40 protein-coding genes and 19 pseudogenes (1 of these 59 running past the window's edge) are annotated in these 57671 nt (G+C 58.8%); 40 read left to right on the top strand and 19 right to left on the bottom strand.

The annotated features are described in order from the left end of the window. A protein-coding gene (locus IVB22_RS34950; protein WP_247521691.1) for an IS256 family transposase crosses the window boundary here: on the top strand, positions 1-351 show its 3' portion. Its footprint begins 915 nt before the window's first position; the window shows 351 of its 1266 coding nt (coding positions 916-1266); its start codon lies off the left edge, out of view; it ends in the stop codon at positions 349-351. A gap of 66 nt (positions 352-417) precedes the next feature. After that, positions 418-575 (top strand): annotated as a pseudogene (locus IVB22_RS34945) (transposase domain-containing protein); the annotation flags it as partial. Positions 576-595: 20 nt separating this feature from the next. On the opposite strand, the pseudogene IVB22_RS42215 reads toward IVB22_RS34945, so the two are convergent. After that, a pseudogene (locus IVB22_RS42215) lies at positions 596-991 on the bottom strand (IS256 family transposase); the annotation flags it as partial. 535 nt (positions 992-1526) lie between these two features. On the opposite strand from IVB22_RS42215, the gene IVB22_RS34940 reads away from it, so the two are divergent. The 3 genes and pseudogenes from IVB22_RS34940 to IVB22_RS42205 form a co-directional block, all read left to right on the top strand. Beyond that, positions 1527-2570 carry a RimK family alpha-L-glutamate ligase gene (locus tag IVB22_RS34940; RefSeq protein ID WP_247521690.1) on the top strand — a complete coding sequence of 348 codons (1044 nt, stop codon included), beginning with the start codon at positions 1527-1529 and terminating at the stop codon, positions 2568-2570. Positions 2571-2927: 357 nt separating this feature from the next. Continuing rightward, a complete protein-coding gene (locus IVB22_RS42210) occupies positions 2928-3209 on the top strand; it encodes a transposase (RefSeq protein WP_374207796.1) in 282 nt (93 codons plus the stop codon). 34 nt (positions 3210-3243) lie between these two features. Beyond that, positions 3244-3483: pseudogene (locus IVB22_RS42205) on the top strand (IS3 family transposase); the annotation flags it as partial. A gap of 130 nt (positions 3484-3613) precedes the next feature. Here the strand turns inward: IVB22_RS42205 and IVB22_RS34930 are convergent. Continuing rightward, a pseudogene (locus tag IVB22_RS34930) lies at positions 3614-4054 on the bottom strand (helix-turn-helix domain-containing protein); the annotation flags it as partial. 52 nt (positions 4055-4106) lie between these two features. Here IVB22_RS34930 and IVB22_RS34925 point away from each other — a divergent pair. The 5 genes and pseudogenes from IVB22_RS34925 to IVB22_RS34905 form a co-directional block, all read left to right on the top strand. Then, positions 4107-4370: pseudogene (locus tag IVB22_RS34925) on the top strand (IS3 family transposase); the annotation flags it as partial. A gap of 510 nt (positions 4371-4880) precedes the next feature. Then, positions 4881-5105: a hypothetical protein gene (locus IVB22_RS34920; protein ID WP_247521688.1), complete on the top strand. Its 225-nt coding sequence runs from the start codon at positions 4881-4883 to the stop codon at positions 5103-5105. A 1051-nt stretch (positions 5106-6156) separates the two neighbouring features. Beyond that, a complete protein-coding gene (locus tag IVB22_RS34915) occupies positions 6157-7602 on the top strand; it encodes an MATE family efflux transporter (RefSeq protein ID WP_247521709.1) in 1446 nt (481 codons plus the stop codon). A 287-nt stretch (positions 7603-7889) separates the two neighbouring features. Next, complete coding sequence (locus IVB22_RS34910) at positions 7890-8624, top strand: hypothetical protein (protein WP_247521687.1); 735 nt, start codon at positions 7890-7892, stop codon at positions 8622-8624. A 734-nt stretch (positions 8625-9358) separates the two neighbouring features. Further along, positions 9359-9671: pseudogene (locus IVB22_RS34905) on the top strand (serine hydrolase). A 74-nt stretch (positions 9672-9745) separates the two neighbouring features. On the opposite strand, the pseudogene IVB22_RS34900 reads toward IVB22_RS34905, so the two are convergent. After that, positions 9746-10512: pseudogene (locus IVB22_RS34900) on the bottom strand (aminotransferase class III-fold pyridoxal phosphate-dependent enzyme); the annotation flags it as partial. A gap of 1140 nt (positions 10513-11652) precedes the next feature. Between IVB22_RS34900 and ectB the strand changes: the two are divergent. Further along, on the top strand, positions 11653-12945 hold the full coding sequence (gene ectB, locus IVB22_RS34895) for a diaminobutyrate--2-oxoglutarate transaminase (protein ID WP_247521685.1): 1293 nt from the start codon (positions 11653-11655) through the stop codon (positions 12943-12945). A gap of 534 nt (positions 12946-13479) precedes the next feature. Here ectB and IVB22_RS34890 read toward each other — a convergent pair. Continuing rightward, entirely contained in the window at positions 13480-14688 is a 1209-nt protein-coding gene (locus tag IVB22_RS34890) for a transposase family protein (protein ID WP_247521684.1), read from the bottom strand. A gap of 455 nt (positions 14689-15143) precedes the next feature. On the opposite strand from IVB22_RS34890, the pseudogene IVB22_RS34885 reads away from it, so the two are divergent. The 4 genes and pseudogenes from IVB22_RS34885 (at position 15144) to IVB22_RS42195 (ending at position 18135) form a co-directional block, all read left to right on the top strand. Next, positions 15144-16110 (top strand): annotated as a pseudogene (locus IVB22_RS34885) (IS110 family transposase). Between the two features lie 171 nt (positions 16111-16281). After that, positions 16282-16801 (top strand): annotated as a pseudogene (locus tag IVB22_RS34880) (transposase); the annotation flags it as partial. Positions 16802-17056: 255 nt separating this feature from the next. Beyond that, on the top strand, positions 17057-17500 hold the full coding sequence (locus tag IVB22_RS42200; RefSeq protein WP_374207795.1) for a hypothetical protein: 444 nt from the start codon (positions 17057-17059) through the stop codon (positions 17498-17500). A 32-nt stretch (positions 17501-17532) separates the two neighbouring features. Further along, complete coding sequence (locus tag IVB22_RS42195; protein ID WP_374207794.1) at positions 17533-18135, top strand: IS110 family transposase; 603 nt, start codon at positions 17533-17535, stop codon at positions 18133-18135. A 530-nt stretch (positions 18136-18665) separates the two neighbouring features. Here the strand turns inward: IVB22_RS42195 and IVB22_RS34870 are convergent. Next, positions 18666-18803 (bottom strand): annotated as a pseudogene (locus IVB22_RS34870) (ATP-binding protein); the annotation flags it as partial. Positions 18804-19305: 502 nt separating this feature from the next. On the opposite strand from IVB22_RS34870, the gene IVB22_RS34865 reads away from it, so the two are divergent. Further along, complete coding sequence (locus tag IVB22_RS34865; RefSeq protein WP_247521683.1) at positions 19306-21408, top strand: recombinase family protein; 2103 nt, start codon at positions 19306-19308, stop codon at positions 21406-21408. Here IVB22_RS34865 and IVB22_RS42190 read toward each other — a convergent pair. The 4 genes and pseudogenes from IVB22_RS42190 to IVB22_RS34850 all read right to left on the bottom strand — a co-directional run. Next, positions 21403-21468: a hypothetical protein gene (locus IVB22_RS42190; RefSeq protein WP_374207800.1), complete on the bottom strand. Its 66-nt coding sequence runs from the start codon at positions 21466-21468 to the stop codon at positions 21403-21405. The two genes, IVB22_RS34865 and IVB22_RS42190, sit on opposite strands and share 6 nt — an antisense overlap. Further along, a pseudogene (locus tag IVB22_RS34860) lies at positions 21462-22027 on the bottom strand (ATP-binding protein). The gene IVB22_RS42190 and the pseudogene IVB22_RS34860 overlap by 7 nt, the downstream one beginning before the upstream one ends. A gap of 268 nt (positions 22028-22295) precedes the next feature. Then, positions 22296-22418: a hypothetical protein gene (locus tag IVB22_RS42185; RefSeq protein WP_374207799.1), complete on the bottom strand. Its 123-nt coding sequence runs from the start codon at positions 22416-22418 to the stop codon at positions 22296-22298. Positions 22419-23341: 923 nt separating this feature from the next. Next, positions 23342-23694 (bottom strand): annotated as a pseudogene (locus IVB22_RS34850) (transposase); the annotation flags it as partial. Between IVB22_RS34850 and IVB22_RS34845 the strand changes: the two are divergent. The 6 genes and pseudogenes from IVB22_RS34845 to IVB22_RS41735 form a co-directional block, all read left to right on the top strand. Then, positions 23690-24022 (top strand): annotated as a pseudogene (locus tag IVB22_RS34845) (ABC transporter ATP-binding protein); the annotation flags it as partial. The pseudogenes IVB22_RS34850 and IVB22_RS34845 sit on opposite strands and share 5 nt — an antisense overlap. Next, positions 24019-24629 (top strand): annotated as a pseudogene (locus IVB22_RS42180) (ATP-binding cassette domain-containing protein). The pseudogenes IVB22_RS34845 and IVB22_RS42180, both read left to right, overlap by 4 nt. Beyond that, on the top strand, positions 24562-24741 hold the full coding sequence (locus IVB22_RS34830) for a hypothetical protein (RefSeq protein ID WP_247521714.1): 180 nt from the start codon (positions 24562-24564) through the stop codon (positions 24739-24741). Before IVB22_RS42180 ends, IVB22_RS34830 begins: the two are co-directional and overlap by 68 nt. Before the next feature lie 31 nt (positions 24742-24772). Beyond that, positions 24773-25744 carry a branched-chain amino acid ABC transporter permease gene (locus IVB22_RS34825; RefSeq protein WP_247521681.1) on the top strand — a complete coding sequence of 324 codons (972 nt, stop codon included), beginning with the start codon at positions 24773-24775 and terminating at the stop codon, positions 25742-25744. Further along, positions 25728-26009, top strand: a complete 282-nt coding sequence (locus IVB22_RS41740; RefSeq protein WP_308200492.1) for a hypothetical protein — start codon at positions 25728-25730, stop codon at positions 26007-26009. The genes IVB22_RS34825 and IVB22_RS41740 overlap by 17 nt, the downstream gene beginning before the upstream one ends. Before the next feature lie 15 nt (positions 26010-26024). After that, the gene (locus tag IVB22_RS41735; RefSeq protein WP_308200491.1) at positions 26025-26555 is read left to right on the top strand and encodes a branched-chain amino acid ABC transporter permease; all 531 of its coding nucleotides are present in this window, start codon (positions 26025-26027) and stop codon (positions 26553-26555) included. Between the two features lie 624 nt (positions 26556-27179). On the opposite strand, the pseudogene IVB22_RS34815 reads toward IVB22_RS41735, so the two are convergent. Further along, a pseudogene (locus IVB22_RS34815) lies at positions 27180-27854 on the bottom strand (alanine dehydrogenase); the annotation flags it as partial. Between IVB22_RS34815 and IVB22_RS42175 the strand changes: the two are divergent. Next, the gene (locus IVB22_RS42175) at positions 27855-28070 is read left to right on the top strand and encodes an Lrp/AsnC ligand binding domain-containing protein (RefSeq protein ID WP_374207793.1); all 216 of its coding nucleotides are present in this window, start codon (positions 27855-27857) and stop codon (positions 28068-28070) included. Positions 28071-28496: 426 nt separating this feature from the next. Here IVB22_RS42175 and IVB22_RS34805 read toward each other — a convergent pair whose 3' ends face one another. The 3 genes from IVB22_RS34805 to IVB22_RS41285 are packed head-to-tail and all read right to left on the bottom strand — an operon-like array spanning position 28497 to position 30262. Further along, positions 28497-28847, bottom strand: coding sequence for a cupin domain-containing protein (locus IVB22_RS34805; protein WP_247521680.1), 351 nt, complete (start codon positions 28845-28847; stop codon positions 28497-28499). Positions 28848-28880: 33 nt separating this feature from the next. Continuing rightward, a complete protein-coding gene (locus IVB22_RS34800; RefSeq protein ID WP_253075353.1) occupies positions 28881-29948 on the bottom strand; it encodes an FAD-binding oxidoreductase in 1068 nt (355 codons plus the stop codon). After that, entirely contained in the window at positions 29945-30262 is a 318-nt protein-coding gene (locus tag IVB22_RS41285) for an FAD-binding oxidoreductase (protein ID WP_253075352.1), read from the bottom strand. Before IVB22_RS41285 ends, IVB22_RS34800 begins: the two co-directional genes overlap by 4 nt. Before the next feature lie 153 nt (positions 30263-30415). Between IVB22_RS41285 and IVB22_RS34795 the strand changes: the two genes are divergently transcribed. From IVB22_RS34795 to IVB22_RS34785, 3 genes are all read left to right on the top strand, one after another. Continuing rightward, a complete protein-coding gene (locus IVB22_RS34795) occupies positions 30416-30697 on the top strand; it encodes a PucR family transcriptional regulator ligand-binding domain-containing protein (RefSeq protein WP_247521679.1) in 282 nt (93 codons plus the stop codon). Between the two features lie 222 nt (positions 30698-30919). Next, positions 30920-31588 (top strand): hypothetical protein, encoded by a 669-nt coding sequence (locus IVB22_RS34790; protein WP_247521678.1) that lies wholly within the window; start codon positions 30920-30922, stop codon positions 31586-31588. A 52-nt stretch (positions 31589-31640) separates the two neighbouring features. After that, the gene (locus IVB22_RS34785; protein ID WP_247521677.1) at positions 31641-31844 is read left to right on the top strand and encodes a helix-turn-helix domain-containing protein; all 204 of its coding nucleotides are present in this window, start codon (positions 31641-31643) and stop codon (positions 31842-31844) included. A 139-nt stretch (positions 31845-31983) separates the two neighbouring features. Here IVB22_RS34785 and IVB22_RS34780 read toward each other — a convergent pair. The 3 genes and pseudogenes from IVB22_RS34780 to IVB22_RS34770 all read right to left on the bottom strand — a co-directional run. Next, a pseudogene (locus tag IVB22_RS34780) lies at positions 31984-32634 on the bottom strand (IS5/IS1182 family transposase); the annotation flags it as partial. A gap of 16 nt (positions 32635-32650) precedes the next feature. Further along, positions 32651-32758: pseudogene (locus IVB22_RS41475) on the bottom strand (hypothetical protein); the annotation flags it as partial. Positions 32759-32928: 170 nt separating this feature from the next. Further along, positions 32929-33405: an Lrp/AsnC family transcriptional regulator gene (locus IVB22_RS34770; protein ID WP_247521676.1), complete on the bottom strand. Its 477-nt coding sequence runs from the start codon at positions 33403-33405 to the stop codon at positions 32929-32931. A 191-nt stretch (positions 33406-33596) separates the two neighbouring features. Between IVB22_RS34770 and IVB22_RS34765 the strand changes: the two genes are divergently transcribed. Both IVB22_RS34765 and IVB22_RS34760 read left to right on the top strand, forming a co-directional pair. Next, entirely contained in the window at positions 33597-35075 is a 1479-nt protein-coding gene (locus tag IVB22_RS34765) for an NAD-dependent succinate-semialdehyde dehydrogenase (RefSeq protein WP_247521707.1), read from the top strand. Positions 35076-35085: 10 nt separating this feature from the next. Continuing rightward, on the top strand, positions 35086-36492 hold the full coding sequence (locus IVB22_RS34760) for an aminotransferase (RefSeq protein ID WP_247521675.1): 1407 nt from the start codon (positions 35086-35088) through the stop codon (positions 36490-36492). A gap of 736 nt (positions 36493-37228) precedes the next feature. Here the strand turns inward: IVB22_RS34760 and IVB22_RS34755 are convergent. After that, positions 37229-37471: a hypothetical protein gene (locus IVB22_RS34755; protein ID WP_247521674.1), complete on the bottom strand. Its 243-nt coding sequence runs from the start codon at positions 37469-37471 to the stop codon at positions 37229-37231. 107 nt (positions 37472-37578) lie between these two features. On the opposite strand from IVB22_RS34755, the pseudogene IVB22_RS42170 reads away from it, so the two are divergent. The 11 genes and pseudogenes from IVB22_RS42170 (at position 37579) to IVB22_RS34700 (ending at position 51218) form a co-directional block, all read left to right on the top strand. Then, positions 37579-38177: pseudogene (locus tag IVB22_RS42170) on the top strand (GMC oxidoreductase). A gap of 134 nt (positions 38178-38311) precedes the next feature. Continuing rightward, on the top strand, positions 38312-40060 hold the full coding sequence (locus IVB22_RS34745) for a thiamine pyrophosphate-binding protein (protein ID WP_247521672.1): 1749 nt from the start codon (positions 38312-38314) through the stop codon (positions 40058-40060). 251 nt (positions 40061-40311) lie between these two features. Next, positions 40312-41961, top strand: coding sequence for a GMC family oxidoreductase (locus IVB22_RS34740; protein ID WP_247521671.1), 1650 nt, complete (start codon positions 40312-40314; stop codon positions 41959-41961). Between the two features lie 79 nt (positions 41962-42040). Then, positions 42041-42202 (top strand): annotated as a pseudogene (locus IVB22_RS34735) (amidohydrolase); the annotation flags it as partial. Positions 42203-42237: 35 nt separating this feature from the next. Then, a complete protein-coding gene (locus IVB22_RS34730) occupies positions 42238-43878 on the top strand; it encodes a GMC family oxidoreductase (RefSeq protein ID WP_247521670.1) in 1641 nt (546 codons plus the stop codon). A 108-nt stretch (positions 43879-43986) separates the two neighbouring features. After that, on the top strand, positions 43987-44190 hold the full coding sequence (locus IVB22_RS34725; protein WP_247521669.1) for a GMC oxidoreductase: 204 nt from the start codon (positions 43987-43989) through the stop codon (positions 44188-44190). Between the two features lie 31 nt (positions 44191-44221). After that, complete coding sequence (locus IVB22_RS42165) at positions 44222-44395, top strand: hypothetical protein (protein ID WP_374207790.1); 174 nt, start codon at positions 44222-44224, stop codon at positions 44393-44395. A 1445-nt stretch (positions 44396-45840) separates the two neighbouring features. Continuing rightward, the gene (locus IVB22_RS34715; RefSeq protein WP_247521668.1) at positions 45841-46944 is read left to right on the top strand and encodes an ABC transporter substrate-binding protein; all 1104 of its coding nucleotides are present in this window, start codon (positions 45841-45843) and stop codon (positions 46942-46944) included. Positions 46945-47053: 109 nt separating this feature from the next. Next, on the top strand, positions 47054-48154 hold the full coding sequence (locus tag IVB22_RS34710) for an ABC transporter ATP-binding protein (RefSeq protein WP_247521667.1): 1101 nt from the start codon (positions 47054-47056) through the stop codon (positions 48152-48154). A gap of 21 nt (positions 48155-48175) precedes the next feature. Next, positions 48176-49954 carry an ABC transporter permease subunit gene (locus tag IVB22_RS34705; RefSeq protein ID WP_247521666.1) on the top strand — a complete coding sequence of 593 codons (1779 nt, stop codon included), beginning with the start codon at positions 48176-48178 and terminating at the stop codon, positions 49952-49954. 94 nt (positions 49955-50048) lie between these two features. Beyond that, positions 50049-51218: a Xaa-Pro peptidase family protein gene (locus tag IVB22_RS34700; RefSeq protein WP_247521665.1), complete on the top strand. Its 1170-nt coding sequence runs from the start codon at positions 50049-50051 to the stop codon at positions 51216-51218. Positions 51219-52508: 1290 nt separating this feature from the next. On the opposite strand, the gene IVB22_RS34695 is transcribed toward IVB22_RS34700, so the two are convergent. Together IVB22_RS34695 and IVB22_RS34690 are read right to left on the bottom strand one after the other, a co-directional pair. Next, entirely contained in the window at positions 52509-52697 is a 189-nt protein-coding gene (locus IVB22_RS34695) for a transposase (protein WP_247521664.1), read from the bottom strand. A gap of 656 nt (positions 52698-53353) precedes the next feature. Then, positions 53354-54454 (bottom strand): DUF2817 domain-containing protein, encoded by a 1101-nt coding sequence (locus tag IVB22_RS34690; protein WP_247521663.1) that lies wholly within the window; start codon positions 54452-54454, stop codon positions 53354-53356. A gap of 1223 nt (positions 54455-55677) precedes the next feature. Here IVB22_RS34690 and IVB22_RS34685 point away from each other — a divergent pair. After that, a partial coding sequence (locus IVB22_RS34685) for a hypothetical protein (RefSeq protein ID WP_247521662.1) occupies positions 55678-57671 on the top strand: 1994 nt, incomplete at its 3' end.

Below are 57671 nucleotides of genomic sequence, written 5' to 3'. Positions count from 1 at the left end.
GCGACGACACCGGAGGAGATCGCGGCTCGCCGCAAGGCCTTCATCCGCAAATGGCGGCTGAAGCATCGCGCCGTGGCCGAGAGCCTGGAGGAAGCCGGCGATCGTTTGTTCACCTTCGCGCGCATGCCGCCCAGCCAGTGGCGCAGCTTGCGCACAACCAATGAAATCGAGCGGCTGCACGAAGAGTTCAAGCGCCGGATCAAAACCCAAACCGTGCTGCCGTCGGCCGACACCGCCGCGATGTTGTTCTGGGCGTTGCTTGCATCAGGGCAGATCAACATGCGCAAGGTCGACGGCTGGCAGACCCTCGCCACAAAACCCATCGATCAACCGATTGACCTCGCCGCCTGAAACGATACTTTCGTGTTACTCGGAGAACGCGCCAAACCGAATTCCAACCGCATTCCGGACGGCACCGGCGGACGGACCTGGGCGACCATCGCAACACTGCTGCAGACAGCGAAGATGAACAACGTCGATCCGTTCGCCTGGCTCACCCTGACACTTCAGCGTATCGCCAACGGCTGGCCGAGCAGCCAATCGACGCGCTTATGCCGTGGAACCACGCCGCCTAACGGCCTCAGCTTGCAGCTTACGCCTTCTGGAAATCGCCGGTTGAGATGGCCCTCAGGTAGAGCTCCGCCAACAGCGCATCCAGGCTCCTGGTACGCCGCGCCCACAGCGGCAGGATTGCCGAACTGAACCGGATCCGCTTGCCGTCGCCGGCCGCCCCGCGGTCTCGTATCTTCGCCCGCGCCACCTCGACTGGGCCGATGCCGGTCTGGATCGTCAGCGCCGGGCCGTTCTCTACCGCACCACACGGGCGCGACGCCAGCCAGCTTCAGATCCTTCATCGTGGCAACAAACGTCCCGACTTCCACCTCGATCGTCTGCGTCAGATCTGTCGCGTACCGGCACGCAGAATATTGGTCAGTGGATCATCGATCTCGTCGGGCTGACGAAGCGGCACAATGTTGCTAGTCTCGTTCATAGCGTATCTCCCCGTGAGAAGTTTTGGCAGGCTCGATACGCCGCCTATCTCATACCGTCATCACCCGGTTTCCCGCATAGCTCCGCGACAGGTGCTAGGTCGACATCAACTCTGCATTGTCGTTCCCCCAGAAACGTCGCAACGCAGGCAAACATACGGGAGCAACTGCCAACCGACGTTCTGATAAGGCCTCCGGCAAACGCGACTATCGGTGTCTGGTTTCTCACAAAGGCTCAAGTCTTGTCAGGTTCAAACCACATGTGTTCCTTGAAAGACCCTTCTAAACTCAGAATCGCTAGCTTAGTAGCGAAGACAACGCTGGCATGGCGATTGCTTGTTAAACGCAGCAACCCTGAGCGAGCGCGAGCCCAATGTCCCAGCGACAAAGCAGATCGTCGCGAATAGCGTCGAAATTCCCTTTCGAGGTAACGTTTTCCTACTCTATAGCGATGGCAGATGGTTGCCTCAATACTTTCGACGCTCGGGATCGTGCCACTATTTCAATTTCTCTTGCTGGTCGAGCTAGGAGAACGTGATGAGATTGCTCATACTCACAGGCCGTCCAGATTGCTTAGGCGAAAATGATGTACCTATCAGCAATGCGTTCCGTCGTTTCGGCTGGGAAGTAATTTTCGGCGAGATCACGGCTATAGGGGCAGATGACTACCGTTACTTCACACGGGGTGTACTGGTGCCGGCAAATGGCGAGCCATACCATCTTGGCTCTGCGGCACGGGGGAGTCGGGGCGTGTATTTTCTTGACGAATGCCAGCTTATCTGGGTCACTAGTGCGCCCCCATTTATCGTGGCCCGCGATGTTTGGCGAATGCTGTGGCTAGCTTCCCAACATACCACCTTCGTAAACAGCATTGAAGGCACGTTGTTTCTAGAGACAAAACATGCATTGGGCCACATTGTTCCAAAAGTGAATAGGGCTTCTTCATATATATCGAATGATTTCTCGGTACTTTGGGAACACTATCGGCAGAGCGCAGATCAGTGGTGGGTGGCGAAGCCGCCAAGCGGCACTTGCGGGCAAAACGTGTTCTTGCTTCCTCCCAACGGACCAAATGTACGAGCGATCCTCCAATGTCTTACCGGAAATGCTGACGCGCAGAGCGAATTCGGCGGTCTCGTAGAACGCGAATTCATTGTCGCCCAGAACCAGTCCGGGTATGGATTAGGTGGCTTCAAAGCTGAGTACGCTATTCTTGAGCAGTTCATTCCCGAAGTAGCGCAAGGCGAAAAGCGCATCATCGTTGCCTGCGGGCAGGCGGTTGCCTGGCATGGTCGGAAAGGATCTCCAGACGATCACAGGTCGAATATCGCGCAAGGAGCAAAGCCGGTTCCAGTTGACTTGAATTCCGCTGAAATCGAGCTCGCCGAGTTGATCGGGCGAAAGCTGATGGAGTACGGGATCAATTTCGTCGGGTTAGATATGGCTTATCCCTACATAATAGAATTTAATCTTATAAACCCGGGGGGACTATACGATGCAAAGCTAGCTTCCGGGGTAGATCGCTCCGATCAGGTTACAGAGCTAATCATTTCTCGCTTTCAGAAGCATTATCATTCATGATCGCCCGCTGGCCTTATCACTTCAGTTGCGTGCGCTCTCGGGGCGGTCCTCCTTCGGGCGAGCCATTGGACCGCTCATAGCCCTGCATTCCAGAAGATGGACCAGGTCCGTTGGCATCGATCATACCCGGTTCTCGTCTCACCTCTGCTTCAAGCGCTGTCTTCGCCAGCCGAATACGATCAAGACGCCTCTTGTTGTTTCTCGACCCAGGTACCGGAGGATATGCCGTGAAACGGATCGCAGAGACCCTCGGGGTGGCCTGTTCCAACCTGGTTGAGCGAGCGGACGGCGAGCGCCCTGAACCTCCTCCGAATTGATGGACACCTGTAGTAGGCTCGATGAGCCAGGAGGTGTCGGATGGAAGGACGTCAACGTCGGTCGTTTACAGACGACTATAAGCGGCAAGCGGTTGATCTGGTGGCATCGAGCGGCCGCTCGATCGGGTCGGTCGCCAAGAAGCTTGGCCTGCGCGATTCCGTTTGCGGCGCTGGGTGGAACGACGTGAGGCTGGGCGCGAGCCGACGGCGGCGGCGCGGCGCCCCACAACGCAGGCGACGCTGCCGTCGGCGGACCATGCGGCGGAGGTCGCCCGTTTGCAGCGGGAGAACGAGCGGCTGCGCATGGAGCGCGACATTTTAAAAAAGTCGATCGCGATCTTTGCTGGAGTTCCGAAATGAGATTCCGCTTCATCGAAGATCGGCGCGCCGACTATCCGGTGAGGATCCTGTGCGACGTGCTCGGGGTCTCGCCAGCCGGCTATTATACCTGGCGTGCGCGCCCGGAGAGCCAGCGAGCTGCCGCCAATCGGGAGCTCGTCGTCGACATCAAACGGGTTCGTCGCGATACATCCGGGCGTTATGGCAGCCCGCGCATTCATGCCGAGCTGAGAGCCCTGGGCCGCGAGGTGAGCCGCGGTCGCATCGAGCGATTGATGCGCCGGCATGGGATCAGGGCCATCATGGCGCGGCCACGACGGGTGCGTACCACCGATAGCGGCCACGACTTCCCGATCGCCCCGAACATGCTCGATCGGAACTTCACCACCGCCGGGCCGACCGATCAGCGTGCCATTGTGCCGTGGTCGCTCGATAATCTAGAGCGCCGCCGCGGGTCGCCGCATTGCGCCGGAGCTCACGAGAAATCGTGCATGGAGGGCGATCAAGCTGACGCGCGATTGTTCGCACTCCCTGACCCTGCGCGCGCAAAATGGCGATCTCCTCCCGTTCGGCAAACGAAAGGTAGCGCCCTGATGGAGGTTTTGACGACTCCGAGAAATGTGTTGGTGGCACGCCGCCCGCCCTCCGGAACCAGCGTACTCCGACAGCCGGCGACACCCTGGCGTCTACCGCAGCATCCTCGCTCGAGCGCCCCGAGGCAATCGCGGTCCAGAACTGTCTACAATTCTCTCGCCGCGCCCCTGAAGGGCGGCCTGGCGATCTCAACGCTGCTCGCACACACCGATCCGAACGCCTGTATCTCTTCATCGCAACCTCTTTTGCTAGAGTGTTGAGAGGATCGATTGAATCCGCCCAATAAGCTTCGGCGGAGTATCGGAAGATGATGCAGTCCGCTGGCCTGCGGGCCTCGATGAGCCGTAGGGCAGATTGCTATGACAACGCCCCGATGGAGAGCTTCTTCCACACGCTCAAGACCGAACTCGTCCATCACCGGCGCTATGCAACACGTGAGAAAGCCAGACGTGATATCTTTGCTTACATCGAGGGCTTCTACAATCGGACGCGGCGCCACTCGGCCATCGGCTACATCAGCCCGGTCGAGCTGGAGCTAAAAGCAGCTTAACCCTGTCCATTTTTTCGGGGGAAGATCAGCTGGCTTTTCTGCAGCTGGCCAATAATTCGCCGCAAAAACGCGAAGAACATGTAGCGCCTTCAGACTCTCATCGTTCAAGTCTTATAGGATGCGAGAAAGGTTGGCATGCAGGCCGCCGGCAGGATCCCGGTCGATGGTATAGACCGAGGCCGTGCCCAGGTCTGCTTCCCTGCCTAAGGGTGTTGGTTTGGACTTGTTGTAACCGCGGCTGACAAATGCACTTTCTAGGCTCAAAGAGGCCCAATGGACGCTCCCGTATCCCAATCACTTTTAAGGACGCTCTCTGAGGCCGTGGCTAACCTGCCCCCCGGAAGGTCGCCTCGATTTGCTGGCCTTCAGCTACACCAGTGGCACTGTAGCTATGAGCCGGGGTAGTACTGTCGCAGTTGGAGAAAGCACGACCAAGCTTGAAATACACCTCGCCCGCCGTGGCAGGGTTAGAGGCTTTGCTCTCATATCAAAGCAAAGAGAATTGCGCTGTTGACCCCATACGGAATTGCGACGCACGGGACGTTTCTGCCATTTTTTCGAGAAGCAGGTTTCGAGATTACTACCCATGGCACATTCGAAAAGCGGACAGACGCGGAGATAAGCGCGATCAGCCGCGAGGCGATTTTCGACGCTGCTAAGGTGCTGATCAAGAATGCCAAAAGCCGGATGCGCTCTTTTTTTCGTGCACTGCATGCGGATCGTGTCTCATATTGAGAGAGCGAGATCGGGTGCCAGTGATCTCCAGTACCCAAGCCATGCTTGGCACTCGCTATGCCTGGCCGGTTTCCGCAAGCTGATCGCAAGCTTTGGCAGCTTAACGTCCGACGATCGATAAGGGGCTTGGAAATATAACTCCTCCAAAAGCGGGTGTGATGATGTTCATTCCTGCGTAGCCTGCTCGGCTGAGAGGGACTAGCCATTCGTCACGAAAGTACAAGGTTGGGAACTCACGGTGGATCGACATTAGTTGCTTCGAATCCGCGACCGTGCCCTTCGTCAAGAAGTCGAGGGGGTGAGACAGCGGTCAAGCCTATAAAATCGGCACCTGATGAATACAGGAACTCACGTGCAAAGGAACACCAAAGACCGTGCGGGAGCGCGTTGACCGACGGGGCGGCGCTGAAGCTGCTGTACTAGACATCAAGAATGCCAACGTTCATTGGCGCGGGTCGGTTGAATGGACCGACGCAATGGGGCGGTATGCTCGCCAGTTGTGGGGCGCTTTGAGGGGGCAGCACGCTGACCCCTCAAAGCGCTATCCCGCCGCCCTTCACAGAGGCCTCTCTTACACACCGCAGATCGGACGTTGTCCGCCGCTCCGCCATCGAGTCCATCATCGCACCTGAAGGGAAGGGCACCTCAGGCGACGCTACGTCGATGCCGCCAACATCGACTCTCAGTCATCGGCCCACAAGCTCTGCTCCTTCAATACAGGGACAATCTGCTCCTGGTAAACTTTGCTTGCGTCACTCTGTCCGTGCCTCTTTGGGAAGGACTAGCGCCTTATGGAGCAAATGGGTCGCGAGGGTTCGCGACACGCTTCCGGGTAAACGACGATGAGCTTGAGCAAATTGCATATATTAGTCGAGCTGTAGCAGTTGGCACGTGTCTTGAAGGGCAGGTAACTCAGCATCTCTGCTCAAGGAGCCGCAATGGTAGCATACATGTTATCACCTCTCAGTTCGGCATATGCGTCGCTTGGAAGTTCGAAGGCCACAGCACCAGTATTCACCTTGGCGCAAACTCGCGCAGGCTCTGCAATATGATGTCCAAAGACAGAACAGCCGAAGCAAAAACAGTGTCGGAATCACGACACGGACAAAAAGGCCGACGGCCGGGTGATCAGTACATCATTGTGGAGCTCTGCAAAACTGCGAGATTGGCGTTGCCGATGGTGTTGTCGCAGATTGGGCAAATCGCGATGATGACCACCGATCTTGTCTTCATCGGACGAGCCGGCGCTGATGTGTTGGCTGCGGCAGCGCTGGCTGGGAGGATTTATCTGTTCGGATTCACATTCGGATTGGGGCTGCTGGCGGCGATCCAGCCGGTGGCGGCGCAGGCGTTTGGAGCGAATAATCTAAGCCTGATAAGGCGCTCTCTGCGCATGAGCCTCTGGGAGGCCGTGCTGTTATCGTTCCCGATCATGGTGTTCGCGCTGCAAGGACAGTCAGTACTGCTCGCCATTGGCCAAAAGCCAGATGAGGCATGGCTCGCCCAGCAATATCTGCTCGGACTAACGTGGGGCACGGCGCCGGCCCTGTGCTTCGCAGTCCTTCGCAGCTTCATGGGTGCGGTCAATCGGCCTGAGCCAGTGTTGTGGATCACGCTCGCGGCCGTCCCCATTAATGCGCTGCTGGTTTATCTACTCATGTATGGGAAGCTCGGGTTGCCGCGACTGGAGCTGTTCGGGGCAGGCCTTGCAACTACCCTCGTGAATTCCGGGACGTTCTTGGCTGGTCTATACCTCGCCACGATGCGTCTACCTTTCCGTGACTATCACGTGTTGGCACATCTCTGGCGCTTCGATCGCGCCTTGATGCGGCAACTAATCGTGATCGGAACACCGATTTCGATCAAGGGGCTGATGGCGTACGGACTCTCCTCGGCCGCCGCGCTCCTGGCGGGCCGGATTAGCGCTAGCGCACTCGCCGCCCATCAGATCGCGGTTCAGGTTGCCGTGATCCTGTTCATGTTGTCTTACGGCATCGCCACTGCGACGGCCGTGCGCGTTAGCCATGCGGTCGGACGGAATGACGGCCCCGGCGTCAAGCGGGCGGGTCTGGTCGGAATGCTGCTCGGTATGGTGGTCGCCACGATAGTGACATTTGCGATTGTCGCCGCACGCTTCCAAATCACCAATCTATTTCTTGGAGAATCGACCGGCGATGCCGGTGCGACAACCGGACTAGCTGCAAAGCTTGTTTTGGCCGGTGCGAGCTGCTACATCACAGAGGCCGTCGCCACCATTGCGGCGGGTGCCCTGTGTGGACTAAAGGACACGCGGGTGCCGCTTCTCTTCCTATGCATCGCATATTGGCTGGTCGGCCTCTCCCTTAGCTACGTGCTTAGTTTGAATATTGGCCTTGGCGCCGTTGGTATCTGGATCGGCTTATCAACGGGAGCGACCCTCTACGGTGCTCTCCTCGCCTTGCGTTTCTGGCTGCTGGCTAACAGGATTGCTCATCGGAGCCGGCGCTTGCCCGTGTAAACCTAAGTGGTCGTCCGTTAAAGCACCGGGGTGGAACAGGCAAGGGTTCGCGATAGCAGCTCGAGGAACATGCCCGAGAGTTCTCTTGAGCATCCGCGAAGCCTCGGCATCCTCGACCTCGAACGCGGCGCGTCGAAGTGCAGTATTCCGAGTGATGCCAGCGGGCGATCCCAGGGCGCCACTCCTCGCCGCCGCATATCGCATTGGGCCCTCGCGCGCAGGAGTTCCACAAATCTACAGCCGACAACGTCTAAATCCTGCGCAGGGCCTGTGCTAGAATTTTGCTTATGACGACGCAAACACCCCCATCCCTCGGCATCCTTCTCCTTGATCGCGGCGAGCCCGCCCGCCCGTCGAAGACTCGCGGCTCGCTGTCAACCCCCGAAACATTCGACTTCCCGGTCCTACTCGAGACCGTGCCCGGCGCCTGGGCGGACAGCGTCGTGCGCGGCGACCCGGGGCTAGAACCGGCGTACGTCGCCGCCGCGAAGCGCCTCGTCGAACGAGATGCCGCCGCGATCATCTCGAATTGTGGCTTCACGATTCGCTACCAGGGTGCCGTGGCGGCGGCCGTGAATGTACCCGTAGCGATGTCGAGCCTGCTGCTTCTTCCGCTGCTACTGCGCCAGGCGCCGAAGCAGGCGAAGATCGCCGTCGCCACTTTCGACTCCACGCGATTGCGCGAGGAACTGCTCGGCATCGACGACCGCGCCGATCGAGCACGCATCGTGATCGGCGGCATTGAAGGCAGCGACTTTTGGCACGACGAGATGAAGCGGCCGCCGGCATGGAGCGGCACCGCCGGCCTAGAGAAGGACGTCGTCGCCTGCTTGGCGCGGCTGCGCGCGAAGCATCCGGAGGTGGCCGCGGTGCTGCTCGAGTGCACGGCATTCCCTATGGTGTCGGCGGCCGTGCGCAGCAGCACGAAGCTGCCCGTTTACGACATCACCGATCTCGCGCGGATGACGCACGCTTCCGTCGCACGACCAATTCGCCATCATTCGCGAATGAAATCGAGCTAGTCCGAAAACTTTTTCGGTCGTGCGAGCTTCTGCCGAGAATCGGCAGTCCTGAGATAACGACGAGTTGCAAGCCGACCATGAAAGAAGAGGTGATATCTCCGCTCTCTAGGCCAATTGCGAACTCGCCGCGAAGTTCTGGGGCCGCACCTTCTCCGCGCTGCGTGCGCTGAGGCTTCCGCGAGCACGCCGAGGCGCTGCGCAGCCTCATCGAACAGCAGTGCCAGTATCCACGAAACAAATCGCCATTGTTAGAGAAAACTGCGTCCATCACAAAAGCTGCTTGAGGTGGAGTTTATGCCAGAACATCTTTTGTGCGAACCCCATCGAGTATTCCGAAGGATCCTTTCTTTAGAAAACCAGCGGCGCTACATCGAAAGCGTCAAGCCGAACTTGATAGTTCGTAGCCATTCTGGAAGGAACAAGAAAGCTGATGCGTTTTAGAAAACTCAATGAGCACTTGGGTGCCTCGAGTCGTTCAGTTTCAACTAAGCCTGAGCGAGTGCTTCGTAATATGGATGTCGAAGAGGTTGTTGTTGCAGGTGTTTCGCCCACGGGGCAGAGTCTTCCAGAGCTCGCAGAGACCTGGATCACTGCGGAGAACTAAGGATATTTTCGATGGTCGTGATTCTTCGAAAGGACCTATCAAAAGAACGGACCTTTCTAGCAGTTGTAGCGCGATCGATCTTGCTAGGACCTGATCCGGCGATGTCGCTTTCGCTGGACGTAACATCTCGATGGGGAGGACGATCGCTTGGCAGGCGGGAAAATCGACCGCCAGCCGCATCAAGCTTCGGATCCTTGTCGCGCTGATGAACGAGGTAGAAAAAGGCCGTCAATTGCTGGACCAGATCATCACTATCAAGGCCAGCGATCTCGTCGGCGGATCGGGAGTGCTACGGCACCTTTCGGCCGGCGCAAACCATGCCACTCTGCGATGTCGCGACGCTCATGATTATTCTGAGCGACAATTCCGCCACGCCAATGATCCGACGTACTTGCAGTGAGCACCGCCGACGACTTCCTTACGACGCTGACCGCCATCGCTGAAGGCCGGCTGATCAGCGCCCAGGCTTCGCAGATCATCCGGGAAATCATGTCGCACCGGCATTAGAGTGGAGCAAACCAAGAATTTCTCCGTGCGGCATTGCTCGTGCAATATGCCCCCGATGACAACCAGCCTTGGACAGGCGGGCGCCCACCTCAGCTACGATCGAACACCGCTTGGTCTGGCGATCCGCAACGAATTCGATCGCGCCGACTAAACCAACGCCTCGCACTTCTCCAACGATTTCTAGTTTATGCGAACCGTTTCTTTGAGTCGTTTTTGAAAAAAGGAGCCAACAATCCTGACACGGTCAGTTAGTTGCGTTTTATCAAAAACATTTAGAACGGCATTGGCAGCAGTGGCCGCAGATGCGCGAAATAGATGCCCCGACTCGATCGGCGGTCTCCTCCAGAACTGCGTAGACTTTTTCGCCAACGATTGCTCCCGAAAGCGGGACGTAGCCGGACGTCAGCCCCTTGGGCGACTGTCACCAAATCGGGCTCGATCGAGTATAGGGTGCAACCGAAGTCCGCACCGGTCCGACCAAACCTGAAAATTATTTCGTGCGCGATCAAAAGAACGTCTTAGCGCCTGAAGCAGGGCTTGAATTCAACGCCAATAACCTGCAGGCGGCGGCGTTGTCCCGGCCGTACCCAGCACCGGCTCAGCAATGAACGCACCGATCGTTTCCGGCCCTTGACGTATGACTGGCTCAAGCTCGGCGGCAGGCCGCCGAGAAAAAGAGTCTTCCGTTTCAGCAGGCTCAGCGCCCAAATAGTGATGGGGCGTGTCCGTGTGCAATCGGCGCAATCTGCTCGGAAACGGAAGGTCCATGTGATCATGTTGATGTCTGGCTATCAGACCAAGAATGGATTCAATAACATCGGCGTCCAGGATTCGATCAAAGTCTTCAGGGAATGTCCGGGCTCATGAGCACCACCGGAGCGCCGGGAGTCGTCAGAAACTGCTCCTTGAGCTAGCCGCTCGCCACAAATTCACTTGGACAATAGCGCCCTGGCGTGGCACCCAGCCGTAAAATGCTTGTCGCAGCAGCAGCGGTAGAGCCTTGCGCGCCTCTGTGCCGACAGCTCGAACTTTCTCGCCAGCGTCTGCTCGTCGAGCCAGTCACTCACGGCCAAAGCCGACGGTGCTCTATGTTGTTTGAGAAGGTTGCAAGAGCGTCAGTCGTTCGTATGCGCATCCTAGTCTCCTTGCCTAAGCACAATCTGCGACCATCGCTCCCACACAAAACCGACGCTAAGAGTCGTTTAGGATGAGTGAGAGCATGGACCGCCTCGAGAGAGCCAATTGCCGATTAATCGAGCGAATTACTTAGTCCGGCACTGCAGCGCCCCTCCTGCAGCTGAGACACTCGACCATGAAATCGGACGGTCGAGGCGAGGAAGGGGTAGGTAGCCCACCCCGCCCAGATCGTGTATTGAATCAATTATCCGGCTTCCTTGATGTCTTCGCTGAACCGAGCGAGTTGCCGTAGCCATTGCGCGGAGCGAGACAGCCTTTGTCAAGTGTCAAGTCAGTGTGGGTGTCAATCGGTAGCAGGCCCGAGACGCAAGGAGCGTCCCGATTCTGGTTTCCGGTTTCTCAGCCCAACTGCGCAGCACGCGTACTTCGTGGGCAACGCGAACCGCCTACGCCTGAAAACGTCGATCGTTCAAACCGAATGCGAAGCCCAAGTCAAAACGCGGCTCGGCCGTAGCAAAAGAGGGAATGGAAAGGTGTGGTCAGAGCTTCGCCACCAGCGGGTCCCAGCCCGGAGGGGTTTCCCTGAAGACTGAAGAAGCATTCCTTTTTGAAAATCGGTGGGTCGTAATTGGATAACTCTCAGCAAGACCACTCCCATTGTTAGTAGGTTTCTTTGTTGCCCGTTCTCAAGTAGGAGGCGATCTGTTACGCGTTCCGTTGATTGCGCAATCGGAACGTGCTTCTTCAAGCAACTTGCTCGCGGAGGAGAGAATGGGCGGAATGGCTGTCAAACCCTCTACCATGCGGACTTTGGAAGCGCTCGAAGCACTTGAATCAAACGTCCGGTCATACTCTCGCTCTTTTCCGGCAGTCTTCAGTCGAGCGCGCGGCTCGATTATGTTAACGGATGATGGTCGAAAGCTCATCGACTTCCTCTCGGGTGCTGGAGCGCTGAACTACGGCCACAACAATCACGAGATCAAAGCCGCACTCACGCGATATCTTGCATCGGACGCGGTGGTCCACGGGCTTGATATGGCCACCCCGGCAAAGCTCGAGTTCATGGAGACCTTCAGCTCGGTCATTTTGCGGGAGCGGAATCTACAATACCGATTCCAATTCACCGGGCCAACAGGTGCTAATGCGATTGAGGCAGCTTTGAAGCTCTCACGCAAAGTCACGGGGCGACAAAACGTCATCTCGTTCACGCGCGGATATCACGGCATGAGTTTAGGAGCCATTGCCGCAAGCGGTAATCGCTTCTATCGCGTGGGTAGCAGTGTTTCTTTGTCTGGCGCAACTTTCATGCCCTATGATGGCTATTTCGGGTTGGCCGTGGATACAGCTAACTTCGTCCGAAACGTGTTGATGGACGAGAGCAGTGGAGTCGATTATCCAGCTGCGATACTCGTGGAAACTGTGCAGGGAGAAGGCGGCATAAATGTAGCAGGCAGGGAATGGTTGCAATCAATTCAAGACATAGCAAGAAGCGTTGGTGCCCTATTCATAGTTGACGATATCCAGATGGGTTGCGGTCGGACCGGTGAATTCTTCAGCTTTGAGTTCGCGGGGCTGTCGCCAGATATTGTGGTCCTGTCAAAATCCCTAAGTGGATTTGGTCTGCCACTATCGATGTTGTTGATCAAAGAGGAATTTGACTCCTGGCAGCCGGGAGAGCACACCGGTACTTTCCGCGGTAACAACCTTGCGCTTGTCTCTGCAACGGCGGCCATAGATCTTTACTGGCGGACGCAGACTTTCTCGCAGGGTGTTCAGCGCATGGGTAAGCTGATGCGGCGCCGGCTTGACGCCGTTGCATCCCAACATGGAAACAGTTTTGCTGTTCGAGGGCGAGGCTTGGCTCTGGGGTTTGATTGCCAAATGGCCGAAATCGCGGAGATTACGACACGCAAAGCATTTGAAAAGGGACTGCTTGTCGAACGTTGCGGACCCCATGATCAGGTCATAAAATTCCTCCCTGCACTTACGATCGATCTTGAGACTCTGCACGAAGGCCTTCAAATATTCGAGGACTCTTTGGCCGAAGCATTGAAATCGACAAGATCGCGCTGAGTTGCCTGTCGCGCAGCCAGGAACGCACAGGTGCGTCCGGGGATATCGACTCTTCAAGGGAACGAGCGGGCGTGCTCCGCCGACGTCCCGGCCGTCAGTGCGCCTTCCAGAGACACGGTATTGCATCGCCTCGCCGATGCGACAAAGAGCCAGACATCACGATGAGAGTTGAGGTGAGGCGAACATGGGTTCAAAGGTCCACGATAGCTAGAGCTCCCTGGCTCACCAGCGCCGATCGCAATTACGTCATCGTTTCCAAATTTGACCCCCGTATTGCCTCACCTGAGCATGTTACTTTCGCTTGACGGATGTAGCTCCGACTGTCGGCCGGTCCAAAGGCTGCATCACTGCTCGCAGCATCGGAGGGACTGGGGACGTCGCGTAGTGCCCATCACACGCAGCGGCGGCCCCGGTCCCGGGATCATCGGCCAGTACCGCACCCTCAGCCGTGCGCAGGATGATCGTCTCGGCTGTTTTGCGTTTGAGCGATCCCAACAAGCGCTGCGCGATGGCGTGCTGCGGCGGACTGAACTGTTAGGCACAATGTTCGGCGAGGCGACCGAGAATTGCCAGCGCGGTCAGACGGGGCTCCGCCGCGAGCCAGCGTTCAATGTCAGCAAGGTGTGGATCGACCATTGATGGCATTCTCATGCGTTTTTTGTATGGCTTGCGCATGCGCCGATGGATGAGGCGCTGCTCCCCCAGATGCACATCATTGCCGAGCCCCTTCGCGAACGCTGCTGCGCTCTCTGTCGGCGCCAGTGGGCTGGTTGCTGCCGCGAGCTTGCCCGCGCTGGCGCCGACGCGCGTGCCAAGCTCCGCCTGGGCGTCTCTCATCTCAGCCAGCAGAGCCACAGGATCGAGCGTGCGATAAAGCTCTCGAAGACGCCGGTTGACGACCTTGCTCAACTTCGGATGCGCCAGTGCTCGTTCATAAGGCGTGGCTGGAACATGATAGCGCTTGATCACCTCCGCGCCCTCGCGTCGCTTGTCCTTCAGCTTGAAGGACGGCTGGAAGAAGTTAGTGTGCAGCCGAGATGCCGCATACAAACGTTCGAGCACGCGCGTCGTCTCGACACCATCGAAGCGACCGTATCCCACGAGTCGCCGGACGACCGCGCCATTCTTCTGCTCAACGAAAACCTGATCATTCTTCTTGTAGGCGCGCGAGCGTGTCACCTCGATCTTTTGCGTGCGACACCAGGACACGACGACATCGTTCATAAGCGCGCTGTCGTTGTCGAAGTCAGCACCGCTAATGAGCCAGGGGAACAGGTTCTGTGCGCGCTCCATGGCTCGCACGACGAGGCAGCTCTCGCGCGTTACTAGCGGCATGCATTCGGTCCAACCAGTCGCGACGTCGACCATCGTCAGCGTCTGAATGAACGAGCCAGCTACAGATGTGCCGCCAAGGACCACCATGTCAACCTCGCAGAACCTTGGCGGCGGATCGTGCCAGTCGTTGAACGTCCGGATCGGAACTTCACGCCGTACCGCCGAATAAAAGCCGACCCGCCGGCGCTTCCCGCCGGCTGCGGCAATTTTGGTGTCGACCAGCAGGCGATCAATCGTGGCCGCGCTGACGCCGAGCACCAGCGCTCGATCGGTCTGGTCGAGCTTGAGCCGGCCATGCTGCTCCAGCGAAGGCAGCAACGTCGGAATCGTTACTTTGAGACGCTTGCCGCGGATCCGATCCGAGGCCTCCCACAAGCGCCACAAGCGCATCCCTGATAGGGGCGCCATGGGTCGGACTTCGCTGCCGCCGGGCCTCCGGCGAAATTGCGACACGGATGGCAAGCGCCCGAACCGCGTGCTTGCGATGCCAGCCTGTCACCGCGCAAAGCTCGTCGAGAATGCGCCCCTTATCTGCCCGTCCCGCTGATCGATAGCGGTCGACCACCGCCGCCGTGATCTCGCGCCGCGCACCCATGCTGATCCTGCCATCGGCGACACCGATCCGATTCGGTATCGCCGCCCCAATCCTGACGGTCAGTTCTCCGGTACCATTCTTGATGAGGCAATGCGGGGTCAATATTGCAGGCCGAATGACACCCTCTGGCCCAGGAAGGACCAGAGCATGAAGCGCAGCCGCTTTTCGGAAGAGATGGGGTATTCGGTCCCGACCGCCTGACCTGTTTGCCGTGTAGCGCGTTTTGACTGACGATCATGGACCGATTCCATCCAAAGGAGGAAAAGCCATGATTTACGTCGGCCTCGATGTTTCGCTGAATTCCATTGCGATATGTGCGGTGGACGAGACCGGAAGGCTTATCCAGGAGGGAACGACGTTGGCGGATGCGCCATCGATTGTGCAGTACCTCGAACCATGGGCTGGTCAAGTTGAGCGGGGGGCCTGGAGGCAGGACCGACCTCCGGATGGGTGACCGCGAAGCTAATCGAACTGGGGCTATCGGCGGTCAGTTTGGAAGCCCGCGAGATTAAGGCGGCACTTTCGGCCATGCCGGTGAAGACCGATCGGAACGACGCCCGTGGGATCGCGCAGGTGTGAGAACGGAATGGCTCAAGCCTGTCCACGTCAAGAGCATCGGCAGCCAAAGGGCGCGGACATTGGCGGCTGCTCGCAAGCATATCGTCCGCTCCATCGCTGCCGCGGAGCAAGTCATCCGAAGACTTCTGCGTCCCCTCGGTCTCGAAGTTGGGGTCGTCTCGCGGAATCTGTTTGCGGAATCCGCTGCTTGCCGGACGCGAAGCGCAGATGCGGGGGTACGCCCGACTGCATCGGCTGGTTCTGAAGGCGGTGCGTAGCGACCCGGCATATCGGCTCTTGATGACGAGCCCAGGGATCGGCCCGGTCCCTGCGTTGACCTTCCGCTCCACTCTGGATGATCCCAGGCGATTCCTGTATTCCCAATCCGTGGGCGCCTATCTCGGTTGACGCCACGACGATACCAGTCCGGCGAAATTGATTGGGTGGGACGGATCACAAAAGTCGGAGATAGGGAGGCGCGCACGGCCCTGTTCGAAGCTGCCAACATCGTTCTCAGGCCATTAACCCGATGGTCTCCGATGAAGGCTTGGGCAGTGCGTGTTGCACACCGGCAAGGGAGCAAGCGTGCGAAGGTCGCGCTGGCCAGAAAGATGGCTGTCGTCCTTCACCGAATGTGGGTCGGTGGAACCGAATTCCGATGGACAGCGGCGACGTAGGAACGCCATCGCCATTCCGCTGGGATGGTCGAGTTCGTATGATCTGTCGTGACATCCCGTCCAGGCGGGTGACTACGCCGAATAGCTTGGACCGACCATCGAATCCCATCATGTGGCGGCTTTGCTGAGCACGAACAGAAGCCAGGGACCCGCGGCGCGTGCTCTTAAGGATTGGCAGAGACAGACCGAATACAGAAGCAGATCATCGGGATTTTCAAGGAGCACGAGGCGGGCGTTCCGGTCGTCGATCTGTGCTCGCAACCCAGCATCTACGATGGAAGGCCAAGTTCGGCGGGATGGAGGTGTCCAAGGCCAAGCGGCTGAAGACGCTGGAGGACGAGAAAACGCGTCTGAAACGGTTGCTGGCCGATGCCACGTGGACAACGCGGCGATGAAGGACTCTCGGGAAAGAAGTGGTGACGCCCGCGGGGAAGCGGAAGCTGTCGTCCATCTGCGAGAGGCATTCGGAATGAGCGAACGGCGGGGTGAAAAGCCATCGGCTGCTGCCGCATGACCATGAGATACAGGATGCCCCCGGGCTGACGATGCCAGCCTTCGCCAGCGCATGAAGGCGATTGCCTATGAACGCCGCTTCGGCTATCGGCGGCTGCAGGTTCTGCTCGAGCGGGAGGGCTATCTGATCAACCAAAAGAAGCTCTTCCGGCTCTACCGGGAAGAGAAGCTGAGGGTGGTCGCCGTAGCGCGTTGAACAGACTCCCGCGACGGGATCTGGCGCTGCGCTATGCCGAGGGCTCCGCGCCAGTCCCGTCGCTACCACCGCCCGTCGGGGCAAACCCACCAGTCGAGGCGAACTCAGGTCTGGATAAAACTTAGATGTGGTGGAACGGCCCGCCCCAACAGCATGACCGTGCTAGAACGTGGTCGTTGTTCGAACGCCCAAAGAAGGGACCGTTCCGTGAGACAGGCTAGCACCATTGGGTTGGATTTGGCCAAGCACGTTTTCCAGGTTCACGGCGCGGATGCCGAGGGCTCGCCGGTATTCAACCGGAAGCTACGGCGCAGCGAAGTTCTGCGTTTCTTCGAGAAGCTGCCACCATGCCTGGTGGGGGTGGAAGTATGCGGTAGCGCCCGCTATTGGGCGCGCGAGATCGCAGCTCTCAGTCATGAGGTACGGCTCATTCCGCCGGCTTATGTCAAACCCTTCGTCAAGCGAGGCAAAACGGACGCCGCGGGCGCGGAGGCCATCAGCGAAGCGGTGACCCGAAAAACCATGCGCTTCGTCCCGATTAAGACGGCCGAGCAACAGGCTCCCGCGATGGTGCTGAAGAGCCGCGCTTCTGGTGCGGCAGCGAACGCAGGCGGTCAACGCGCTGCGCGCGCATCTGGCCGAATTGGGGATCATCGCCACCGTCGACCTGGCAAAGGTTGAGGCGCTGGTCGCAATCGTGCGGGACGAGACAGATGCTCGCCTATCCGCAGCAGCACGCTTCGCTGATGGCTATTGTCGCCGAGATTGAAGCTTCAGCCGACCAGATCGACAGGCTCGAGCGCGCAATCGTCTTGGAGGCCAAGCACGATGAGGACATGCGTCGGTTGACCACGATCCCTGGCGTCGGCGCCATAACGGCGGCGACCATCAAGGCGCTCGTGCCGGATCCCGGCGGGTTCAAGTCGGCTCGCCACTTTGCCGCCTGGCTGGGATTGACGCCGCGGTCTCATTCAAGCGGAGGCAAAGAGCGGCTGGGACGAATATCGAAGATGGGAAATCCGGAACTCCGCGCTCTCCTCGTCGTCGGGGCAACAGCCGTCTTGCGGGTCCCCCGAAACGATGCTCGGGCGCGGCCGTGGCTGAGGCGCTCCTTGCCAGAGCCCTTCAAGGTTGCCGCCGTCGCGCAGGCCAATAAGATGGCGCGGATCATCTGGGCCCTTCTGAACAAGAGCGAAACTATCGGCGTCCCGACACACTGGCGATTGCTGCGGTCGCTGTCTGATGGACGCAGTGACCGCCAGAACGATCTGAGCGGCGCAGGCCGGCAGAGGGCAAGGTGCAACAACAGACGATGAACCCATGGGACGAAATCCCGAAACGAGTGAAGCTACTGTCCCCAATGCGCTCAAGCGCGTAAAATTGATTTAGCACCTCGTTTTGCGGATCTCATCGAGGCCAGCGGCCATGCGCCGCGCGCAAAAGGCCGGACATATGACCGCCCGTTCCAATGGCATGAAATCGATTGAAAAAGCTCTTGCCACGCGGGCCCACATATGGGGGCAAGGTGAGATCGGTTAGGCACGACAGCCCTGGTGCCGCGACCGCCCAACCAGAGGCGGAGGTCTTCGCTATCGTAAGCCTTGCCGCCAAGAAGTTTCCTTGCGGCGGATCAACGTTTTGCCGGTGGGCAATCGTGCGCCTCACCGTCGGTCAGAAGCACGTGTCAAGCGACGTCCGGATTTGACCCCGCAGCGACATGAGAAAGTGACCCCCTTGTTGTTTGCAGGACTGAAGCAAGCCGCTCGCGAAGCGCGCCATTCATAGCGCTGTAGCGAGCGAGCGGCTTGCTTCGCGGCTTCTTCTCCGATTTGGCTTCTGGTGTAGCGGGCTTCTGCAGAAGTCCGCTGCGGCGCTTCTCCTTCAAGCGATAGCTGTCGCTGCGGATCGTAATTACGTGACTATGGTGCAGCAGACGATCAAGGATCGCGGTGGCGACCACAGGGTCACCGAACACGCCAGAGTACCCCTATTCTTGAGCGGGTCGTGTCTCACGTCACGATCACTGACCCGCATCATTTTCTGTTTGGACACCGGCTTGCGGTACTGAAGGAGCGGTCGGGGCGCGGTCCCGCCTACGTCGTTGTCGCGCTGCCGGACGGACGGCCGCGGGCGGTTCGGATCGCGTCGACGGATCTTGCCGAGACGCCGATCACTTCCCGCCCGAACGCCGGCGATCTGCCGCGCATCAGTGCACGTACGCTGATCCCATTGATGCAACATTTGAGCGCGAGTCTGAGCCTTCTCGACGAGAAGGTGATTCGCGATGACCCACCGACCGCTTCCAGGTCGCGTTGCGTATCGACCCCTGCCGACGTTGGCAAATCCACCCGGCCGTCCGACGGCCGACATTCCGCGCCTGTGGCCGAATCTGTCGACCGCGACGCAAACCCAGATCGCTCAAATCCTCGCCACGCTGCTGCGGCGAACGCAAGCGGTTCCCGGCACGCCCGGAAGGGGACTGGGTCGTGCTGATCAGCTTGAACGTCGCTGACGAGCGGCTCACGACTGCGCACCGAGCCAAGTTGGCCTATGTCTACGTGCGGCAGTCATCCGTGAACCAGGTGCGCCAGCACCAGGAGAGCACGGAGCTGCAGTACCGCCTCGTCGATCGCGCCATCGGTCTGGGCTGGCCGCCGGAGCGCGTCCAGGTCATTGACGAAGATCTGGGCAAATCCGGTGCTGGCGGTGTGGATCGTCATGGTTTCCAGAAGCTCATTGCCGAGATCGGCCTTGGCAATGCCGGTCTTGTGGTGAGCCTCGACGCTTCTCGCTTGGCCCGCAATAACCGGGACTGGCATCAGCTTCTCGAGCTGTGCTCGGTGTTCGGCGTGCTCATTGCGGATGGCGAGCGGCTTTACGATCCGCGCGCCTACCACGACCGCCTGCTGTTGGGCTTGTCCGGCATCATGAGCGAGGCGGAGTTGCATCAGCTTCGGATGCGCCTTCATCAAGGGGAACGCCAGAAGGCGGCGCGGGGCGAACTGCGGCTGCCCCTGCCAGCCGGGCTCGCCTATGATCGAGCGGGCACAATTATTCTCAATCCCGATGAGGAGGTGCAGGCCTGTCTTCATCTCGTGTTTGCCAAATTCCGGGAACTGCAAAGCGCTCGCCGTGTGATGCGGTACTTGGACAGGAACGGATTGTCCTTGCCGGTTCGACCGCTGCTTGGACCATCTCCACACGAGATCGTCTGGCGTGCGCCAGATAGTGCACGCGTCCTTAGTATCCTTCAAAATCCGGCCTATACTGGGGCGTATGTTTATGGCCGCCGGCAAAAGGATCCGAGCCGATGCCGGCCAGGATCGCTGACGGGAACGGTCAAGGTAGCGATCGGGGATTGGGCGGTTTGCCTCCACGCCGCTCACCCAGGCTATATCAGCTGGGAGGAGTTCATGGCCAACCAGGGGCGACTGGCAGATAACGTCTGCCGCTATGAGGCGGGACACGCTGGCGTACCGCGCAAGGGGGCAGCCCTGTTACAAGGAATTGCGATCTGCGGCCGTTGTGGACGGCGCATGAGCATGCGCTACACGGGCCCGAATGCCGACTATCCGGTCTATTGCTGCCGGTCGGATCGGGACCAGCAAGGCAGTGTTCTGTGCCAGGAAGTCCGGGCCTTGGCGGTTGACGCACTGGTCGAGCGGGTGGTCCTCGATGCCCTGGTGCCGGATCAGATTGAGATCGCACTCGCGGCGGCGGGCCAACTGGAGCAGGAGAGCCGTCAGCTCGAGCGCCACTGGGCGCTTCGCGTGGAGCGCGCTCGCTACGAGGCCGAGCGCGCTCGGCGTCAGTATGACGCCGTAGAGCCCGAGAACCGTCTTGTGGCGCGCTCACTTGAGCGGGCTTGGGAAGAGAAGCTGCGTGTCGTCGAGGCAGTCGAGCAGCAGCATGCGCGTTGGCGCGTGCAAGAGCCGCTTCTGATTGGCCCGGCGGAACGCGCAGGGCTACAAGCGCTCGGCGAGAACCTGCCGCGGATTTGGAATACGGCCACCACGTCGGCAGCCGATCGCAAGCGCATTCTGCGATTTGTCATCCGCGAAGTCGTTCTTGATCAGAAGCGGACCCGAGGTCAGGTGTGGCTTAAGATCGTCTGGCAGACCGGCGCAACCAGCGAGCATCACGTGCAACGGCGCGTTCACACCTACCGCGATTACATCGACATTGATCGGTTGCGGCGACGGATCGTCGAGTTGAATGCTGAACACAAAATGGATGGCGAGATCGCGGCAATACTCAATGAGGAAGGCTTCGTCGCGGCCCGAGGCTGCGCCTTCACAGGCGAGAACGTCTGGGTGTTGCGCACCCGCTGGGGCATTCCCACCGTCAAAATCAACGGCGTGGACAAGAATCCGATGCGCTGGCCCGACGGCAGCTTCTCGATTCAGGGCGCAGCGGCTGAGCTCGGAGTAACCCCGCAAACGGTGTTCGATTATCTCGCGCGCGGATTGCTGGCAGGTCGTCAGTTAACCAAAGGCCAGCCATGGCAGATCGAGCTCTCAGACGAACAAATCAGTCAGCTTCGCAATCGGGTACGACGCACCAAGCGTTCGAAGAAGGAGGCATCATGAAGTCATCGGGTCGCTGAAGACAGAGCCCCACTCGCCGACGCTGCGATTGCTGGTCAGCAGGATCGCGCCTCTCTCGTAACGACGGCTAACAAGCTGGAAGAACCATGCGCGGCATTGGGCTCAAAGGGCAGATACCCGAGCTCGTCGATGATCAGGAGCTTTGGCTTGGCAAATTGCGCGAGCCGCTCCTCGAGCCGGCCTTCGCCGTGACCGTTGGCAAGCTGCACAACGACAATTGTGGCTGCGACGAACTGAACGGAATGCCCAGCCAGAATCGCTTCGCGCCCAAGAGCGACCGCAATGTGCGTCTTGCCAACGCCAGGTGGCCCAAGCAGCAGCACGTTCTCGCCATTGGCGATCCAGCGGGCGCTCGCAAGCTCTCGTATCTGCTTGGGATCGAGCAGGGCTGGGCCGAGAAGTCGAAGCCCGACAGATCGCGAACGAACGGGAAGCGAGCAAGTTTGAGCGTCATCTCGATGCGCCGTTCATCCTTGCGGGCGATCTCGCGCTCGCACAGCAGCACCAGAGTCTCGCATAGGCTCAGCTCTTGTCGGCCGGCTTCATCCAACAACCCATCAAACTGGTCGCGGACAGCCGTCAGCTTCAGGCGCGTCAGCATATCGCTCAGGCGGTCGGGAACAATGGCTCGCATCAGAACCCCCCTCCCACAATCGCTTCGTACTCGTCGAGTGGTCGCAGCAGCGTCGGCGACGGCGGCGCGACAGGCGATAATGCGAGCTCGCCAGCACGGCTCGGTTTAAAGCCTGTCAGACCCTCAAAGTATTTAGGATCAACGACGCGACGGCGCCGACCGACACAGACTGGATGAACGGCCGCCTCATGGATCCCGTGGTGGATGCGCACCACGTCATCGGCGATCGTCGCTCTCACCGTCCACCGATCAGCCGCCATGGCACAGAGTAGGCGTTGCCATCGATCTCGACCGCGCAGTCGGCCTGCACGCGCCGGATCAGTTCACGAGCGGCCTGGAAGGGCGGCCTCCCCGCGATGGGCTTCAGCGCAAGCGCCTCATCACGCCTGAAGCGCTCAATCGGTGCTTCGCCAGTCGTGCCATGCTGACGTAGGTCGGCGATCTCCCGCGTCCAAGCCTCAAGGTGCGCCTCAAAAGCCTCCCAGCTCGGGAAGGTGCGCCCGGCGACCGCGTTCCGCTTGACGTAGCCGAAGCCATTCTCGGTCTTGCCCTTGGTGCGGGCTCGATATGGCGCGCAGGCCCGTGGCCGAAGCCCCAGTGCTTGGCAACGCGGTCAGCTTATCATTGAACACGACGGTGTGCGTCGTGGCATCGTGTTCCACGACCAGCGCACGCGCATTATCGAACAGCACCTCCTCAGGCACGGCACCAAACTTCACAGTAGTTTGCGCCTGGTCAACTACCAACGCTAGTAATTGATCTAGATATCAGAAGCGTGTCAGCTGCCGGTGAATGAGGATCGGGCCGTCAAACGTCACCTGAAAGGAGTTCGGGATGCGAAATCAACCACAATCTGTTAGGACCCCGGGACCCTATCCAATCCGCTGGGATGCGCTGGCCGATCGCGGGCGCATCGCGCGCCTTCACATCTGCTTCAACCGCTACTTCTCCTTTCTTGTGGAGACGAATGATGGGCTGTCCGGCGCGTTCATGGAGCGCGCCGGTTGTAAAAGCTTTTGGGCATGCCGCCTGTCAATTGCATCCTCTCTCAGCTAGCACGATGCGAAAGAAGCTTCACGGGACCAAACTCGTCGACGTGGTCAAGCACACACTGGACTCGAACCGACTGCCTGCGGCTGTTGACGGCGATAGCGGCTTCGGGAACTTCGACAATGCGCGCCTATTGGCACGCAAACTCCGTTATTCGCGCCCATTGGATACGAGCGGGCCTTGCCCCGAGTTGGCGAGCTATCGCCAATTTTTGGTGACGGCCGGAGCCGGTCAGGCGGCGGCGGTTGTGAGCTGACGGTCGGTCGGCTTGGCGATGACCTCGATCCCGTCGTTGAATGTCACACCAAGAACGAGTTTTGGTAACTGGTTGGTGCCATCGAGACGGCGCCAGCTTTTCTGCGCGGCTTCCAGCAGCTTGAAGACAATTGCGAGCGCGGTCCTGTTAGACAGCAGCCCTTCGATCGGATCGTGCGGTGGCGCACGGTGGCGAAGGTGCTTTCAATGGGGTTGGTGGTCCGTAAATGTTTCCAGTGCTCGGCTGGGAAGTCGTAGAAAGCAAGCAGCGTGTCTCGATCCTTGCTCAGGCAATCGGCGGCCTTCTCGTATTTCAGCATGTATCTCTCGCACGGCGATCAACGGAAATTGGAAGTCGCCATGCTGATTGCTATGGATCCGAAAGTGTACATGTTCGACGAGCCGACAGCGGGCATGAGCGCCGATGAAGTGCCAGTTATTCTGGATCTCATTCGCAAGTTGAAGACCGTGAACCACAAGACGATCCTTCTTGTCGAGCACAAGATGGACGTCGTCCGGGATCTCGCGGATCGGATCATCGTACTTCACAATGGCCAATTGGTTGCGGATGGTGCGCCGAGCGACGTCATCCAATCCGCAATCGTGCAAGAAGCCTACCTGGGGACGGGCAAGAGGTCGAAAAGAGGCTCAACATGACCCCGTCACTTCTGAACCTCGAAAATGTGCATACATATATCGGCCTTTACCACATTTTGCAGGGCGTGAGCTTTCGGGCCGAGCGGAATCGCATCACTCTTCTGCTTGGTCGCAACGGCGCAGGCAAGTCGACGACGTTGCGAACAATCATGGGCTTGTGGCCGGCCTCGCGCGGGCGCATCAGCTTCGGTGCGACCGACGTTTTCGGGCGTCCCACTTCGGACATATCCCGTCTCGGCATCGCCTACGTTCCCGAGAACATGGCGTCTTTCCGGACCTCTGCGTAAAGGAGAATCTGCTGCTGGCGGGCAGACAAGCATCCCGCCTCTCGGACCTCGATCAAGGACGTCTCGAATGGATCTTCCAGCTGTTTCCCGCTGTGCAGAAATTCTGGAACCGGCCTGCAGGCAAACTCTCAGGCGGCCAGAAGCAGATGGTAGCAATGGCACGTGCGATTGTGGAGCCACGCGAGATGCTTCTGATCGACGAGCCGAGCAAGGGGCTGGCGCCCAGCGATCATCGACAACATGGCAGGTGCTATGATCAAGCTCAAGGAAAGCGGTGCGAGCATTCTGCTAGTCGAGCAGAATTTGCATCTCGCTCGTGAGGTCGGTGACGACGTCGCGGTCATCGATTCAGGAAAGATCGTCCGCGTCGGCCCGGCGAAGGAATACTTCGAGCGCGAAGATCTACTCAAATCACAACTAGGTTTCGCGTAATGCCCATGAACCGTTCCGATATGATGCCTCTATGCCCCTGGCCTTGTTGCCGCTTCTGATGGGGCTGGCTTATTTCGCCATCGGCAGTGCCAGTAGATGGTGCACGCTGACGATCGCCGGGCTGGCGATGGGGATGATCATCTTTACCATCGCTTCCGGCATGACGATCGTCTTCGGCTTGATGGACGTTCTTAACTTCGGTCAGGGCATCTTCATCACTGCAGGTGCCTATTTGTCGGCGACGATTTTCGTCGCCTTGAGCGGCTATGTCGTCTCACCCTACCTAGGCGACAATCTGCTCGTCATAGCTCTCGCGTTAATAGCAGCCACGGTCGGAGCTGCAGTAGCCGGGCTGATTTTCGAACGATTGTTGGTCAAACCGGTTTACGGCGACCATCTGATGCAGATCCTGCTAACGACGGGTGGTCTGATCGTCGGCGAAGAGATCATCAAGATCATCTGGGGAGTACAGCAAGTCAGCGTGACGTTGCCGCCGTTCCTAAGCGGAGCCTTCGCCTTCGGCGATGTCGCGGTGGAGCGCTATCGGGCCTTCGCCTTCTTGGTCGGAGCTCTTGTTTTCGCCGGCCAATATTTCGTCTTCACTCAAACGAAGGTCGGGCTCTTGATACGGGCGGGTGTTCACGATCGTGAAATGGTCGAGGCGCTTGGCTACCGCGTGCGCCGCTTGTTTGTTGCTACCTTCGTGTCGGGCTGCGCGCTGGCTGGCTTCGGTGGCGTGATGTGGGGCCTCAATCAGCAGACCCTCGTACCGCAGATCGGCAGCCAACTGGGCGTGCTGGTCTTCATCGTCATTATTATCGGCGGGCTTGGATCTACGGGCGGCGCTCTCCTGGGCGCTCTCCTGGTCGGCATTACCACGAACTACGCGAGCTTTATCGAGCCGAAAGTCGCCTGTTCTCGAACATCGCTGTCATGGCGGCAGTTCTTCTGTGGCGCCCAAACGGGTTGTATTCGGCGGGTGTGCGATGAGCACCTCCATTGACCGGACACGTCTGATTTCCACGGACCGGCCGGGGAGCCGGTTCCTCGTAGTGCTGCTCGTCGCAATTGTTTTGATGCTCCTTCTTGGCCCGTTCATGCTGGGAGGAGCCAAGGCGATCAGCATCTGTGTCAAGATCATGATATTCGCAGTACTGGCAGCAAGCTTCGACCTGTTGCTCGGCTACACCGGAATCTTCAGCTTCGCCCATACCGTCTTTTTCGGGGTGGGCGCCTATGGCGTCGGCATCGCAATCGTACGAATGTGACCTAGTTGGGGAGCCGTGGCCGTTGGCACCCTTACGGCCATCGCGGTATCAAGCGTGCTCGCGCTGGCCATCGGCCTGTTCTCGTTGAGAGTGCGGGCAATATTCTTCTCGATGATTACGCTTGCCCTGTCGGCGGCTGTGCAGACGCTTGCGATCCAAGTCTCGAGTGTGACAGGCGGGGAAGACGGCATTATTTTCCGCCTGCCGCTGGCCTTGATGCCGAGCTTCCGCCTGTTTGATTCGGAGGTCTTCGGTTTGACCATAGATGGCAAGTTACTCTGCTACTATCTGATCTTTGCGACGAGCCTGGTCTTGTTGCTCTTACTGCTTCGAATCGTTAACTCGCCGTTCGGACGCGTCCTGCTGGCCATCCGGGATAACGAATTTAGGGCTGAGGCGATCGGCTATCCCGTCGTCGTCTTCCGCACGATTTCGAACATCGTCGCGGCAGCTTTTGCTTGTCTTGCCGGGGTGATGTTGTCGCTGTGGCTGCGCTATTCGGGACCCGATGCGTCACTTTCGTTCAAATCATGCTCGACATCCTGATGATCGTCATCATCGGCGGTATCTGAACCCTCTACGGAAGCGTTTTGGGTGCGACCGCGTTTCTCGTCGCCCAGGGGTACTGCAGGACTTGCTAAAATCGGCGGGCGGCGTGCTTGACCCCATACCGATCATCGGCCAAATCTTGTCTCCCGACCGGTGGATGTTATGGCTTGGACTGCTCTTCATCCTCACAGTGTACTATTTGCCGATGGGCATCGTCGGTGTTTTGCGCAGACGCGCGCAGAAGCGCCTGGGCGAGATCAAGCTGTCAGCAGGACCGCGACGCGGCTAGTCTACCGCTGGATGGAACGCTTCAGGTGACAGTTCCGGCGAAACAATGTTCAGAGCCGACTCTCTGCGCTCTCAACGAGAAGGCTCACAGAGCTGCCACAGCGTCGAGGCGATGTCGACCGGAATGATAACGAGATCGCATCTAGCTACTTCAACAGCCGCAAGGTCTCGATCTTTGCCGGCTCCAACGAGATCCAAGTGGGCGGGAGGGCGGCATCAACCAACCGTCGACGCGAATTTTTTCATAGGTATGCTCGCCGTAACTGATAAAAAATGGGCGCTCCGGTGAGCGGCCCAAGTCAGGGAGGAAACGAGTTGGACGCCAGCGTCACGTCATGCCGCAAACGGGGTGTGGTTCATGCCGAGGCTGTCCGCGACCGCCTTGTTGACGATCCGGCCGGCAAGTACGTTGAGGCCGGCCAGAAGGTGCGGATTGTCGCGCACCGCGGCAATGCCCTTGGCAGCCAGCGCGAGCCCGAACGGCAAGGTCGCATTGTTCAAGGCATGGCTCGACGTCAGCAGGACGGCGCCGGGCATATTCGCAACGCAATAGTGGATGATTCCTCCGACTTCGTATGTCGGATCCGCGTGCGTAGTCGCATGCGATGTTTCGAAGCAGCCACCCTGGTCGATGGCGACGTCAACCAGCACTGCGCCCTTTTGCATCTTGCTCAGCATCGCTCGGGTGACCAACTTGGGGGCGCTTGCGCCCGGCACAAGGACCGTTCCGATGACGACGTCGGCAGCGAATACCTCGTCCTGGATCGCCTGCATCGTCGAATATCGCGTGCGGACGCGACCTTCGAACAGTTCATCAAGCTCGCGCAGCCTGCGTATCGAGCGGTCGAGCAGCGAAACCTCAGCGCCGAGACCTGCTGCCATGCGTGCCGCGTGCGTTCCGACCATGCCGCCACCGATAACGGCAACTCTTGCCGGGCTGACGCCGGGAACGCCGCCGAGCAGCAGGCCGCGACCGCCGCTGTAACGCTTCAGAGCGGCACCGTTCTGATGTCTGGTAGCGACGACTATCTCGCGATTGTCCTTGTGTGCGATATCGAGGATTACGAGCGCGTCCACCGCAGCGAACTGTCGCGGCTGCCACACGTGGCCCGCATCCAATCCAGCTTCGCAATGTGCATGAAGTTGGCGACCGTGCGGTGCCGCCTGGCGTGTTTCGACAGGCAGCGGAGAGGTTGCCGAACTTTAAAGGATCGGACCGTCTAAACCTCTTCGGCGTGCCCCTTCAGACCTGCTGCCATGGTGAGGTGGAATGTAACCGCCGTGTGTTAATGTCTGTGAAATATACTCCAAGAATTTCACATTTGACAAAGGGTCCGTTCGTCTTTTAGCTGGCAGTAAAGATGAGGGGCGGATCAGCCCGAGAATTTCACCCATTGCTGTGTTCAGGCGGCCTCTCAGCTTGCGCCAATGCGGGGCGGCCTCAACGGAGAGCGCTGCCGTCTTGGCAGGCCGACGCCAGATGGCTTGATGGCGATCATACGACTTGGCTTTTGATCCTATCGTCACGACCCACGATGCTTCCAAAAGCTGGAGCGTCTGACCCGTCCTTTCGACACCATATCGGGGAGCGCGCGCAAGCCGCGCACTCCGCGATCATCCGGCGTCTTCCGGACGTGGTGTAACCAGGCGTTAGTAGATGGCGTAGACCTTGCGGATCGTTTCGATCACATCCCAACGGCCGGTCCAGCCCGGAGGCAAGACCACAAAATCGCCTGCAGTGACGGCGTTGGCCTTGCTAGTGGCTTCGTCAGTGATGATTGCCTTGCCCGACAGAATGAAGGCCACTTCAGTGTCAGGACGATCGTTTATGGGCCACCCGCCGGGCTGGCATTCCCAGATGCTGATGTTGCCTTTGGCATTCGGAGCAATCTTGAGCAAGCCGAGTTGCGGATCGCCCTTGTCGGCCCCGGGACGCTGACCAGCGGGTGGAAGATGGCCGGAAGTAACGTCGACGCCCTTGATAAGTGTCATGGCGGTCATTCGGATCTCCTTTGGGTTCTGTAACTGATGTCGTCAGTGAGCGCCGGTCAACGACTCGAGCACGCCCGCGACGCGGGAAGGGCGCTTTGCGAGGCGCTCCTCGGCGTCTCCGATACCTGCCGCATAGTGGCCAAGATTTACGCCGAGCCAACGGAAGGGCTCGGGCTCCCATTGCGGCGAACGGTGATTGACGATCGGCAGATGGTTGATCTCTTCGTCGCGCAAGAGGATCAGGTTGCGCAGGATGCGTCCTGCAAGATTGCTCGTCGCGACGCCGTCTCCGACATACTGACCTGCCCATGCCACGCCGGTCTTGCGATCCAGACCGACGGACGGGTGCCAGTCGCGCGGAACCGCAAGTGCACAGCCCCACCGATGGGTCACCCGCACTCCGCTCAGGGCGGGAAAGAACTCCGTCATGGTAGCTTGAATTTTCTCGTGCACGTCATCTACGAGGTCGTACTGCGAGGAAACCTTCGAACCGAAGTGATATGGCGCACCTCTACCGCCGAAAACCAGCCGGCCGTCGGCTGTCACCTGGGCATAAACCCGCAGGTGGCGCATATCGTTGAAAGCCATACGATGGTTGAGGTTTAACTCCGTTCGCAAGCGCTCCGAGAGAGGTTCGGTTGCGAGGACGAGCGAGTACAGCGGGATGAGGGCACGGCGGTACTCTTTAAACTGCGTCGTAAATCCCTCGGTCGCGCGAACAACGACGGGGGCGCGAACGCTGCCGCCAGGGGTGGTGATGTTGTTCTTCGAGAAGCTCGTCGCGGGAGTTCTCTCGTAGATGCAAGCGCCGAGGGCCTCGACGACCCGCGCGAGGCCGCGCACGAGACGGCCGGGGTGTACAACCGCGCAATGATCGGTGTAGAGCGCACCGACGCATCCCTCGGCCGCCACCAATGCGGTAGCTTCTCGGCCATCCATCAGCCGCCACTGGTTAGGCAGGCCAAACGCCTCGGACGCGCGGACGGCGGCCCGGGCGCGGCTGACCTGCGCCGACGACCTGGCCAGCGAGAGAAATCCCTGTTTAGTGTAGTCGGCATCGATGCCTTCGTCACGCAAGACATGGCCGATCTCGTCGACTGTGTCGTTCATGGCCGACTGAAGCGAGAGCGCGGCCGCGTGGAGGAAGATTTGGCGACGTGCTGCAGCGAGAGTGGGAAGATTGCGGACGCCCATCCACCGTTGCGCCCGGAGGCGCCGTACCCGACATGCTCCCGCTCGATGATCACGACGTTCAGGGTCGGGTCGGCTTTCAACAGGTAGTAGGCGGTCCACAAACCCGTATAGCCTCCACCGACAATCGCAACGTCGGCATCGATGTCGCAGTACAGCGCAGTCCGAAGCCCGGTCTCTTCGTGCCAGAGCGGAACATTGGGAAGGACCGTAAGGCCGTGATTAAATGTCATATGGAACGTCCAACCTTCGAGGCGTGAATAGTCTCGTAAGGCCGTAAGGCGCCCTGAGCGGTGCGTCCATGGCGCACTTCGACAAGCAACGACTCGAATGTTGTACAATTGTCTGAGACAACAGGTCGACCAATGGGAAGGTGACACCCTCGGATGATCACAGTGAATGGCCTTGTTGCTATCGATGCTCTCGGCCTCGCCTTCCGGGCTGGCGCCGCGAGTGGCGGTCGCCTTGTGACATGGGCGCACGCCTGCGACCTGCGTGACCCCTGGCGGTGGGTCACCGCCGGCGACCTGGTGATGACGACAGGTGCCGGCATTCCGACGAACTCGGTCGAGCAAGCGGACTGGCTCAACCGTCTGGCAGACATCAACGTAAGTGCTCTTGTGGTCGCGGCGCGGGACGATGCTCCTCGGATACGGATCGAATGCTGACCGCCGCAGACGAGCGCAAGTTTCCCGTGCTCGAGGCAAGCTTCGAACTCGAGTTCATCAGCTCGCGCGAAGGGTTATCGAGAGCGCACTTCAGTCGGAGCGAAACCGGCTCGAATCAAGTCAACGGCTATTTCAGTCGTATACTTCCGCGCTCCGCGAGGGGACCGATTTCGAAATCGGCTCGCAACTCTCGGCAGACGTCAGGGTTGGCACGTAGAAATTTTGGATCTGACAAGCAGTCATTTGATTGCCTCGTCGGGTGAACCACCGGTGCGCGGTGGTAGATCGGAAACAGTGGAAATCGCAGGGCGTGGCCGCGCGACCTTGAAGGTACGGCATTGCAAGGAAAACAAGATCATTGATCCGCTGCTGGTCCACTATCTGGCAGGTCTTGTGGGCGTCGAGCTTGAACAACAAGCGATCGAGCGAGATCATCGCCGAGTGGAAGGAGAGATCCTCCTGCGCGACTTCCTGAAGGGCGCAGTCGATTTCGCCGCCGCGCGCGCAGTGCTGGAGCGGCGCGGCCTGCACGGATCGCTGGTTAGTCTTGCCATCGATCCAGCCAGCTGTCCGACGTGGGGGGTTCATGAGATCCACCATGCGCCCGACTTGCGTTCGATCAGCCCATTGTTTCTCCACGAGGATATCGTCATCGCGGTTACACTCGATCGGGAAGATCTCATTCTGAGTATGGTAAATGCCCTGGGCGCGGAGTCGAAAGCAGGCGTCAGTAGACCGATCATCGGCACTGATTTCCTGGAGCGTCAATCAAGTTCGGCTCTCGCTCGCGCGGGCGCGCGAAAGCCAGGTGCGGCTGGTCAGGTACGGGACAACCGTGACCGCCTCCGCACTGGCGCCCAAGACGCTGGCCGAAGCTCGCGGGCTAGTTGATCGATATCTGGGCCCTCTCGTTGCGTATGACCGAGAGAACGATGCCTCGCTCTTGCAAACGCTGGCCACGTTTCTCGCCAACGACGGAAGCTGGAAGGTAACGGCTGGCAAGTTGGGCATTCATCGGCAGACGCTCGTCTACCGGCTGCGTCTGATCGAGGAACTGACGGGGCTGAAGCCGACCTCGACCTCGGGGACAGCTGCCTTCTGGCTCTCGTTCAATGCCGGCCAGTCTGCTGGCATTTTGGATGAGTAGAGCGCCTCCCGGCAACCAACTTTCTCATAGTCGCTTGGATAAGCCAGCCCGCCTTTGGCAAGCTTCTTCCTGCTCTGATACGCTGTTCTCTTCGAGTAATTCCATGAAGGGGACAAGGTCCTGGTCGAGAGTTCAGGCCCCTGCCCATGCGGTGCTCGGCTTTGAGATGGCCGATGACGGGCTCGACAGCCGACCTGCGGCGTAGTTCACGCTTGATCTTGGGCGTCACCCCCTCGCTTCTGGCCGGAGATGAAGATCCTGAACTTGTAATCGGGCGGCGCGTTGTGGCCGCGATATCCCGTGTCGGCGAGGAGGCGCGCGATGATGTTGCCGAAGAGCGCCTTCATGTCCCGAATCACGGAGGCCAGCGTGTGACCGTCATAGGGATTGCCGGGCAGTGACTTCACATGGGTGACGAACTGACCGCCCTTTGCGTGGCCGATCGTGGTCGCAACGGAGACCTTGACGCCGAACTCGTAAGGCCGATGGGCCTTGCCCTTGCCGATGCACTCGACCTCCGGCGCATGCAGGGAATAGACATTCGGCCCACGCTGACGCTGCTGCTGCTGCCCACGCGCCGCGCCAGCGCCAGCAGCTTTGCGAACGCCGCTTCGAGCCCGCCGTTACCGTCGATCTTGCGGGCGATGTCGCGGATCACACGGCAGAGATAGGTTCGCAGCGTCTTGAGCGCCCGGTTGGCGCGCTTGAACTGCTTGGCGTGGGCGTGGCGCTGATGCTCGATCAGGGCGAACTTGCCCACCCGCGCATAGGATTGACGCAAACTCACCCCATGCCCTGCCGGAGCTCACCGCCTGATATGCCGCGAGCGATCGTCCCGCCACCCACCGTGGAGCCCGACAGCTGTAAGCAATGCGAAACAGCACCCACGGCATCACCCACGCTGCCCCAGGCAAAAAGATTCGCGAAGTGAGACCCAGGAGTCGGGCACGGCTAGCGTCCTTGCGCCGCAAAGCCAATCGATAGAGCAATCAACGCGCCGATGATGCATGTTGGCGATGGCACCAGCTGGCATCGCGATCAGCATTACAGGCAGCGTAAGCGCCGTCTAGGCTAGGCGCGCCTATCATCGCTCGGCCGGAACTTCAATTGGGACGGCAAAGCCTGCCTTTACACGGTCCATTATGACCATTGTCTTGAAGCCCTTAATGTCCGAGTTCTCATAGAAGAACCGTCGGGTGAACTGCTCGTAGTCCTCCATTGTCCGCGCGGTAATATAGAGAACAAAATCGGCGTCGCCAGTCACGTAAAATCCGTTGACCACTTCAGCGGACGATTTGATCGCCTTCTTGAACCTGTCGATGATGTCTGAACGCTCACGCTCTAGGCTCACTAGCACGAGCATTTGAATCGGTCTTCCAACCGCCTTTGCCGAAACAATTGAGACATCCGCCTCGATAATTCTTTCTGACCGGAGTCTCTTCAATCGGCGTTGACAGGCCGTAGCTGAAAGCCCCGCCATTGCCCCGATCACCTCGGAAGTTAAGCGGTTGTTCTTTTGCACGATCTCGAGGATCCGGGCGTCTATTCGGTCATATTGCATAATCGGCTCCAGCCTTCAGCTGCATGTCGCCGAAGAATGCCTGCGTCACGCAGGAAATCCTCCGAACGGCGGGGAAATGCGATGCAAATCTGTTTGCGACATCAGTATCCTGATTGCTCAGGAAATTTCAACAAATGACCACGCGGGACTTTCAAATGGTCCACCAGACGGTTCGCCACAAAAGCTCGGATTTGGTCGGGCTTGCTCCCACACATCTGCAAAATCTGCGTCGTCGCGATTTTGTGGCCGGGGCTGCGCTCGTCGACGGCCGATGGATAGTAGGCGAGCAAAGAGACATAGTTGTCGATCCTGCTACTGGGGAAGAGATCGCTGAGATTGCCCGTTGCTCAGCCGCCGATATGGATCGAGCGATCGCGGCAGCTGAACGGTCGTTTGCTGCATGGCGTGCTCTGCTGCCCGCCAGGCGGGGGGCGATTCTTAGGTCTTGGGCTTCATTAATGCTCGACCATTCGGAAGAGCTCGCCATTCTGGTGACCAGCGAGCAGGGCAAGCCGCTCGCTGAGGCGCGTCACGAAATTGCGTACGGTGCCGGATTTCTCGAGTGGTTTGCTGCAGAGGGAGAGCGTGCATACGGGGAGACGATCCCCAGCCACAAGCCCGAAACTCTGCTTCAAGTTCGGATGCAGCCAATCGGGGTGGCGGCGGCCATTACGCCGTGGAATTTTCCTGTCGCGATGATCACGCGAAAGGCGGGAGCGGCTCTCGCGGCCGGTTGTCCCATCATCGTGAAGCCCGCTCCCGAGACGCCGCTTTCGGCTCTCGCCGTGGCCAGATTAGCCGAAGAGGCCGGGGTGCCGCGCGGCGTATTTCAAATCCTAGTCGGCAATCCCATCGAACTTTCCGCGCCGCTGTTGCGCGATACAAGGGTACGCGCTCTTTCCTTTACGGGTTCTACCCAGGTTGGTCGTCTACTTCTTGAAGGTGCGGCCCAGACTGTAAAGAAGGTGTCGCTCGAACTCGGCGGGCACGCCCCCTTCCTCATCTTTGACGATGTCGATGTTGATAGGGCTGTCAAAGGGGCAATCGCGGCAAAATTTTCGACATCTGGTCAGGACTGTCTGGCCGCGAACCGTTTCTACGTACAAAGGGGTATCTATGGTGCCTTTGTCGATGCGTTTGCTGCGGCTGTTGCTCAACTGAAAGTGGGTCACGGTCTGGATCCTACAACAGACATTGGCCCCATGACGAAGTTGCCGGTCGCCAACAAATGCAGGGCCCAAATCGATGATGCAGTGAAAAAAGGGGCGCGCCTGTTTTCCACCAACCAGGGCGTCAGTCTAGGTCCGAACTTCGTTCCTCCCGCGCTGCTAAGCGATGTCACTGAAGGAATGCTGATCGCTCATGAGGAGACGTTTGGGCCTGTGGCTGCTGTACTTCCGTTCGATTCAGAAGAAGAGGTCACTGCCCGGGCAAATGCTAATGAGATGGGACTGGCGGGATACATTTACACGGACAGCCTACGTCGAGCGCTCCGACTTTCTGAGCAAATCGAGTGCGGCATGCTCGGCATCAATACAGCGTCATTCACGGGCCCATCCATTCCCTTCGGGGGGTGGAAGCAATCCGGACTTGGTCGCGAGGGGTCGCGGCATGGCTTAGCGGAATACATGGAGCTAAAATACGTCTGTTTCGGCGATTTGGCGGGTTAGGAGAATTGGAATGATTGATATCAAAACCATCGCTGAACGAGATCGCTCGAGTGTTCTGCATCCCTTCACTCAGCTCAAGGAGTTCGCCACTGGCAAGATTGGTGACCCAACGATCGTTACTGGCGGCAAAGGCATCCGAATCAACGACGCGCAGGGCCGTAGTTACATCGACGGCTTTGCTGGCTTGTACTGTGTCAATATTGGATACGGTAGGACCGAAGTGGCAGAGGCGATCGCGCGGCAGGCTTATAAGCTGGCATACTACCACACATATGCGGCGCACACGACGGAAGAGCTAGCGATACTGTCGGATCGTCTCGTGCGAATGGCGCCCGGCAATCCAAGCAAAGTCTTCTTCGGGCTGTCCGGATCAGACGCTAACGAAACACAGGCTAAGCTCGTCTGGTACTACAATAATCTCCGTGGCCAGCCTAAGAAAAAAAAGATCATCTCGCGCGAGCGAGGCTACCATGGGTGCTCAGTAATTTCCGGTTCTATGACCGGTATGTCTTTCTACCATGATCATATGGACCTCCCTTTCTCAGGTATCTTGCACACTGGTGCACCGCACTTCTATTGGGGTGCAGAGCCAGGCGAAACGGAAGAGTCCTTTTCTCACCGCCGCGCAGCGGAACTCGAAGAGCTTATCGTCAGAGAGGGGCCGGAAACGATTGGCGCCTTCATTGCTGAGCCGGTGTTGGGTACCGGGGGGATTACTCCGCCTCCTACGGGTTACTGGCGCGAAATTCAGGCCGTCCTCAAGCGCTATGACGTTCTTCTGATCGCTGACGAGGTAATTTGTGGTTTCGGTCGGACGGGTGCGGACTTCGGCAGCACACTTTACGAGATTGAGCCAGACTTGGTGACAGTCGCAAAAGGGTTGACGTCCGGTTACATGCCCCTCTCGGGAGCGATTGTCGGAGAGAAGGTGTACGCGGTTATGGAGGAGGCTGCGGACCGAGTTGGGGCATTTTCGCATGGATATACGTACTCCGGTCACCCCATCGCGGCCGCGGCTGCGAACGCAGTCCTCGATATCGTCGAAGACGAGCGATTAAGCGACCGGGCGAGGATCGTCGGATCGCATTTCCAAAAGCGACTTAAGGAACGATTTTCGCAGTTGGAAATCGTCGGCGAAGTTAGAGGCGTGGGCTTACTTGGCGCAATCGAGTTTGTTGCGGATCGCCAGACGAAGCGCCGATTCGATGCGCAGCTCAAGGTCGGTGTTCGCATTTCGAAGGCGGCTCGTGATCGGGGACTTATTGCTCGACCGATGCCGCACGGGGACATTCTTGGTTTTGCCCCACCCCTCGTCGTGTCCGAAAGCGAGATAGATGAGATTGTTGACTTGGCGTATCGAGCAACCAAGCAAGTAATGGACGAGCTAGCGAAAGAATCGGAAACCGGTTCAAAGTGATTCCATTGCGCCGGTCTGGATTGCTAAGTTCGCGCTTGGGCCAGTACTTCCTGTAGCAGATCAGACTTGAGCTCACGAAGGTCAATAATGGAAGCCAAGCTGCCAGCACGAAGCGCTTCAATGATAACCTCGTTGTGTGCGTCCCGGCGGCGAAGAATTGCTTCTGCTTTTTCATTTCGATGTAGCGAAGGCGATGGGTTCTTGTGACCGGAGCCGATAGGGGCTTGGGCCTGGAGTTTGTGCGGCAGTACCGGGAAGTCGGCTGGCGCGTCATTGCGGCTTCATGGTGGCCGGACGACGCGGTTCAAGCCTTCGACTATGGTGGTGAGTCGTTAGTGTTGAATGTTCAAGACAGCAACTCAACGTGAGCTGCACCAAGCTAAGGCGGCAGGTCGACCTGTTGATCAATAATGCAGGTTATCACCCAGGCGCTCGAAAGCTCGGCCAGCTGGATCACTCGAATTGGCAAGCGGTGTTTTATATCAACGTCATCGCGCCGCTCTCATCGCAGTGTTGCATCCAGGTTAAGTGAAAACGGAAATGGGAACGCAAGCCGCGGACATTGAGGTTGGCGAAAGCGTCACAGGTACGCGCAAGGTAATTGCGGCTCTCGGTCCGCCAACCCAGGACTCCTAATCAACTATGACGGGGAGTAGCTCCCTTAGTGACATTACTGCGAGATTGTTCATGACGTCAGCGAGAGCTTCGCCATGAGGTGGAGATTGCCAGCGCCGAATTAAGAAAGGACGAACCAGATGTCCGTTGATTGACAGGTCTCATTGAGGGTGGAAACGACCTCGTCGTTCTCAGTGTGCTTTTCACTAACGGAGAGTGGGTCGAAATCATTGACTGACGTGTCGAGCGACAAAGCAACCAACGGATGAGCCAGCGTAGAACCGGCCATCACCTGACTGCGGCGATGCAGAAAAGCAGCTTCAAAAGGGGAGGGATTGCATAATTTCCGCATCATCTCCGGCATGTTGGCGCGATACTGCGCAGTATTTCGCTAATCTTCATTTTAAATAGCGCGTCTTCGCCAGAACTTTTGAAACGCGAGCTCAGCAGATCAGTCCAGCTCCGACCCTTATGCATCCAAGCACTCGACCAAAGGGCCTTGCCGTCCTGCTGTGCTCCATCCGGGACTTTATGCAGAAAACGACGATCAGAATTGATGCTATCACCCGCGTGCGCAACGACCTTACGTCCGGTGACTTTTTCTGCGATCTGGTTCACTCCTATCGGCGCTGCTGCCACCATGCCCACAACGAGCGCATCTTGCGAGAAAGGGCTCACTGCGATGGCTGGCCTCTACTGCGCGGCTCGATCCATATCAAGTCCCCGGTACCTGGCAGCGAGCCCGCGATCGGGCCGAATTTTCTCTCGGCGGAGACCGACCGTGACTGCGCGGTAGCCGGCATGCAGATCGGGCGCAAGATCATGAATCATCCTGCGATTGCCAAATACATCGCCTTCGAGAACCGTCCTGGCGACAAGGTGCGAAGCTACGACGAATGGCTCGACTACGCGCGCCGCACCGGCCGGGGGCACGGCCATCTATCGGCACTTGCAGAATGGGTCATGATCGGATGGCGGTGGTCGATGACCGGCTGCGGGTGCACGGCATTGCAGGCCGGCGCGTGATTGATGCCTCGATCATGCCGACCGTGCCGTCGGGCAACACCTAATGCGGCCACGATTATGATCGCCGAGAAGGGAGCCGACATGATCAAAGAAGATGCCAAGGGCGGCTCGCGGCCCGAGGCACGGATCTATCCCCTCCGGCCTTCCCGCACGAAATCTAACTAGTTGGAGAATTTACATGACTGTGACGCGCGTGCTTGAGACAGAAACGACTGCCGCCGATCTAATAGCACGAGTGTTGATCGATGCGGGTATTGACATGGTCTTCGGTATGGCAGGCGGGCATACCGGAACGCTGTTCAATGCGCTCGAACGACACCAGAATAGGGTACGAACGATCTTGGTACGCGAAGAGTCGCTCGCGGGAGTCATGGCCGAAGTCTATGGCCGCCTCAAGAGGCTGCCAGGTGTGGTGCTCGGACAAGGACCATGGGTGCTGGGAAATGGAATGATCGGCATTTTAGAGGGGTATCTGTCCAGTACGCCGATGCTGTTGCTAAGCGACTTTTCGGACCTGACGCAGTTCAACATGCACGCCCCGTATCAATCCGGTACCGGCGATTATGGCGGCTGGGATGCTCGCAACGGCTTCAAGAGTGTTTCGAAGGAAGTATTCAGCGCTCTCAATCCTGTTCCGGCAGTCCAGGCAGTTCAGCTGGCGATCAAGCATGCAGTGGCTGGTCAAGCGGGCCCCGTCGCGGTGCTCTTCGGACGGGATGCGCTGCTCGGAACGGTCAGCCCCGATTCGATGCCACGGATCTATCCCACGTCCCGCTATTTGCCTCCGCGCCCGCAGGGAGCGGACGCGGAGGCAATGGCCAAGGTGGTCTCCGCGATCCGGGCCGCGAGCAAGCCGGTGATCGTCGCGGGTAATGGTGCGCGCATCGCCAACAGTTATACGCAGCTTCAGGCGCTTGCGGAGGCGATGAATATTCCCGTGGTGACCACGGCATCAGGAAAGGGATGCTTCCCTGAAACTCATGCGCTGTCGCTCGGCGTCTTTGGGACTTTTGGTACTGCGGCAGCAAACGCCTGCGTCGCTGATTCCGACTTTGTCGTGGTAATTGGATCCAAGCTCGGCTCGTCTGACACCTGTAATGAACATCCAGACCTTCTCGATCCCGAGCGTCAAACCTATGCGCAGATCGACATTGAACCGAAGAATGCGGCCTGGACCTTCCCGGTTGATTTCCAGCTGATCGGCGACGCGGCAATCGTCATGCACGACATGAAAACTGCCGTTGCCGCTTGCACGACAGACAGTCGGAACGACGATGGGGCTGGGCGCGTCTCGCGCCTCCGCAAAGAGCATGGCTACTTCAATCAGCCGGCCTACCAGTCGAATGAGAAGCCTATCCACGCCCAGCGTGTGATCGGTGAGATGATCAAGCACTTACCTGCAGAGTCTATCGTGACCTGCGACGCGGGCGAGAACCGGATTTTTATGACCAATCTGTATCAGGTGAAGCAGGCTGGGGGATTTCTCATGGCGGCCGGTGCCGGGCCGATGGGATTCGCGGTTCCAGCGGCCCTGGCTGCCAAGCTCGTCCATCCCGAAAAGGTCGTAGTGGCGGTGGCGGGCGACGGGGGATTTGCAATGACCATGAATGGCCTCATGACGGCCATTGAACACGATATCTCGATCATTGCCATTGTATTCAACAACAGCGCTCTTGGGTGGGTATTGCATGGTCGGGGCGCATTTACAAAATTCGCAGATTTCGATTTTTCGGCGATTGCCCGGTCCATGGGTTGCCATGGCATTCGGGTGGAGGATCCGGACAAGATCGCAGACGCTTTGCAAGAGGCGTTGAACAGCGGAAGGCCCACTGTGATCGATGTCGTTATCGGCCTCGAAAATATGACCTATGAGGCAGTCACTTCACCGTTAATGAGACGGAAGAAGGCAAGTGGCGAGTATCAATAAGATGAACGTCATGATCCATAACAAAGTGAGTTCAAGGCGACTGCGCCGAGAACCACTGGGGGTCCGCGCCCTTCAGTGCTGCACCTACTTGCTACGGATTCTGCGGAGATTGAAGCTGACCGCCACTCTTAAACGCTGCGGCAACTTTTCGACGGGCTCGACGCCAAAGTGGTCCACGCGATCTTGCGCTAACTGTTTCCTGCGAATCGGCACGCACAATGTGCTGACTTGCAACTGAGAGGAGAGGGCCCATGCCACATTGGGATTACATCATCGTCGGCGGCGGCTCGGCCGGCTGCGTGTTGGCCGGCCGTCTGACCGAGGACCCGAACGTCAATGTGCTGCTGCTCGAAGCGGGACCTCCTGACAAGTCAATGTGGATCGACATCCCTGCAGGATTTACGAAGTTGCTGAATCACAAGAAGTTCGACTACAAGTTCCAGATGGAACCGGACGACAGCATCAACGGCCGACGTTGTCCTTCGCCGAGCGGCCGGGGGCTGGGCGGCTGCAGCTCTATCAACGGTATGCTTTATGTGCGCGGGCAGCCACTCGACTACGACAGCTGGGCCGCCCTCGGCAATCGCGGCTGGTCGTATGCGGACGTGCTGCCTTACTTCAAAAAGGCCGAGAACTACGAGGGTGTGGGCGACGCATCGCGTGGCCGGGGCGGCCCGCTCAACGTGCGCGACACGACGGGCCGCCACCCGCTGTGCGACTCATTCCTCGAGGCTGCGGTGGGCAGCGGCTTCCCGCGCAACGCCGACTACAACGATGGGGACCAGGAAGGCTTCGGCTACTACCAGGTGTTGATTAAAGGCAGGCGACGCTGGTCGGCCGTGCGGGCGTATCTGGACCCGGCTCGCAGTCGACCCAACCTGCGCGTGGAAACCGGTGCTCTCGTGAGTCAGGTCTTGCTCGAGGGCAAGCGCGCGGTCGGTGTCACGTTTACCAGTAAGGGCGAGCAGCGAGAAGCACGCTGCGGCGGCGAAGTAATCATCTCATGTGGCACGCTGCTGTCGCCGGGCGTGCTGGAGCGATCCGGCATTGGACAGCTGGACGTCTTGCGGAAGTTGGGCATCGAAGTGCGCCACGAGCTCAACGGTGTCGGAGAGAACTACGGCACTCACTTCTTTGTGGGCGCGTCACACCGGGTCAATCAGCCGATCACGCTTAACGAACAGACGCGCGGACTGAGCCTGCTCCGCGAAATCGTGCGCTACTACATGACCGGTACCGGCGCGCTCCTGGGCACCGCGGGCCCGGTGTTCGGGTTTGTGCGCACGCGGCCGGATCTGCCGACCCCCGACGCGCAGATCTTTATGTCGCGCGCCACCAACGCAGCGTCATGGCCGCGAATCGAACTCGAGAAGGAGCCTGGCGTGGGCGTCGCGGTGTGCCAGTGCCGGCCCGAGTCGCGCGGCTCGATCCACATCAAGTCGATCGCGCCCGACGCCGAGCCCGCGATCCGGCCGAACTTTCTGGCCACGCAGACCGATCGCGACTGCACCGTCGCCGGCATTCAGATCATCCGAAGGATCATGAAGCATCCCGCGATCGCGAAATACGTCGCCTTCGAGAAGCATCCCGGCGACCAGGTGCAAAGCTACGACGCCTGGCTCGACTATGCGCGCCGCGCTGGGAGGGGGGCCTGCCATCCCGTCGGCACCTGCAAGATGGGCAACGGTCCGATGGCGGTGGTCGATGACCGCCTGCGGGTGCACGGCATTGCAGGCCTGCGCGTGATTGATGCCTCGATCATGCCGACTGTGCCCTCGGGCAACACCTATGCAGCCACGATGATGATCGCCGAGAAGGGCGCGCACATGATCAAAGAAGATGCCAGGGTGGCGCGTGACATCGGGTACTCATATGCGGTCGTGCCCGCACAGGCACTCTGAGGTTTCCCAACTAGGACTGAATGTCCATGACCACGAGCAGCACTCGCGCCTCTACAAGCCACTTACACGCCGAAGGACCCGATGCATGTTCGAGAGCAATTTCCTGCCTGACAAGGGCCAGTGCAGCTATCAAGTGATTTTCAATGCCTTTAAGCGGATTGCTGCGCAATATTCCGAGAACGAGAAGGATGCGCTGTTCTCGAAGACGGCTGCCGATTTCTACCGGCTTCATCTGTCCTAATCCTGCCCTTCGACGTCAGAAAGATCTAATCAGCAATGCAATCCGGCAGCACTTACGATTTTATTGTTATCGGCGCGGGCTCCGCAGGCTGTGTTCTGGCGGCGCGGTTGTCTGAATCCGGCCGATATTCCGTTCTGCTGCTCGAAGCGGGAGGCAGAGATAGCAGCCCATGGATTCATATACCCGTCGGCTATGCAAAAACCTTTGGCGATTCGCGCATCAACTGGCTGTCGCAAAGCGAGCCCGAGCCAGCCCTAAATAATCGCGTCATGTTCCAGCCGAGAGGTAAGGTCCTCGGCGGCACAAGTTCCATCAACGGAATGCTCTACATAAGGGGCAACCCCGCCGATTTTGATGATTGGAGACGGTTGGGCTGCGAGGGCTGGGACTACGAATCCGTCCTGCCGTATTTTCGCAAAGCCGAGGACAACGAACGCGGCGCGGATGAATTCCATGGGGTTGGTGGCCCGTTGCATGTTTCGAATCAGCCCGAGCGAGAGCTCGCCAAATTGCTACTCAAAGCCTGCATGCAGGCTGGCATTCCGCATAACCCAGACTTTAACGGCGCCCAGCAGGACGGCGCGGGTTACTTTCAGACCACGCTGAAGGATGGCCGTCGTTGGAGCACGGCGACGGCATATTTGCGGCCTGCACGAAATAGGAAAAACCTTACAATTTTGACGGAAGCTCACGCGACACGTGTCCTAATCGAACACGGCAATGCGGTCGGGGTCGAATTCCGGTCTTCCGACGGATTGTCTAGGGTCTATGCCAACGGCGAGGTCATTGCCTCCGGCGGCGCCTATGGCTCGCCGCAGCTTTTGCTGTTAACGGGAGTCGGCCCTGGCCAGCACCTGCAGGATATGGGGGTCCCTGTCCTTCATGACTTACCGGGCGTCGGCTCGAACTTGCAGGAGCACTTCGGCATCTCGTGCGCTTGGCGAATTAACCGCAAGCTGTCTATGAACCACCTCCGCGGCAGCGTTCCGCATCAACTTGTGGCGGGCCTGAAATACATCTCCCATCGTGCCGGACCGTTGGCCCAAACTGGTATCCATGTCGGCACATTTTTCCGCAGCGATCCGAGACTAGACCGTCCCGATCTAGAATTAATCATGAGAGCATATAGCACGATGCGCAACTCGCGGGGGAAAATGATTCCGCATCCGTTCCCAACATTCGGCATGGGCGTGCAGCATTTGCGGCCGGAGGGCCGCGGCACGGTACGGCTGAAAAGCCGCGACCCGCTGGTTCAGCCGGAAATCCGCTTTAACTTCCAGCGTAGCGCGTCTGACAACCAGGCGATCATCGCTGGTATTCGGACCGCGCGCAAAATCGCCTGTCAGGATGCGTTGAAAGATCTTGTTGTGGAGGAAGTCCTGCCTGGCCCCTCGCTCACAACGGATGAGCAGTTGGTGGAAGATGTACGTGGCCGTGGCGCGGCCGTCCTACATCCGGTGGGAAGCTGCGCAATGGGGCTCGGGCCGGACGCAGTCGTCGATCCCCGGCTGCGCGTGCGAGGGGTTGTCGGACTGCGCGTGGTGGATGCGTCGATCATGCCGTCGAATGTACGTGGCCACACGAATGCGCCGACGATCATGATCGCGGAAAAGGCGTCCGACATGATTTTGGCCGACGTCAAAGCAACGGCGGCTCAACGTGCAGCGTATTGCTAGGAGCATTTCTGATAAGGGGCAGAGTAGTGGTGGGACCGAATCCCTGTTCGCTTTGCTATTGGCGCGAGAACGTGATCTGCACGTCATCGACGTTCCAGCCCTTCTTCGATGACCGGTTATGGGCACGGCATTGCAGGGCTGCGCGTAATTGATGCCTGCATCATGCCGTTCGTGCCCTCAGCCAACATCTATGCAGCCACGACAATGATCGCTGAGAAAGACACCGAAACGATTAAGGAAGATGCCAAAGCCGGCGTGCAGCTCACGGCGCGAGGTCGCGGTCTGTCCGCGATGGCTCAGAGCTACTCTTAACGGTTTCGTCAAGAAAAATTTGGAGCAAGACGTGGACGATACCCCTTGTATCGATCGGGGGAACTTGCTGCACGATACGGAAGACGTTCGTGCGACAACCGCCGACAGAATCAACCTTGCTGGCCCGGCGATCACCGTTCTTGCGGGCTACTGCGCGTCGAGCTCACCGTTCGGTTTAATCTTTGTGGGGCAGAATGTGGAGTGAGGCTGAACTGTTGGCGCACGCATACGCATTTGAGTCCACAACCCGACCTGCAACATACTCCTCTCGAGAGACAAGAGGCGCAGCAAAGGCGACTCGGCATCGTGCGTAGCTGAGACAAGAAGAGCAATTTGAATGTTGTGGCTGAAGACCCTCGCTTCAAACAAGTAACGCTTTTGGAGTCCGTTAGCTTGTTTATCGAAGCAAGAAGGAAGGCCTTGTTCGGTAGTTCGCACTGCCTTCTGCGCAAAAGACCTCTAGCTCGCGCAGTCCACCGCGGAGCGGCAGTTGCTGCCCGCGTAGTGGCTTGTAAATCGATTCACCGCCAAGGCCATTTCACTGGACCGCAACTATGCTCGAGCCGCCGTACTCGTGCTCGTACCGATCCATCCTTCGGAACGTCCGTTTCCATCAAGCAGGTCTGCCAAAGCTTCTGAGTGGTACTCTGACAACGAATTACCGACAGCGTTGGCGATTGCCACTCGGCAAGCTCAGCATCGCAGGATGTAGACGAGCTTGGTGGCCCGGCTGATAATCCGCCAGGCAGGCGACGCATGTAAGAGACAATGGGAATGACTCCAGGATAGCGCCAGGGCTCCCACTGTTACGCGTTCGTAAAGTCCGAATGGGGGCCGCAATCCTGGCGCGGGAACGGTCTCAGTCCACTTCACGCTCGAGGTGATTGTCAAAATATCGTGGATGGTTACGCCCTCGTAGGCGCTGCCTTGAGCTCGGGGATGTAGCCGGTAACTGGCGCATCCAGTTCTTCATGCACTGTCCTGAATTGCCGCGGCAGCCAAGATCGAAGTCTCCGACCTGTCTATGGACGCCGAGAACCGTCCATGGCCGTTCATGGCAGGCCCAATCGCCAAGCAATATTGACGTTGTTGTGCTGCGCAATTTTACCGTCCTGAAGACGGGGAACGCGACGGGTGTCGAGAGTGTTTTCAGCGTGGCGAACTCCATCGACGGTCCTGGGTAGGTCCGAATGCTGCGTAGGGACTACCTCGTCTGTTTCCTGCAAATGATCCATGCGCCTCAATGAGGCGCGCATCCCTATGAAGGGAGCTGACGTTGCATCGTTCACTACGGGCACCTCTACTGAGGAGGCAATGCGCGCAGTAGATGTCCTGAGGCAACGAGGACTGTTATCTCAGACCTCCACGCCGAATGACGGGTTGGGCTCATGCGCGGCGCTGGCCGCAGTTGCTCTAAAGCTCATGATCCCTCCCTTTGAACGCTCCGCTAGACGGCTCCGGGTACTCCAACGCCTACGCAACCAATGCGGTCCCACAAGCTCAGGATATCTTCTCTACTTACCAAAAAGACGCAGGATTCCTGCTTCTTCTCTGTGAATAAGGAAAGAAAAGGGCTGCCGATGTATGCGTACATACGTTCAATATATCTTATTGAGCCCCGGTGCTCAGATAACGAAGGAGGGACAACCAATGAGCTTTGTGATTAGCCGCAGACGCTTAGTGCAGGTAACTTCGTCGGCCATCGCGGCGGGCGCGCTGTCGAACGTCACGGGTTTGGCATCGGCGCAACCGGCAGGGGAATTGAGGGTCGCGACTAGTGGCGGAAACTGGGGCGATGCTATCGTGAACGCTTTCGTAAAGCCGTTCGAAGCGGAAACTGGAATCAAAGTGACACCCATTTTTCAGGATGTCGGAGCGGCGCAAATCGGTATGATGGTGAAAACCAATACCGTGTCGATTGACGTCAGCACAGTCGGCGCGGTGCTGGGGGAAACTCTGGCGACCGGCGATTTCCTTGAGAAAATAGACTATTCTTACTACGATAAGAATGACTTAGACGCAGTGCCTGACTATTGTCGGAAATCGTTCGGGTTTGCCAGTTATATATATTCTACAAACATGTTCGTTAACACCGGTAAGTTGCCGACCGCTAAGCAGCGGCCAACCACTTGGGCTGAGTTCTGGGACGTGCAGAAGTTTCCGGGGGTGCGCTCACTAATGTCCGGTGCTGGCATCCCAGGGCCGTTTGAGGAGGCACTCCTGGCGGACGGTGTTCCTATGAATACTCTATACCCAATGGACATCGATCGGGTCTTTGCAAGTCTGGATAGGATTAAGCCGCATATTCGAAAGTGGTGGGCAAGTGGAGCTGAAATATTGCAGATAATGCGCGATGGCGTTGCGGACCTCGGCCAATCCTACGACGGTCGAATAAATTCGTTGATCGATGCTGGCGTGCCGATCGACATCGGACGAAACCAGGTGAAGCTCACCTGGGATTACTGGATCATTCCAAAGGGTAGCCCGAATGCGCAAAACGCTCAAAAGTTTATCGCGTCGACCGCCCGTGCCGACCGTCAGGCCACGTTTGCCAAATTGTTTGCTCAATCTCCAAGCAATCGCAACGCCTACAAGAGCATTCCTGATAACATTGGTCGCAAACTTGCGACCAACCCTGATTATGCTGCTGGCAGCTACCCAGCTAACGCGAAGTGGTACACAGAGATCGGATCTGACGGTTTATCGAATCTAGATCAACTAAAACAGCGCTGGAAAAAGTGGATCGTTCTCTAACGATACCTGCGCTTCGTGCAAGGTCTTAGCTAAGTGGGGCGCGCTGATTTCAATATTCGGCGCACACCATTATTGGTATGCGCGCGCATCCGTCTTTGGAGCAACTCTGATGAACTTGCATCTTGGAAACGTCACCCAATTTTCCTCCAAGGAGACGGCATTGAATGAAAATCCCGTAGCTGCGCAGATTGAATTTCGTCATGTCACCAAGATGTACGCGCGAATTGCTGCAGTTAAAGGCGTGTCGCTCACAGTTGGACAAGGCGAGTTTGTAACCATACTAGGTCCTAGCGGTTCGGGTAAGACCACGGCTCTAATGCTGCTCGCAGGGTTCGTGGCGCCAAGCAACGGAGATATCCTAATTTCCGGGAAGTCGGTGGCCGCAGTGCCGTCTTACCGGCGCGACCAAGGTATCGTCTTCCAGAACTACGCGCTGTTTCCGCATCTGACGGTGCGCCGTAACCTTGAATTCCCGCTCGAAATGCGCGGCATGAAAGCCCCCGACCGGGTAAAGCGGGTCGACCGGATGCTCGAACGCGTGCGTCTCGCTGAGTTTGGCGATCGTATGCCGTCGCAATTGAGCGGCGGGCAGCAGCAACGCGTGGCGCTCGCCCGCGCACTGATCGCCGATCCGCCGATTCTACTGCTCGATGAGCCACTTGGCGCACTCGACCGAAATCTTCGCGAGCAGATGCAGGGCGAAATTAAGAGCCTGCACAGGGAATTCGGCAAGACCACCATTTGCGTCACGCACGATCAAGAGGAGGCGCTCACGCTTTCGGATCGCATCGTCGTCATGCGCGCTGGACAGATTGAGCAGACTGACACCCCCGAAGCCCTATACGACCGCCCTACGACGCGCTTCGTAGCGACCTTTCTCGGCGAAGCTAACATCCTCGAAATCCGCGATTTCAAGGTCGAAGCCGACGCTGCGCAGCCTTCCGGCACGGTTGCTGTGGTCCGGCCGGAACGTGTCTGCATTGCCGCTCCCGGGGCACCGAAGCGTGCCGACGCGGACCTGCGCCAGTCCGTCACGGGCAAGGTGGACGACATGATCTATGCCGGGCCCTTGCGCAAATACCAAGTGCGGGTCGGTAACAGCATGGTGATCGTGCGCGAGCATGTCGCCTCCGGACAGCAGACATTCAAACCGGGCGAGGAAGTATGCCTGGGTTGGCTGCGGTCCGATGTCCGCTTCGTCAAGTCTTGAGAAGCTACGAGGGAAGGCGCAGTGGAAGTGCTTCAGAAATTCGGACGAATGCCTGCCGGACTCACCATTCCCGCAATCGCAATCCTGCTCGTTGTGGTAGGAATACCGACCATTCAGCTCTTTCTGACCAGCCTCAATGCGCCGTCGTTTTCCCTAGTTAACTATCAGGCGTTTTTTGAGCAACGGGCCGATGTCGTCATTCTTTTCCGAACCGTCACGATGAGCGTCGTGGTCACGGCCATCTGCGTTATCATCGGCTACCCAACCGCCTATCTGATCGTGGCCGCCCCACAGCGTTTGCGCATCACGCTCGTGGTATTGGTGCTCATTCCTTGGTTAACCAGCGGTTTGGTACGCACCTATGCATGGACCGTGATTCTCGGTGATCATGGACTCATCAACAATCTGCTTATCTACCTTGGAGTGATTTCCAGTCCGCTGACGCTCGTCTACAACCGCCTAGGCGTCTATATCGGCATGGTGCACATCATGCTGCCGATGATGATCCTGCCGCTGCTCAGCGCAATGCAGGGCATCGACAAGTCATTGATGGCGGCTGCCCGCAGCATGGGCGCGCGGCCCTTCGCCGCCTTCTGGCGCGTGTTCTTCCCGCTCAGCCTGCCCGGCGTGCGAAGCGGCGCTTTGCTGGTCTTTGTAGGGTGCCTCGGCTTCTATATCACGCCACAGGCCCTCGGCGGCTTGAGCGATGCTATGCTTTCAGGCTTTATCGCCGATCAATTTCAAAGTACCTTTGACTTGGCGCCCATCGCCACCTCAGCCTATATCCTATTAGCCATTGCCATGGTCGTGCTCTCTGTATTCGGATTCAACCTGTCCGATGTGCAAGGCCGTCCCGCACAGATATCGCATAGGGCTCGTTTGAGTCAATTTTCCTCACTTGGCCAAGGCTCCCGCTATATCAACGAGATCGTCACACATTATCGCGCTAAGCGCTGGGCGAGCCATCTCTATCAAGTCGCTCATGGCGGTACTTGGTCGAAGCTCGTTGGTGTCGTCTTTATGTTGTCCGTATTGGTATATTTGCTATGCCCGGGCTTGATTGTCATCATTATGTCGTTCAGCGGTGCCGCGTTTCTAGAATTCCCGCCCTCGAGCCTTTCACTACGCTGGTACCAGTCGTTTCTTGGTGACCCATCATGGACCGGGGCTCTTTGGACCAGCGTCCAGCTTGGCATTGCGACTACTATTGCATCTACCATAGTTGGTACGCTGGCAGCATACGGACTTAGCCGCACATCTTCGAGGCTACGCAGCTTTCTGATCATGGTGATCCTGACGCCCATTACCATACCCGTTATCGTCGTCGGAGTTGCGGCCTATCTCGGTTTGGTCAACCTCGGGCTGCTCGGCTCCAAGACTGGCATTGTCTTGGCGCACAGCATCGGAGCCATCGCCTCTGTTGTTGTCATCGTCTCGGCCACTTTAGCTAACTTCGATAGAACATTGGAGCAGGCAGCTCAAAGCATGCGGGCTGGACCACTGAGAACATTTACGAGAGTGACGCTTCCGTTGATCCGACCAGGTATCATCGGCGGAGCTGTGTTCGCTTTCATGCACTCTTTCGATGAGGTCGTTGTAACTTCGCTGGTCAGTGCGTTTGCGGTCACGACTCTCCCGTTGAAGCTGCTGGAGAACATCAAGCAGCAGATCGACCCAACGATCGCTGCAGTGGGGTCATTGCTGACGCTCATGCCCTTGCTTTGGCTTGTTGCTCTTTATTTCGTCTGGCGACGGTCGAGGCTGAATGCTTCCCATATGCTGACGGAACCGGCGACTTGACGACGAACGCAATCGGTTGCGTTCCAAGCGCGTCCAAGTCCTGACTTATCCGAGCAGATACCACCTCTTACTTAAATTCGAAGGAAATGATGCCATGGCAATGCCAAAAGGACCACAGGCTTTCCCGCGGGATGAATATTTGCGACGTCTCTCCGCGGTTAAATTGGAAATGAAGCGGCGCGAGACTGACGTGTTGGTGGTGACCAGTCCGTCCAACATCACGTATCTTACCGGCTACACTGCTAAATCGGGATATGTTCCTCAGGGCTTGGTTGTCTCGCTGAAGGAGGACGAGCCCACTTTCCTGACGCGTCGCATGGATGCCCCTGCTGCACTCCATCAGATGTTCATGGATACCGGTCGAGTAATTGGGTATTCGGAAAATTTGGTAGGCCATCCCGAGATGGACGGTTTTGACGTCATCATTGACTTCTTACACGAGCACAACTGTGCCCGCGGCGGGTTAGGGCTTGAGGCGAAGTCGCTCGCGTCACAAACGGTTGAGAAGTTTAAGAGCAAAATGCCGGAAGCGAAGATGGTCGATTTTAGCAATGCCATAACTTGGATCCGGTTGGTCAAGTCTGATCTCGAAATTTCGGTTATGAAGGAGGCTGCCGCAATCACCGACGCAGGGATGTTGCGGGCAAAAGAGGTCATCCGTCCGGGCCTCAGAGAATCTGATGCCGCAGCTGAGATCATTGCGACCCTGGTGCGCGGTGCCAATGGCAAGGCAGGAACAGGTCTGTCAGGTTTCTATCTGTGCGCGTCTCCGCGCTCTGCCACGGCTCACATCCCCTGGAGCGAAGATGTGTTCCGCAACGGCTCTCAGATCAATTTGGAATTTGGCGGTCAACGCCATGGCTATGTCTCGGCTTTAATGCGGACATTTTCAATCGGAAAGTCCTCAGACCGCCTGCGACGCATTCACGAAGCCGAGGTAGCGGGTTTGGAAGCCGCCCTTGGCGCCGCAAAGCCCGGTGCTACCTGTGGCGATGTCGCTGCGGCGTTCAATTCCACCTTCAAAAAGCGGGGGTTTATAAAGGAATCGCGCTGTGGTTACCCGATCGGAATCGACTGGTTAGAGTCAACGGCTAGCCTCAAAGAAGGTGACCATACCGTATTACAACCGAACATGACCTTCCATCTTATGCTCGGGAACTGGGTGGATGAGGACTTTGGGTACGTGATTAGCGAAACATTCCGAGTTACCCACACTGGAGCTCAAGCGTTCTCCAATCTTCCCCGGCAGCTCTTTGAACTATAATCTCCAGCTCAGTGATACTGCGCAGTCTGTTGCACTCCAGTTCGTCCTCGATGCATGTTGTTAGGAAATGCGCTACTCGTTGAGTGAGAGACGGCATTTTGGCATAGTTGCTGTTTTAAGTTGCAAGCTTTCGCCGCTCAGATCGCGGCGACGGCGCGGCGATACGGTGTTTTCGCATTCGTTGCTGCTCGGTTGGGGGCGGGTATTTCGCCCCGAGCCGAAGGAAGCCGCCCGCAACAATTGGGCTTTGTGCCCGCGAGGGTGTCCCGAATTCCGAGGCGACGCAAGTTCTCTTGCCGTCATTGGCCGATGGCGTGGTGACAATCACCCGGCCCAGTGCGGGAGGCCGAGGCGCGGACATTGCTGATCGAGAAGCTCTCGCTCACGACCAAGAAGCTACAGCACGAGCAATTCGGACACTCCTTAAAGCGTAGAGCGCTATGGATCAGTTCGAGCTGCAGCTCGCCTGTCTGGAGGAGAACCCGCGGCCGAGACCACGGCGCAGAGCGCACGGCCGACCGGGCCGTCATTGGAGCGCCGCAAGCCGGCGCGCCGGCCGCTGCCGGAGCATTGGCGCGGAAGCGCAATGTCTATCCGGTCCTGGCGACCTACCCATGTTGCGGCGACAACCGATTGGGCAAGATCGGAGAAGACGTGACCGAGATGCAGGAGGTCGTTCCGCGCTAGCGGAAAGATCCAGCACGTGCCCGAGAAGTTTGTTTGCCGGTCCCGGCCAAGGGCAACACCCGGACCGGCGGGCCGTGAATCTCTGAGCGCGACGACCGTCGGTTTGCCGGGCCACACCCGCCGGCGGCCGTGTTCTTTTATTCGCCGGATCGTCGGTGAGCATCTAGAGCAGCATCGGAGGCTGTGCCGGATTGAATGCAGGCCGACGCTTACGCCGGGTTCAGCAAGCTCTACGAGGCTATTCGCAAAGGAGGAGAACCAGATTACCGAAGCCTCGTGCTGGGGCCGATGGCTGGCGCAAGTTCTTTGACGTCGCGCGGCTGACCAACACGCCGATCGCGGCCGAGGATGTCAGGCGCATCAATGTTCTGTTCACCATCGCGCGAGATCAACAGCCGCCCGCGTCGCAGCGTCGGCGAGTAACGATCCTCACTTTCACGAGCGGGGCTTAACGTATGATCACCTAATCGGAATTCGCGGCAGCTTCCCGCATGATGAATTTCTAAAGATCCAAATTAACAATCTGGATTCAGTTACAGCCTCAGTGAAATTTACAACATTCGCGTTCGGCAATTGCGGCGGCTTGCAGCCGGCCCGCGCGGATCACGCCATCATCTTGGGTGCGGCGTAAGCTTCGAGGGACGCCGAGGCGGACGAGTCGTCGCGGTCGTCGAGTTCCTTGTAACCGAGCGCAATCCCGAATACACCAAGCCCGACGAGCGTCGGCACAAGATGCTCGACAAGCGCGAGACACCGCCGATCGATGAAACAGTCGGCAAACCGGCTAACCAACGCCCGATCACCCGATCCGACGCGCCGAACAGCAACGCCCTGCCATCCGAAGTGATTGCTCCACCGTCAAATCCTGCCACCACGGCACGGGTTTCCACAGGGCCAAACTCAAACACCGGGTCGAACAGATTGTGCTACTCTCTGTCGGCATCGCGAGGTTCCATAAAAGGCTTGCGTCATGCGATTCGTGGCGGCCAAGGCGCTGCGGATTTGTCTTCACGGCCAGAACTCGCACGACGATCTTCGCGTCCGGGAGCTGCGGCTACAGCCCCAGCATGTCCTGCGCCGCGAAATTCCCGCAGCGCATCTCCAGTTCGCCGCGTGCCTTGTGCAGCCGAGCCGCTCAGCACATCAACCGTCACCCTCGTGAAATCGTGGTGCTGTGTTTAACCACAATCTCTCGCCGCAGCCGTCAGCGCATGCCCTGGATCTCGTACTCCCGTACCATGTAGGTTTCGGCGCCCCGGCGCGAGGATCAGCGGGCAGGGGCCGAGATGTGCGCCGCGGCCGATCTAGCCGCTCAGGTAGCGCATGTGCCTGTACACGGTCACCAGCAGCAAGTCGATCCGCGCGCGCTCCATGGCCTGCAGCATCCTGCGCTGCGGCGCCTCGTGTTCCGCCTTGGGAAAGGAACGCCGGTCATGGGGAAGTCGTCCTCATTGGAAGGCCTCCAGTGCCTGTCGATGGACTTGATGCGATCGGCAGAGAATCATTTCCTGCCAGTCTGGGTGCTGCGGATAGAAGTACGCCTTGGAGAGTTTGCGGATGCCGCGTCCCAGCTCCGTGTCGGCGTCCTGCGGCCGATAGCGGAACAGCCAGAGGTCCTTGCGCGTGAAGCCCGTCTTGGGGCCCTTCACGACGCCGAGTGTGCCGTACTCGAGGGCCACGTAGGTATGCCGGTCACCCAAGATGCGCTCCCAGTATTCGGCTTGCGTCCCGTACAGCTCGACAGCGGACGAGTTGCCGATCTCCGGCGACGTGACGGACAGGCCGAAGATCCGCTTCGCCCGTTCGTAACCGTCCAGTCCTGACTGTTGCTCGCATTGCAGCTCGCCGTAGCCGAAGCGCCCGAGCCCGGTGTGGTAGTCGACGATGACGACCTCCTCGCGTGAGGCGACGCCGTGGTCCGCCACGATCCGCTCTAGCGTGCGACGCGCTTCCGTGGGGCCGCTTCCACCGAAGTGGGCTCCCCCGGGTCGCGTGTACTGACCGGAAGTGAGAGCAATCTGGAACTGGCGTTCGCCGCGCTTCGTCTTGTAGGCGTCAAGCGCGGCTTCGGCACGCTGCAGGCCCTCTTCCGAGATGTCCTCGCACACGATGTAGTCGTGCAGTTCCTCATAGCCGGGGTTCGGAGGCACTGGCTTCGAGAAGTCAATGAAGTTGCGGTTGAGGTCGCACCCTTCCGCGGTCACGCGCCGGTCCCACGCGAAACCGTAGCAGTTGAGCGCGTGCACGAACAGCACTGCCGTGGACGGTGGAAGCTTCTCGTGGAAGCCGGCGCGCAGAAACAGCAGCTGCGACGCCGAGCCGCAATAGCCCTCCGGTCCGTGCGTGCCGGAGATCAGGATCAGGAGCTTGCGGGCGTCGCGTGGTCCGTACCATGCCGCATCTGTGTAGAGCGCTTCCCCGGAAGGGCCCGGGGTGCTGCACCGGTAGGCTTTCGCCCCCGCTGTCGCGGTCAGGAACTTCTGCCGGGCCGCCGTGTAGGAGTCAGAGAAGAGGACGGGTGCAAGCTCGTTCGCGCTATCTAGGTTCATTCCTTCGAAGTCTCCGTGGAGTAGCCGCCGCGGTTCGCGGCGAAAAGATGCTAAGCGGCTCGTCACGTCGAAATTCTCGGATAAGCCGCGCCCGTCCGGCGGAATCCTGCATTCGTGCGCGCCCAGATCACTGAAATCGGGCGCGCAAGCGATTATCATTCCTGCCCGCGCATGGAAATCGCAGCATCCGCGAAGCCTCGGCATCCTCTACCTCGAACACGGCGGCGCGCCGGTGTCCGCCTAAGCCCGGCTCATTGCCTCGGGCCGACTCGTCCGTGATCTGGGTAACCATCGAGGGCGGCTGGCCGACCGGTGAGCCGACCCGGGCGCTGGAGCCGGCGTACATCGCGGCTGCCCTGTCGCTCGTGGAGCGCGCATCGTGATCCGCGACAACGAAGGCGGCTGAGCTGTGGTGAAACAATATCATGCGGCCGCGCAAGCGCACGAGAGTCGAGTTGATCGAGTTGGACGTCGCCGGTGCGCGGCGTGGCTGCCTGCCGCGCACCTGGACATCGCGGCGCTGCTGCTCGAGTCACACCGCCTTTCCACTGGTCCCGCGCGATCCGCCGCACGATGAAGCTGCCCAAGTCTAACGTGAGCGACCTTTGCCGGATCATGATGGCGGCGGCCGCGCCGTGAGCACGTGACAAAGCGAACCGACCCCGGGCATCGCTTTTCGCTGGCGCGCATCCTCGATGTGGGAGGTCATACCTGGAGACGTGACCGGACTTCATCCTCAGGTTGCCACGGCCGCCGGGCCCATTCCGGCTTGGGAAAGTAGCCCGTGCCTTGGCGGAACAGGCGCGGCACGCCGGCGCGCTCGATCCGGCTAGCTCGATCAGGGCCGGGCTCGTTGTTGTCACCGACGTCACCGAGGTCCCAAAGAAATTCTTTTACGTTGCGTCGAACTGAGATGCTTCGTGTCCACTGTAGGCGTGGTCTACAGCGTTACCTCAGCTGACGGAAGTACACGAGCTATCGTCTCCGCCAGAAGTGATGCGTACACCCGAGTTCTTCTTTGCATTCAAGAGCCCCCGCACACGCCACAATGACAGTACGATCCATTTACTTGCCCTCGACGCTCAATCAGAATTCCGATCGCCAGTGACCTCTCGTCTATTTTGTCCATACGTCATGCGACTTCATCCAGTCGAAAAAGTTCACCGCTTTACTGTCGAATCAATAGGACTCGGCGACGACTTCCCAGAACTGGAGTCCATCGAATGAAAACACCCTCATCGCCGCACTTCACGCCCGTGGATCTGAAGCCGTATTTCAATGCCAGGCGCCGGGAGCTGGACGAGCGGCTCGGCAAGCGCGCGGGCGACACCGGCTGGATCGACTCATTGCGGGGACCGCAGTCGCATCGCGGCATCCCGTTTCTATTCGGCGACGATGCCGGGCCGGATGTGCTGGCCTTGCGGACTGGGGAGGATCCTACCGAAATCTCACTGTTACCCACATTGGCCAGCTACGTGCTCTTTGTGCATGTGGTCACGGACCATCAACCCGTGAGGCCTGAAGGGTTTGGCGAGATCGGGCCAGCCGCGCACTCTGCGGACGGCAATCCGCTCGGCAATCGGGTGTCGACGTATGCGCTCCGATATGCCGACGGCAGCGTCGCGGACGTGCCCGTGCTGCGGCGGTTCGCAATCCAGCAGAAACACATCGTATGGAGTGCGAGTGCATTCGGGGCCGTGCCGCTGCGTGGGCCCATCGTGCATGCGAGCACCGGAGAAAACTTCGCGCTCGGGCGAGCGGCGGGCACTAGCTTCATCAACGGCGAGGCTCGCACTGAATCGGGACGCATGGATCGTGAAGGCGAGAACTTGTGGCTCTATGCGCTGCCGAATCCGCATCCAGAGAAGGAGCTCGTGGGCCTCAGCCTGCGCCCGGAGCAAGAGGCTTCGCTCGTCTATGCGGTGAGCACGACACAGCTGTCGGAGCATCCGCTGCGCTTGCAGGGCCGTCGCAAGCTGAGGATGCGGCTGCCGCCCGGGGTGCATCTGAACAAGCTCGGCGAACTGGATGTCGACCATCGCGGCGAGCAAATCGGCATGGACCTGGGCTCGGTCATCTCCGCCCGCGCCGTACTTGAGTACTCCAGAACGGATTGGCTCGGTGACAAGCCTGACGTGCAGCCTGTGCGCTCCAATGACGAGATCATCGTCGAGTACTCCGCGCACCCCGATGCAAGGCTCTACCTGCGCTCCGACGACGGCCGCTTGCATGTTCGAGACCTTCAATCGCTGGACGCCGTCGGGAACGCAGCAGGCACATCGCTGGACGCGGTGCCCATCGAGCAGGCGAGGCAACCCGTCAAGATCCGCATCGTTGAGAAGGTCAGCGGTGTGCGTGTCGCCGCACGCCTGCATCTCCACGGAGCGCACGGGGAGTATCTGCCGCCCAAGGGACACCATCGCAAGGTGAACACCGGCAGGTTCGAGAACTTCGCCGGCGAGCTGGCGAACGGCCTGAATCAGTACGCCTATGTGGATGGCAGCTACGACGCGGACCTGCCGATTGGGCCCGTGTACGTCGAGATCAGCAGGGGCTTCGAGGTGCGGCCTGTGCGTCGCATCGTCGAAGTCACCACGGACACGGAAAGCCTTACCTTCGAGCTGGACAGAGTGCTGCGCTGGCGCGAACAGGGCTGGGTCAGCTCCGATACGCACGTCCATTTCCTGAGCCCGCAGACAGCCCTGCTGGAGGGCAAGGCGGAGGGTGTCAACGTCGTCAACCTGCTCGCGGCGCAGTGGGGCGAGTTGTTTACCAACGTCGCCGATTTCGACGGACGCACGACGATCGGGGCGAAGGACTTCGGCGGCGACGGAGAGTTCCTCGTCCGCGTCGGCACGGAGAACCGGATGCAGGTTCTAGGGCACATCTCGCTTCTTGGCTACGAAGGCGAGATCATCAATCCGCTCTCTTGCACCGGATCCAACGAAGCGGCGATCGGCGATCCGCTGGAAGCGATCATGGCTGACTGGGCGGAGCGTTGCCGGCAGCAAGGGGGACTGGTCGTGATGCCGCACTCGCCCAACCCGCAGGCTGAGCGGGCGGCCGATATCGTGCTCGGCTTGATCGACGCGATGGAGATGATGTCGTTCAACCCGCTACTGCGCAGATCAGCGCCTTCGGTCTGGCCGACTGGTACCGGTACCTCAACATTGGCTACCACCTTCCGCTGGTGGCAGGTTCCGACAAGATGGACGCG

The organism is Bradyrhizobium sp. 190, from assembly GCF_023073415.1.
GTDB lineage: Bacteria > Pseudomonadota > Alphaproteobacteria > Rhizobiales > Xanthobacteraceae > Bradyrhizobium.
The sequence above is the reverse complement of the archived record's forward strand: the minus strand, read 5'-3'. Positions and strand labels throughout refer to the sequence as shown.

Bases quoted from the DNA above. Each gene is read 5' to 3' on its own strand.
- IVB22_RS34940 (WP_247521690.1), top strand. From the start codon at position 1,527: ATGAGATTGCTCATACTCACAGGCCGTCCAGATTGCTTAGGCGAAAAT.
- IVB22_RS42210 (WP_374207796.1), top strand. From the start codon at position 2,928: ATGGAAGGACGTCAACGTCGGTCGTTTACAGACGACTATAAGCGGCAA.
- IVB22_RS34915 (WP_247521709.1), top strand. From the start codon at position 6,157: ATGTCCAAAGACAGAACAGCCGAAGCAAAAACAGTGTCGGAATCACGA.
- IVB22_RS34910 (WP_247521687.1), top strand. From the start codon at position 7,890: ATGACGACGCAAACACCCCCATCCCTCGGCATCCTTCTCCTTGATCGC.
- ectB (WP_247521685.1), top strand. From the start codon at position 11,653: ATGGCTGTCAAACCCTCTACCATGCGGACTTTGGAAGCGCTCGAAGCA.
- IVB22_RS34890 (WP_247521684.1), bottom strand. From the start codon at position 14,688: ATGGCGCCCCTATCAGGGATGCGCTTGTGGCGCTTGTGGGAGGCCTCG.
- IVB22_RS42195 (WP_374207794.1), top strand. From the start codon at position 17,533: ATGCTCGCCTATCCGCAGCAGCACGCTTCGCTGATGGCTATTGTCGCC.
- IVB22_RS34830 (WP_247521714.1), top strand. From the start codon at position 24,562: ATGATCAAGCTCAAGGAAAGCGGTGCGAGCATTCTGCTAGTCGAGCAG.
- IVB22_RS34825 (WP_247521681.1), top strand. From the start codon at position 24,773: ATGCCCCTGGCCTTGTTGCCGCTTCTGATGGGGCTGGCTTATTTCGCC.
- IVB22_RS41740 (WP_308200492.1), top strand. From the start codon at position 25,728: ATGAGCACCTCCATTGACCGGACACGTCTGATTTCCACGGACCGGCCG.
- IVB22_RS42175 (WP_374207793.1), top strand. From the start codon at position 27,855: ATGTCTGGTAGCGACGACTATCTCGCGATTGTCCTTGTGTGCGATATC.
- IVB22_RS34805 (WP_247521680.1), bottom strand. From the start codon at position 28,847: ATGACCGCCATGACACTTATCAAGGGCGTCGACGTTACTTCCGGCCAT.
- IVB22_RS34800 (WP_253075353.1), bottom strand. From the start codon at position 29,948: ATGAACGACACAGTCGACGAGATCGGCCATGTCTTGCGTGACGAAGGC.
- IVB22_RS41285 (WP_253075352.1), bottom strand. From the start codon at position 30,262: ATGACATTTAATCACGGCCTTACGGTCCTTCCCAATGTTCCGCTCTGG.
- IVB22_RS34795 (WP_247521679.1), top strand. From the start codon at position 30,416: ATGATCACAGTGAATGGCCTTGTTGCTATCGATGCTCTCGGCCTCGCC.
- IVB22_RS34770 (WP_247521676.1), bottom strand. From the start codon at position 33,405: ATGCAATATGACCGAATAGACGCCCGGATCCTCGAGATCGTGCAAAAG.
- IVB22_RS34760 (WP_247521675.1), top strand. From the start codon at position 35,086: ATGATTGATATCAAAACCATCGCTGAACGAGATCGCTCGAGTGTTCTG.
- IVB22_RS34755 (WP_247521674.1), bottom strand. From the start codon at position 37,471: ATGCCGGAGATGATGCGGAAATTATGCAATCCCTCCCCTTTTGAAGCT.
- IVB22_RS34745 (WP_247521672.1), top strand. From the start codon at position 38,312: ATGACTGTGACGCGCGTGCTTGAGACAGAAACGACTGCCGCCGATCTA.
- IVB22_RS34740 (WP_247521671.1), top strand. From the start codon at position 40,312: ATGCCACATTGGGATTACATCATCGTCGGCGGCGGCTCGGCCGGCTGC.
- IVB22_RS34730 (WP_247521670.1), top strand. From the start codon at position 42,238: ATGCAATCCGGCAGCACTTACGATTTTATTGTTATCGGCGCGGGCTCC.
- IVB22_RS34725 (WP_247521669.1), top strand. From the start codon at position 43,987: ATGACCGGTTATGGGCACGGCATTGCAGGGCTGCGCGTAATTGATGCC.
- IVB22_RS34715 (WP_247521668.1), top strand. From the start codon at position 45,841: ATGAGCTTTGTGATTAGCCGCAGACGCTTAGTGCAGGTAACTTCGTCG.
- IVB22_RS34710 (WP_247521667.1), top strand. From the start codon at position 47,054: ATGAACTTGCATCTTGGAAACGTCACCCAATTTTCCTCCAAGGAGACG.
- IVB22_RS34700 (WP_247521665.1), top strand. From the start codon at position 50,049: ATGGCAATGCCAAAAGGACCACAGGCTTTCCCGCGGGATGAATATTTG.
- IVB22_RS34690 (WP_247521663.1), bottom strand. From the start codon at position 54,454: ATGAACCTAGATAGCGCGAACGAGCTTGCACCCGTCCTCTTCTCTGAC.